52 protein-coding genes, 5 tRNA genes and 1 pseudogene (1 of these 58 only partly in view) are annotated in these 56,058 nt (G+C 72.4%); 36 read left to right on the top strand and 22 right to left on the bottom strand.

The features are described from left to right. The 3 genes from metG to ACLWS4_RS27130 form a co-directional block, all read right to left on the bottom strand. On the bottom strand, positions 1-1,181 hold the 5' portion of the coding sequence (metG, locus tag ACLWS4_RS27140; RefSeq protein ID WP_416875465.1) for a methionine--tRNA ligase. 553 nt of this gene lie to the left of the window's left edge; the window shows 1,181 of its 1,734 coding nt (coding positions 1-1,181); it begins with the start codon at positions 1,179-1,181; the stop codon falls past the left edge of the window. Positions 1,182-1,382: 201 nt separating this feature from the next. Beyond that, entirely contained in the window at positions 1,383-1,583 is a 201-nt protein-coding gene (locus ACLWS4_RS27135; protein ID WP_049656434.1) for a DUF397 domain-containing protein, read from the bottom strand. Continuing rightward, positions 1,580-2,428, bottom strand: a complete 849-nt coding sequence (locus tag ACLWS4_RS27130) for a helix-turn-helix domain-containing protein (protein ID WP_063780290.1) — start codon at positions 2,426-2,428, stop codon at positions 1,580-1,582. The genes ACLWS4_RS27135 and ACLWS4_RS27130 overlap by 4 nt, the downstream gene beginning before the upstream one ends. 347 nt (positions 2,429-2,775) lie before the next feature. Here ACLWS4_RS27130 and ACLWS4_RS27125 point away from each other — a divergent pair, with 347 nt between their 5' ends. Further along, the gene (locus tag ACLWS4_RS27125; RefSeq protein ID WP_159028574.1) at positions 2,776-2,931 is read left to right on the top strand and encodes a hypothetical protein; all 156 of its coding nucleotides are present in this window, start codon (positions 2,776-2,778) and stop codon (positions 2,929-2,931) included. 36 nt (positions 2,932-2,967) lie between these two features. Here the strand turns inward: ACLWS4_RS27125 and ACLWS4_RS27120 are convergent, their stop codons facing one another. Together ACLWS4_RS27120 and ACLWS4_RS27115 are read right to left on the bottom strand one after the other, a co-directional pair. Continuing rightward, positions 2,968-3,570: a GNAT family N-acetyltransferase gene (locus ACLWS4_RS27120; RefSeq protein ID WP_416875464.1), complete on the bottom strand. Its 603-nt coding sequence runs from the start codon at positions 3,568-3,570 to the stop codon at positions 2,968-2,970. A gap of 133 nt (positions 3,571-3,703) precedes the next feature. After that, positions 3,704-4,987 carry an adenylosuccinate synthase gene (locus ACLWS4_RS27115; protein ID WP_049656442.1) on the bottom strand — a complete coding sequence of 428 codons (1,284 nt, stop codon included), beginning with the start codon at positions 4,985-4,987 and terminating at the stop codon, positions 3,704-3,706. Between the two features lie 126 nt (positions 4,988-5,113). Here ACLWS4_RS27115 and ACLWS4_RS27110 point away from each other — a divergent pair, with 126 nt between their 5' ends. The 3 genes from ACLWS4_RS27110 (at position 5,114) to purM (ending at position 9,031) form a co-directional block, all read left to right on the top strand. Continuing rightward, entirely contained in the window at positions 5,114-5,959 is an 846-nt protein-coding gene (locus ACLWS4_RS27110) for a diacylglycerol kinase (protein WP_416875463.1), read from the top strand. A 320-nt stretch (positions 5,960-6,279) separates the two neighbouring features. Then, the gene (purF, locus tag ACLWS4_RS27105) at positions 6,280-7,863 is read left to right on the top strand and encodes an amidophosphoribosyltransferase (RefSeq protein WP_049654084.1); all 1,584 of its coding nucleotides are present in this window, start codon (positions 6,280-6,282) and stop codon (positions 7,861-7,863) included. 82 nt (positions 7,864-7,945) lie between these two features. After that, positions 7,946-9,031: a phosphoribosylformylglycinamidine cyclo-ligase gene (gene purM, locus ACLWS4_RS27100; protein WP_049654082.1), complete on the top strand. Its 1,086-nt coding sequence runs from the start codon at positions 7,946-7,948 to the stop codon at positions 9,029-9,031. Between the two features lie 149 nt (positions 9,032-9,180). On the opposite strand, the gene ACLWS4_RS27095 is transcribed toward purM, so the two are convergent. Next, complete coding sequence (locus ACLWS4_RS27095; RefSeq protein WP_049654080.1) at positions 9,181-9,438, bottom strand: DUF3073 domain-containing protein; 258 nt, start codon at positions 9,436-9,438, stop codon at positions 9,181-9,183. Between the two features lie 382 nt (positions 9,439-9,820). Next, positions 9,821-10,978 carry a Glu/Leu/Phe/Val dehydrogenase dimerization domain-containing protein gene (locus ACLWS4_RS27090; protein ID WP_074002053.1) on the bottom strand — a complete coding sequence of 386 codons (1,158 nt, stop codon included), beginning with the start codon at positions 10,976-10,978 and terminating at the stop codon, positions 9,821-9,823. A gap of 198 nt (positions 10,979-11,176) precedes the next feature. Between ACLWS4_RS27090 and ACLWS4_RS27085 the strand changes: the two genes are divergently transcribed. Both ACLWS4_RS27085 and bldC read left to right on the top strand, forming a co-directional pair. After that, positions 11,177-12,115 carry a hypothetical protein gene (locus ACLWS4_RS27085; RefSeq protein WP_074002054.1) on the top strand — a complete coding sequence of 313 codons (939 nt, stop codon included), beginning with the start codon at positions 11,177-11,179 and terminating at the stop codon, positions 12,113-12,115. A gap of 487 nt (positions 12,116-12,602) precedes the next feature. Next, positions 12,603-12,809, top strand: coding sequence for a developmental transcriptional regulator BldC (gene bldC, locus ACLWS4_RS27080; protein WP_014137253.1), 207 nt, complete (start codon positions 12,603-12,605; stop codon positions 12,807-12,809). A 359-nt stretch (positions 12,810-13,168) separates the two neighbouring features. Here bldC and ACLWS4_RS27075 read toward each other — a convergent pair. Beyond that, positions 13,169-13,242, bottom strand: a tRNA-Asp gene (locus ACLWS4_RS27075). A 156-nt stretch (positions 13,243-13,398) separates the two neighbouring features. Then, positions 13,399-17,379: an ATP-dependent RNA helicase HrpA gene (gene hrpA / locus ACLWS4_RS27070; RefSeq protein ID WP_416875462.1), complete on the bottom strand. Its 3,981-nt coding sequence runs from the start codon at positions 17,377-17,379 to the stop codon at positions 13,399-13,401. A 149-nt stretch (positions 17,380-17,528) separates the two neighbouring features. On the opposite strand from hrpA, the gene ACLWS4_RS27065 reads away from it, so the two are divergent. Both ACLWS4_RS27065 and ACLWS4_RS27060 read left to right on the top strand, forming a co-directional pair. Further along, positions 17,529-18,047 (top strand): SigE family RNA polymerase sigma factor, encoded by a 519-nt coding sequence (locus ACLWS4_RS27065; protein WP_049654070.1) that lies wholly within the window; start codon positions 17,529-17,531, stop codon positions 18,045-18,047. Beyond that, positions 18,044-18,937 carry a hypothetical protein gene (locus ACLWS4_RS27060; protein ID WP_074002056.1) on the top strand — a complete coding sequence of 298 codons (894 nt, stop codon included), beginning with the start codon at positions 18,044-18,046 and terminating at the stop codon, positions 18,935-18,937. Before ACLWS4_RS27065 ends, ACLWS4_RS27060 begins: the two co-directional genes overlap by 4 nt. A gap of 107 nt (positions 18,938-19,044) precedes the next feature. Here ACLWS4_RS27060 and ACLWS4_RS27055 read toward each other — a convergent pair whose 3' ends face one another. Further along, positions 19,045-19,530, bottom strand: coding sequence for a DUF3995 domain-containing protein (locus tag ACLWS4_RS27055; protein ID WP_074002181.1), 486 nt, complete (start codon positions 19,528-19,530; stop codon positions 19,045-19,047). A gap of 132 nt (positions 19,531-19,662) precedes the next feature. Here ACLWS4_RS27055 and ACLWS4_RS27050 point away from each other — a divergent pair, with 132 nt between their 5' ends. Further along, on the top strand, positions 19,663-19,893 hold the full coding sequence (locus ACLWS4_RS27050; RefSeq protein ID WP_117488944.1) for a FitA-like ribbon-helix-helix domain-containing protein: 231 nt from the start codon (positions 19,663-19,665) through the stop codon (positions 19,891-19,893). Further along, on the top strand, positions 19,890-20,294 hold the full coding sequence (locus ACLWS4_RS27045) for a type II toxin-antitoxin system VapC family toxin (protein WP_416875461.1): 405 nt from the start codon (positions 19,890-19,892) through the stop codon (positions 20,292-20,294). Before ACLWS4_RS27050 ends, ACLWS4_RS27045 begins: the two co-directional genes overlap by 4 nt. 66 nt (positions 20,295-20,360) lie before the next feature. On the opposite strand, the gene ACLWS4_RS27040 is transcribed toward ACLWS4_RS27045, so the two are convergent. From ACLWS4_RS27040 to ACLWS4_RS27025, 4 genes are all read right to left on the bottom strand, one after another. Then, a tRNA-Phe gene (locus ACLWS4_RS27040) sits at positions 20,361-20,434 on the bottom strand. Between the two features lie 27 nt (positions 20,435-20,461). After that, positions 20,462-20,535 (bottom strand) — tRNA-Asp (locus ACLWS4_RS27035). Positions 20,536-20,598: 63 nt separating this feature from the next. Next, positions 20,599-20,671 (bottom strand) — tRNA-Glu (locus ACLWS4_RS27030). A 115-nt stretch (positions 20,672-20,786) separates the two neighbouring features. Next, the gene (locus tag ACLWS4_RS27025; RefSeq protein WP_074002059.1) at positions 20,787-21,128 is read right to left on the bottom strand and encodes a metallopeptidase family protein; all 342 of its coding nucleotides are present in this window, start codon (positions 21,126-21,128) and stop codon (positions 20,787-20,789) included. 166 nt (positions 21,129-21,294) lie between these two features. Here ACLWS4_RS27025 and crcB (ACLWS4_RS27020) point away from each other — a divergent pair, with 166 nt between their 5' ends. The 6 genes from crcB (ACLWS4_RS27020) (at position 21,295) to ACLWS4_RS26995 (ending at position 27,025) form a co-directional block, all read left to right on the top strand. Continuing rightward, positions 21,295-21,801 carry a fluoride efflux transporter CrcB gene (crcB, locus tag ACLWS4_RS27020; protein ID WP_416875497.1) on the top strand — a complete coding sequence of 169 codons (507 nt, stop codon included), beginning with the start codon at positions 21,295-21,297 and terminating at the stop codon, positions 21,799-21,801. Further along, positions 21,798-22,196, top strand: coding sequence for a DUF190 domain-containing protein (locus ACLWS4_RS27015; protein ID WP_074002060.1), 399 nt, complete (start codon positions 21,798-21,800; stop codon positions 22,194-22,196). Before crcB (ACLWS4_RS27020) ends, ACLWS4_RS27015 begins: the two co-directional genes overlap by 4 nt. Then, positions 22,193-22,567: a fluoride efflux transporter CrcB gene (crcB, locus tag ACLWS4_RS27010; RefSeq protein WP_074002061.1), complete on the top strand. Its 375-nt coding sequence runs from the start codon at positions 22,193-22,195 to the stop codon at positions 22,565-22,567. Before ACLWS4_RS27015 ends, crcB (ACLWS4_RS27010) begins: the two co-directional genes overlap by 4 nt. A gap of 157 nt (positions 22,568-22,724) precedes the next feature. Then, complete coding sequence (locus ACLWS4_RS27005; RefSeq protein WP_143204525.1) at positions 22,725-23,465, top strand: hypothetical protein; 741 nt, start codon at positions 22,725-22,727, stop codon at positions 23,463-23,465. A gap of 195 nt (positions 23,466-23,660) precedes the next feature. Beyond that, complete coding sequence (locus ACLWS4_RS27000) at positions 23,661-25,958, top strand: DEAD/DEAH box helicase (RefSeq protein WP_416875460.1); 2,298 nt, start codon at positions 23,661-23,663, stop codon at positions 25,956-25,958. 227 nt (positions 25,959-26,185) lie between these two features. Continuing rightward, positions 26,186-27,025 (top strand): TIGR02452 family protein, encoded by an 840-nt coding sequence (locus tag ACLWS4_RS26995; RefSeq protein ID WP_049660839.1) that lies wholly within the window; start codon positions 26,186-26,188, stop codon positions 27,023-27,025. Positions 27,026-27,032: 7 nt separating this feature from the next. Here the strand turns inward: ACLWS4_RS26995 and ACLWS4_RS26990 are convergent, their stop codons facing one another. Both ACLWS4_RS26990 and ACLWS4_RS26985 read right to left on the bottom strand, forming a co-directional pair. Continuing rightward, positions 27,033-27,368, bottom strand: coding sequence for a hypothetical protein (locus tag ACLWS4_RS26990; RefSeq protein ID WP_387828310.1), 336 nt, complete (start codon positions 27,366-27,368; stop codon positions 27,033-27,035). A gap of 106 nt (positions 27,369-27,474) precedes the next feature. Continuing rightward, positions 27,475-28,569 (bottom strand): hypothetical protein, encoded by a 1,095-nt coding sequence (locus tag ACLWS4_RS26985; protein ID WP_416875459.1) that lies wholly within the window; start codon positions 28,567-28,569, stop codon positions 27,475-27,477. 134 nt (positions 28,570-28,703) lie between these two features. Here ACLWS4_RS26985 and ACLWS4_RS26980 point away from each other — a divergent pair. Then, a pseudogene (locus tag ACLWS4_RS26980) lies at positions 28,704-29,162 on the top strand (RICIN domain-containing protein); the annotation flags it as partial. A gap of 7 nt (positions 29,163-29,169) precedes the next feature. Here ACLWS4_RS26980 and ACLWS4_RS26975 read toward each other — a convergent pair. Together ACLWS4_RS26975 and ACLWS4_RS26970 are read right to left on the bottom strand one after the other, a co-directional pair. Continuing rightward, positions 29,170-29,865, bottom strand: coding sequence for a tyrosine-protein phosphatase (locus tag ACLWS4_RS26975; RefSeq protein WP_074002065.1), 696 nt, complete (start codon positions 29,863-29,865; stop codon positions 29,170-29,172). Between the two features lie 112 nt (positions 29,866-29,977). Then, on the bottom strand, positions 29,978-30,739 hold the full coding sequence (locus ACLWS4_RS26970) for an SDR family oxidoreductase (protein WP_117488954.1): 762 nt from the start codon (positions 30,737-30,739) through the stop codon (positions 29,978-29,980). 193 nt (positions 30,740-30,932) lie between these two features. On the opposite strand from ACLWS4_RS26970, the gene ACLWS4_RS26965 reads away from it, so the two are divergent. From ACLWS4_RS26965 to ACLWS4_RS26950, 4 genes are all read left to right on the top strand, one after another. Then, the gene (locus tag ACLWS4_RS26965) at positions 30,933-31,712 is read left to right on the top strand and encodes a DNA polymerase beta superfamily protein (RefSeq protein ID WP_416875458.1); all 780 of its coding nucleotides are present in this window, start codon (positions 30,933-30,935) and stop codon (positions 31,710-31,712) included. Positions 31,713-31,759: 47 nt separating this feature from the next. Then, positions 31,760-31,835: transfer RNA gene (locus ACLWS4_RS26960), tRNA-Lys, on the top strand. A gap of 589 nt (positions 31,836-32,424) precedes the next feature. Next, positions 32,425-34,038 (top strand): restriction endonuclease fold toxin-2 domain-containing protein, encoded by a 1,614-nt coding sequence (locus ACLWS4_RS26955; RefSeq protein ID WP_416875457.1) that lies wholly within the window; start codon positions 32,425-32,427, stop codon positions 34,036-34,038. 44 nt (positions 34,039-34,082) lie between these two features. Then, entirely contained in the window at positions 34,083-34,457 is a 375-nt protein-coding gene (locus ACLWS4_RS26950; protein ID WP_416875456.1) for a hypothetical protein, read from the top strand. A 115-nt stretch (positions 34,458-34,572) separates the two neighbouring features. Here ACLWS4_RS26950 and ACLWS4_RS26945 read toward each other — a convergent pair whose 3' ends face one another. Next, positions 34,573-35,838, bottom strand: coding sequence for a helix-turn-helix transcriptional regulator (locus ACLWS4_RS26945; RefSeq protein ID WP_416875455.1), 1,266 nt, complete (start codon positions 35,836-35,838; stop codon positions 34,573-34,575). Between the two features lie 157 nt (positions 35,839-35,995). Here ACLWS4_RS26945 and ACLWS4_RS26940 point away from each other — a divergent pair, with 157 nt between their 5' ends. The 4 genes from ACLWS4_RS26940 (at position 35,996) to ACLWS4_RS26925 (ending at position 40,787) form a co-directional block, all read left to right on the top strand. Next, positions 35,996-36,124 carry a lasso RiPP family leader peptide-containing protein gene (locus ACLWS4_RS26940; RefSeq protein WP_416875454.1) on the top strand — a complete coding sequence of 43 codons (129 nt, stop codon included), beginning with the start codon at positions 35,996-35,998 and terminating at the stop codon, positions 36,122-36,124. Positions 36,125-36,217: 93 nt separating this feature from the next. After that, positions 36,218-38,083 carry an asparagine synthase-related protein gene (locus ACLWS4_RS26935; protein ID WP_416875453.1) on the top strand — a complete coding sequence of 622 codons (1,866 nt, stop codon included), beginning with the start codon at positions 36,218-36,220 and terminating at the stop codon, positions 38,081-38,083. After that, a complete protein-coding gene (locus ACLWS4_RS26930) occupies positions 38,077-38,799 on the top strand; it encodes a lasso peptide biosynthesis B2 protein (protein WP_416875452.1) in 723 nt (240 codons plus the stop codon). The genes ACLWS4_RS26935 and ACLWS4_RS26930 overlap by 7 nt, the downstream gene beginning before the upstream one ends. 56 nt (positions 38,800-38,855) lie before the next feature. Beyond that, on the top strand, positions 38,856-40,787 hold the full coding sequence (locus tag ACLWS4_RS26925) for an ATP-binding cassette domain-containing protein (protein ID WP_416875451.1): 1,932 nt from the start codon (positions 38,856-38,858) through the stop codon (positions 40,785-40,787). Between the two features lie 111 nt (positions 40,788-40,898). Here ACLWS4_RS26925 and ACLWS4_RS26920 read toward each other — a convergent pair whose 3' ends face one another. Next, entirely contained in the window at positions 40,899-42,893 is a 1,995-nt protein-coding gene (locus ACLWS4_RS26920; RefSeq protein WP_416875450.1) for a tyrosine-type recombinase/integrase, read from the bottom strand. A 452-nt stretch (positions 42,894-43,345) separates the two neighbouring features. Between ACLWS4_RS26920 and ACLWS4_RS26915 the strand changes: the two genes are divergently transcribed. The 4 genes from ACLWS4_RS26915 to ACLWS4_RS26900 all read left to right on the top strand — a co-directional run bounded on the left by ACLWS4_RS26915 (position 43,346) and on the right by ACLWS4_RS26900 (position 46,332). After that, the gene (locus tag ACLWS4_RS26915; protein WP_416875449.1) at positions 43,346-43,570 is read left to right on the top strand and encodes a helix-turn-helix domain-containing protein; all 225 of its coding nucleotides are present in this window, start codon (positions 43,346-43,348) and stop codon (positions 43,568-43,570) included. Positions 43,571-43,645: 75 nt separating this feature from the next. Next, on the top strand, positions 43,646-44,791 hold the full coding sequence (locus tag ACLWS4_RS26910) for a hypothetical protein (RefSeq protein ID WP_416875448.1): 1,146 nt from the start codon (positions 43,646-43,648) through the stop codon (positions 44,789-44,791). A gap of 50 nt (positions 44,792-44,841) precedes the next feature. Next, positions 44,842-45,066, top strand: coding sequence for a hypothetical protein (locus ACLWS4_RS26905; RefSeq protein ID WP_416875447.1), 225 nt, complete (start codon positions 44,842-44,844; stop codon positions 45,064-45,066). A gap of 69 nt (positions 45,067-45,135) precedes the next feature. Next, entirely contained in the window at positions 45,136-46,332 is a 1,197-nt protein-coding gene (locus ACLWS4_RS26900; protein ID WP_416875446.1) for an AAA family ATPase, read from the top strand. Here ACLWS4_RS26900 and ACLWS4_RS26895 read toward each other — a convergent pair. Further along, entirely contained in the window at positions 46,326-46,775 is a 450-nt protein-coding gene (locus ACLWS4_RS26895; protein WP_416875445.1) for a hypothetical protein, read from the bottom strand. The genes ACLWS4_RS26900 and ACLWS4_RS26895 overlap by 7 nt on opposite strands. A gap of 184 nt (positions 46,776-46,959) precedes the next feature. Between ACLWS4_RS26895 and ACLWS4_RS26890 the strand changes: the two genes are divergently transcribed. From ACLWS4_RS26890 to ACLWS4_RS26865, 6 genes are all read left to right on the top strand, one after another. Then, positions 46,960-48,669 carry a hypothetical protein gene (locus ACLWS4_RS26890; protein WP_416875444.1) on the top strand — a complete coding sequence of 570 codons (1,710 nt, stop codon included), beginning with the start codon at positions 46,960-46,962 and terminating at the stop codon, positions 48,667-48,669. 219 nt (positions 48,670-48,888) lie between these two features. Beyond that, complete coding sequence (locus tag ACLWS4_RS26885; RefSeq protein WP_416875443.1) at positions 48,889-50,751, top strand: helix-turn-helix domain-containing protein; 1,863 nt, start codon at positions 48,889-48,891, stop codon at positions 50,749-50,751. Positions 50,752-51,359: 608 nt separating this feature from the next. Further along, positions 51,360-51,728 (top strand): hypothetical protein, encoded by a 369-nt coding sequence (locus ACLWS4_RS26880; protein ID WP_416875442.1) that lies wholly within the window; start codon positions 51,360-51,362, stop codon positions 51,726-51,728. Between the two features lie 26 nt (positions 51,729-51,754). Further along, positions 51,755-51,976, top strand: coding sequence for a hypothetical protein (locus ACLWS4_RS26875; RefSeq protein WP_416875441.1), 222 nt, complete (start codon positions 51,755-51,757; stop codon positions 51,974-51,976). 8 nt (positions 51,977-51,984) lie between these two features. Continuing rightward, positions 51,985-54,039, top strand: coding sequence for a phage portal protein (locus tag ACLWS4_RS26870; RefSeq protein ID WP_416875440.1), 2,055 nt, complete (start codon positions 51,985-51,987; stop codon positions 54,037-54,039). 60 nt (positions 54,040-54,099) lie between these two features. Continuing rightward, positions 54,100-54,342: a hypothetical protein gene (locus tag ACLWS4_RS26865; RefSeq protein ID WP_416875439.1), complete on the top strand. Its 243-nt coding sequence runs from the start codon at positions 54,100-54,102 to the stop codon at positions 54,340-54,342. A 15-nt stretch (positions 54,343-54,357) separates the two neighbouring features. On the opposite strand, the gene ACLWS4_RS26860 is transcribed toward ACLWS4_RS26865, so the two are convergent. Next, a complete protein-coding gene (locus ACLWS4_RS26860) occupies positions 54,358-55,170 on the bottom strand; it encodes a DUF6615 family protein (protein WP_416875438.1) in 813 nt (270 codons plus the stop codon). A 295-nt stretch (positions 55,171-55,465) separates the two neighbouring features. On the opposite strand from ACLWS4_RS26860, the gene ACLWS4_RS26855 reads away from it, so the two are divergent. Beyond that, positions 55,466-56,058 (top strand): hypothetical protein (locus ACLWS4_RS26855; RefSeq protein WP_416875437.1); only part of this gene is annotated, 593 nt, incomplete at its 3' end.

The raw sequence follows: 56,058 nt of genomic DNA, 5'->3' as shown, positions 1-56,058 counted from the left end.
TTGTTGACGACCGAGGCGAACAGGTCCCAGGTGAAGCTGGAGTCGTCCGACTCGGGCGCGTGCGCCATCATGAAGTAGCGCCAGTAGTCGGCGGGCAGCAGGTCCAGCGCGTCGTTGCCGAAGACGCCGCGCCGCTGGCTGGTGGAGAACTTCCCGCCGTAGTACGTCAGCCAGTTGAAGGCCTTGACGTAGTCGACCTTCTTCCAGGGGCGGCGCGAGCCGAGCAGCGTGGCCGGGAACATCACGGTGTGGAACGGGACGTTGTCCTTGCCCATGAACTCGGTGTACCGGACGGTCTCGTCGGCCTCGTACCACCAGGACTTCCAGTCCCGCAGGTGCCCGGCCGGGGCCGCGTCCGCCCATTCCTTGGTGGCGCCGATGTACTCGATCGGGGCGTCGAACCAGACGTAGAACACCTTGCCCTCGGCGGCCAGTTCGGGCCACACGTCGGCCGGCACCGGGACGCCCCACTCCAGGTCGCGGGTGATCGAGCGGTCCTGGAGGCCCTCGGTCAGCCACTTGCGGGCGATCGAGGAGGCCAGCACCGGCCAGTCGTCGGCGTGGGCGTCGATCCAGTCCTCGACCTCCTCGGTGAGCTTGGACTGGAGCAGGAACAGGTGGCGGGTCTCCCGGACCTCCAGGTCGGCGCTGCCGCTGATCGCCGAGCGCGGCTCCAGCAGGTCGGTCGGGTCCAGCACCCGGGTGCAGTTCTCGCACTGGTCGCCGCGGGCCTTGTCGTAGCCGCAGTGCGGGCAGGTGCCGACGATGTAGCGGTCCGGCAGGAAGCGGCCGTCGGCGTTGGAGTACACCTGGCGGATCGCGCGCTCCTCGATGAAGCCGTTGCGCTGGAGCTCGCGGGCGATCTCCTGGGTGATCTCCCGGTTCTGCGGCGAGGAGCTGCGGCCGAAGTGGTCGAAGGAGAGCCCGAAGCCGTCGTACACCGCCCGCTGCGCGTCGTGCGCCCTGGCGCAGAACTCCGCGACCGGCAACCCGGCTTCCTGGGCGGCGAGTTCGGCGGGCGTTCCGTGCTCGTCGGTGGCGCAGATGAACAGCACCTCGTGCCCGCGTCGGCGCAGGTAGCGGGCGTAGACGTCCGCCGGGAGCATGGACCCGACCATGTTGCCCAGGTGCTTGATCCCGTTGATGTACGGAAGGGCGCTGGTGATCAGGTGCCGAGCCATCCTCGGATGCTCCGATTTCTCCCGCACGCGCACCCCACCCGGAGTGCCGTGTCGGGCGCAGGGTCCACTGTGGGCTGCCAGCCTAGGGCAAGGAGCGGGGGCCGGGGCGCAAGGAGCGGGGCCGGTCGGCGGCGCCGCCGCACGCGCCGGGCGGGGCCGGGAATCACGGCCGGGATCACGGCCGGACGTCAGGGTCGGGCATCAGGGCCGGGTGAAGTCCCCGTACCGGTCGAACTCCCCGGACTTCACCCCGCGGACGAAGGCGGCCCACTTGCGCGGGGTGGTCCGCACGACGACCTCGGGCCGGTCCGACTCGCGGATCTCCACCAGTTCGCCCGCGGCTCTGACCTCGACGCAGTCGGTGCTCTCACCGCTGGCCGAGGCCTTGCGCCAGGTACTCATGCGAAGTCTTTCAGCAAGCACCGGATGAACTCCCGGGACTCGTCCGGTCCGAGTGCGATCGCCGCGGTCTCCTCCTTGATCCGGCGGTAGGAGGCCAGTTCGACCTGGGTGTGCACGAATGTCGGCCCGTGGGAGAGATCGATCTGGACGGTGTCGAGCTCCGGGACGGGCCCGCGGGCGAGGTACAGGCTCTCCCCGGAGCCGGTGTAGGTGGGCACGCTGAACGGGATCACCCGGATCTCCACCCCGGGCCGTTCGGAATTCTCCAGCAGGCCCCGCAGCTGGTCGCGCAGCACGTCCGGGCCGCCGAACTGCATGCGCAGCGCGGATTCGTGGAGGAACGCGCTGTACGGCTTCGGGTGGTCGACGAAGATCTGCTGGCGCCGGATCCGGAACGCCTTCCGGATGTCCGCCTCCTGCCGGTACTGGGGGGGAAGCCGCTCGAACACCGCGGCGGCGTAGTCCGGGGTCTGCAGCAGGCCGGGGATGAAGGTGCTGTTCAGGATGGACAGGGAGGAGGCGTGGTGCTCCATCTCCGCGATGTCGATGATCGCGTTCGGCAGCCGGCCGCGGTAGCCGTCCCACCAGTACTTGCGCCGGTCCTGCGTCATCGCCAACAGGGCGTCCAGGTAAGGGCCGTCCTCGCAGCCGCAGGTGTGCGCCCAGATCCGGAGCCGCTCGGCGCTGATGCCCGACTTCCCGTTCTCCATCTGGGAGATCTTGGGCAGGTCGGTGCCGATGGTGGCGGCCAGGCTCTTGGGCGTGACGCCCACGAGCTCGCGCATCCTGCGCAACTCGATCCCGAGGCGCTGCTGGCGCACGGTCGGCGACAAGCGGGGTGGCATGACTCTCTTCTCCGGGTCGCGGCTCGCGTCGATGCTTCCGGTGAAGTGTGCCGCGCGTACCGGGCCCTAGCTACCAAAATGGGGGATACCCCACGATGGAGTGAACGTCTTCCCGCTCGGTAGCAACTCTGGCACCTTGACCCTATGGTCATCCGTGTCACTCACTGACTTGTTGCCGCCTAAACAGTCGTCAAACAGTCGTCTAACGGCCGACATTCGGCCGTAATGACACATCAGATGCATGGTCGCGGCGCCCGAAATCACCGACCGGAGACAGCCATGCCACTCCCCACGCCCCTCGGCCCTCCCCACCGGCCCCATCCACCCCGGCGCATTTCCGCATCCCGGTGAATGCGCTTCTCGTCGCCGGATTGTCGGCGCTCCTGCTCGCCGTCCTGTTCGTCGGCTGGCTGGTCTGGCTGGTGAACATCCAGGCCTGTGAACCCCGCGCGGCCAAGCGCGAGTTCGCGGCCGGCCATTCCGCCCGAGGCGAGCGGAAATAGCCTCCGTGCCCCCTCGAACTCCGCCGGTCCGGCGGCTCAGCCCCGTGAAAGCCGCTCGGCCAGAAGGGACTTGGCCGCCGGCCACTCCTCGGCGAGCATCGAGAAGTAGGCGCTGTCCCGCCAGGTGCCGTCGGGGCGCCGGCGGTGGCGGCGGAGGGTGCCCTCGTACTGGGCGCCGAGGCGCTGGATCGCGGTGCGGGAGCGCTCGTTGCGGGCATCGGTCTTCCAGAAGACGCGGCCCATGCCGAGGTCCTCGAACGCGTGGGAGAGGAGCAGCAGTTTGGCCTCGGTGTTGACCGCCGTGCGCCAGACCGAGCGGGCGTACCAGGTGCCGCCGATCTCGACGGACTCGTCCTGCGCGCTGAGGTCGTGGTAGCCGGTGACGCCGACGGCCCGGCCGCTCGCGAGGTCGACGGCGGCGAAGTTCACCGACTCGCCGGCCGCCGCCTCGGCGACGCGGATGTCGAGGACCGCGCCGAACTCCTGCTCCGAGACGGGCGGCAGGTGCATGGTCCAGCGCCAGACCTCGGGGTCGGAGCCGACGGCCGTCCAGAGGTCGGCGAGGTGGCGGCGCTCCAGCGGCTCCAGGCGGATGTGGCGGCCGGTGAGGACGACGGGTGAGGGCAGCTTCGCGGTCATGATCCGAACGTAGCGCCGCTCTGCACTAGAAGCAAGAGATGTTTGTACTAGTGCAAATCTTCCGCGCGAGGCAAACGAGGGCCCCGCGGGACGGATCCCGCGGGGCCCTCGAAGTGTCAGCCGAGGATCAGGCTCAGATGAACGAGTTGATCTGGATCGTCTCGTCGCGGCCCGGGCCGACGCCGATGGCCGAGATCGGCGCGCCCGACATCTCCTCCAGCGCCTTCACGTACGCCTGGGCGTTCTTCGGCAGCTCGGCGAAGGTCTTCGCCTTGCTGATGTCCTCGGTCCAGCCCGGCAGCGTCTCGTAGATCGGCTTGGCGTGGTGGAAGTCCGACTGGTTGTAGGGGAGCTCCTCGACGCGCTTGCCGTCGATCTCGTACGCGACGCAGACCGGGATCTGCTCCCAGCCGGTCAGCACGTCCAGCTTGGTGAGGAAGAAGTCGGTGAGGCCGTTGACCCGGGTCGCGTAGCGCGCGATGACGGCGTCGAACCAGCCGCAGCGGCGGTCGCGGCCGGTGGTGACACCGCGCTCGCCACCGATCCGGCGCAGCGCCTCGCCGTCCTCGTCGAGCAGCTCGGTCGGGAACGGGCCGGAGCCGACGCGGGTGGTGTAGGCCTTGAGGATGCCGATGACCCGGTCGATCTTGGTCGGGCCGATGCCGGCGCCGGTGCAGGCGCCGCCCGCGGTCGGGTTCGACGAGGTCACGAAGGGGTACGTGCCGTGGTCGACGTCGAGCAGGGTGCCCTGGCCGCCCTCCAGCAGGACGACCTTGTCGGCCTTCAGCGCCTCGTCCAGGACGAGGGTGGTGTCGGCGAGGAAGGGCTTGATCTTCTCCGCGTAGCCCAGGTACTCCTCGACCACCAGGTCGGCCGGGATGGTGCGGCGGTTGTACAGCTTGACCAGGATCTGGTTCTTGTCGTGCAGCGCCGCCTCGATCTTCTGGCGCAGGATCGACTCGTCGAACAGGTCCTGGACCCGGATGCCGACGCGGTTGATCTTGTCCGCGTAGGTCGGGCCGATGCCGCGGCCGGTGGTGCCGATCCGGCGCTTGCCGAGGAAGCGCTCGGTGACCTTGTCCAGGGTGCGGTGGTACGGCGTGATCAGGTGGGCGTTGCCCGAGATCAGCAGCTTGGAGGTGTCGATGCCGCGGTCGTTCAGGCCGGCCAGCTCGGAGAGCAGCACGGCCGGGTCGATCACGACGCCGTTGCCGATCACCGGCGTCACGTTCGGGCTGAGGATGCCGGAAGGGAGCAGGTGCAGGGCGTACTTCTGGTCACCGATGACCACCGTGTGACCGGCGTTGTTGCCGCCCTGGTAGCGGACCACGTAGTCCACGGAGCCACCGAGGAGGTCGGTGGCCTTCCCCTTGCCCTCGTCTCCCCACTGAGCGCCAACGAGCACGAGTGCCGGCACAGGCGTACACCCCTTCCGGTTGGGGCATCCTGCGTAGGCCGCAGTCTGCCCCGAGATAGACGAAGCCCCTGGCGCAATGGCGCAAGGGGCTCTTGCACCGAGAGATTACCTGAGGAAGGACCGGTCGTGTCGTCCCTGTCCACGCCTGCTACCGGCGGCCCGGAGCCGCTCCTGCTGCTCCTCGACCCGGTGGCCCGGCAGACCGACGGCGAGTCGGTGCGGATCGCGAAGGACGTGCTCTGCGGGGGAGCGGACGTCAAGGTGGTCTTTCCGGAGAGCCCTTCCGAGCTCGACCGGGTGCTTTCGCACCGGGGTCGGAGGCGACCGGTGGTGATCGGTTCCGACCTCGCTCTGCAGCGGGTGCTCCAGGCCCTGCACCGCCAGCGTGAGCTGGGCGACGAACCGGTGGGGATGGTTCCGGTCGGCCGCTCGGAGGAGCTGGCCGCGGCCCGCGCGCTCGGCGTGCCGGGGGAGCCGGTCCGGGCCGCGCGGGCGGTGCTCTCGGGCGCGCCGCGCCGGCTGGACCTGCTGGTCGACGACGGCGGCGGGGTGGCGCTGGGCGGGGTGCGGATCACCGGCGGGGCCGCGCGCCGTCCGGTGGGCCGTCCGGGGGGCTGGCGTTCGCTATGGGCGAAACTGGCTGCGGCCGAGCAGGCGAACGCACTCACCCCGGACGGCACCGACCACGGCTCCCGGGTCCGGGTCGAGGCCGACGGCCGACTGCTCGCGGACGTCCACCGGCCGGTCCGGCTGGTCCAGGTCTCGCTCCCGGCCGGCGCCTCGCACGGAACGGGCGAGATGGAGGTGGTGGTCGCCGCCTCCGGCGCCCTGGTGCGGGCCCGGGCGGCGAGCGTCTCGGTGGTCGGGCGCGGCTTCGGCTACGAGGCGGACGGCCACCCGGTCGGCCCGGTCCGGGCCCGGACCTGGACGGTGCACCCGGGGGCCTGGGGCCTGCTGCTGCCGGCGGCCTGACGGGAGAACGACCGGCGGCCTGACGAGGGAGCCACCGGCGGGCGGCCGGGGAACCACGGGCGGACGACCGCCGGGCGACCGGCGGGGGAACCCCGGGTGAGCAGGCTCACGTTCGTCCGCACCCCGACCCCCGCCGCCGCGCACACCGAACTCCCCAACAGGCGCGAACCGCAAGGCCAACCGCCACGCGCCGGAATTCCCCCCACCCGAAATGCCGGACCGGTAAGGGGTTTTGTCTACGCGCGTTAACTCGCGATCGCGGGACAAAGCCGCAGTCCCGGGGTCCGGAAGCCCGGGTCAACTGCCCTAGACTCGAAGGCGTGCCACGTGGTGACGGAAGACTCAACCACGATCTTCTTCCCGGTGAGAAAGGCCCCCAGGACGCTTGTGGCGTCTTCGGTGTCTGGGCTCCCGGCGAGGAGGTCGCCAAGCTCACGTTCTTCGGCCTTTACGCCCTGCAGCACCGCGGTCAGGAATCCGCGGGCATCGCAGTGAGCAACGGCTCCCAGATTCTCGTCTTCAAGGACATGGGGCTCGTCTCCCAGGTCTTCGACGAGGCATCGCTGGGGTCCTTGCACGGGCATATCGCCGTCGGACACGCCCGCTACTCGACCACCGGTTCCTCGGTCTGGGAGAACGCCCAGCCGACCTTCCGCGCGACCGTTCACGGTTCGCTGGCCCTCGGGCACAACGGAAACCTGGTGAACACCGCCGAACTGGCGGCCATGGTCGCCGAACTGCCCGGCGAGGAGCACGTCTCGCGCTCCGGCCGGAACGCCGCGACCAACGACACCGACCTGGTGACGGCGCTGCTCGCCGGCCACCCGGACCTCTCCATCGAGGAGACGGCCAAGGTCGTGCTGCCCAAGGTCAAGGGCGCGTTCTCGCTCGTCTTCATGGACGAGCACACCCTCTACGCCGCCCGTGACCCGCAGGGCATCCGCCCGCTGGTGCTCGGCCGGCTGGAGCGCGGCTGGGTGGTCGCCTCCGAGACGGCGGCGCTGGACATCTGCGGCGCCTCCTTCATCCGCGAGGTCGAGCCGGGCGAGCTCATCGCCATCGACGAGAACGGCATGCGCAGCTCGCGGTTCGCCGAGGCCAAGCCCAAGGGCTGCGTCTTCGAGTACGTCTACCTGGCCCGCCCCGACACCTCCATCGCCGGCCGCAACGTGCACCTCTCCCGCGTGGAGATGGGCCGCCGGCTGGCCAAGGAGGCGCCCGTCGAGGCCGACCTGGTGATAGCGACGCCCGAGTCCGGCACCCCCGCCGCGATCGGCTACGCCGAGGCCAGCGGCATCCCGTACGGCTCCGGCCTGGTGAAGAACGCCTACGTGGGCCGCACCTTCATCCAGCCCAGCCAGACCATCCGCCAGCTCGGCATCCGGCTCAAGCTCAACCCGCTGCGCGAGGTCATCGCCGGCAAGCGCCTGGTGGTCGTGGACGACTCGATCGTGCGCGGCAACACCCAGCGCGCGCTGGTGAAGATGCTGCGCGAGGCCGGCGCCGCCGAGGTGCACATCCGGATCTCCTCGCCGCCGGTGAAGTGGCCCTGCTTCTTCGGCATCGACTTCGCCACCCGCGCGGAGCTGATCGCCAACGGCATGACCATCGAGGAGATCGGCCGCACGCTCGGCGCGGACTCGCTCTCCTACATCTCGATCGACGGCATGATCGAGGCCACCAAGCAGCCCAAGGACCGGCTCTGCCGGGCCTGCTTCGACGGCGAGTACCCGATGGAGCTGCCGGACCCGGCGCTGCTCGGCAAGCTCCTGCTGGAGGCCGAGATCAAGGGCGGCCAGCAGCCGCCCGCCGTCCGCGGCAAGCCGACCAGCGGCAGCGACCTGGACGGCGTCCAGTCGCTGCTCGGCGGGGCGGGCGCGGCCGACGCGCTGCGCCGCCCGTAAGAACGCACGGTGGGGTCCCGCGAACCGGGGCCCCACCGCTGTTTCCGAACCACCCCCACCTGACCCGAAAGGGCCGCACGCAGTGACCAGCAACCAGAACGGCGCCACCTACGCCGCCGCCGGTGTCGACATCGAGGCGGGCGACCGCGCCGTCGAGCTCATGAAGCAGTGGGTGAAGAAGGCCAACCGCCCCGAGGTGGTCGGCGGTCTCGGCGGCTTCGCCGGCCTCTTCGACGCGTCCGCCTTCAAGAACTACGAGCGGCCGCTGCTGGCCTCGGCCACCGACGGCGTGGGGACCAAGGTGGCCATCGCGGCCGCCATGGACAAGCACGACACCATCGGCCACGACCTGGTCGGCATGGTCGTCGACGACCTGGTGGTCTGCGGCGCCGAGCCGCTGTTCATGACCGACTACATCTGCGTCGGCAAGGTCGTCCCGGAGCGGGTCGCCGCGATCGTCAAGGGCATCGCCGAGGGCTGCGCGCTGGCCGGTTGCGCCCTGGTCGGCGGCGAGACCGCCGAGCACCCGGGCCTGCTGGGCCCGGACGAGTACGACGTCGCGGGCGCCGGCACCGGTGTGGTGGAGGCCGACGCGCTGCTCGGCGCGGACCGGGTCCGGGCCGGCGACGTGGTGATCGCGATGGCCGCCTCCGGCCTGCACTCCAACGGCTACTCGCTGGTCCGCCACGTGCTGCTGAACGAGGCCGGCTGGAAGCTGGACCGCAAGGTCGAGGAGTTCGGCCGGACGCTCGGCGAGGAGCTGCTGGAGCCGACCCGGATCTACTCGCTGGACTGCCTGGCGCTCACCCGCGCCACCGAGGTGCACGCCTTCTCGCACGTCACCGGCGGCGGCCTGGCGGCCAACCTGGCCCGGGTCGTCCCGGACGGCCTGCACGCCCGCCTGGACCGCGGCACCTGGACCCCGCTGCCGGTCTTCCGGACCGTCGCCGAGGTCGGCAAGGTGGCCACCCTGGAGATCGAGAAGACGCTGAACATGGGCGTCGGCATGGTCGCGGTCGTCCCGCCGCACTCGGTGGACGCCGTGCTGTCGATCCTGGAGGACCGCGGCGTGGAGGCCTGGCTGCTCGGCGACATCGTCGAGCGCGGCGAGGAGCACGAGGGCGGCGCGGCCCTCTACAACGCCTACGAGGGCTTCCGGGCGAACTGACCCGGCGCTGACGGCGGAAGGGCCCCTCCGGAGCTCCGGAGGGGCCCTTCCGTCGTCAGGACCGGCCCGCGCGGCGACCGCCGTACGCGGGAACGCCGAAGACCGGCCCGGCGCCCAGGGCGCCCGGACCGGTCCGGCGGGACTGCTTGTTACGAGCGGCGGGAGGCCTGCGACGGCCCGGTGCCCGGCTCGGTGTCGCCGTCGTCGTCGAGGTCGGCGTAGCGGGCGGCGTACTCCGCGTACGGGTCGTCGTCCTCCTCCTCCTCGATCGGCTCCGGCTCGATCGAAGCGGTGGACGGCGATACGCCCAGCTCGTTGGACAGACGGTTAGCGTCGAACCCGCCGCTGTTGTACTTCAGCTCGCGGGCGACCTTCGTCTGCTTGGCCTTGGCCCGGCCGCGCCCCATGGGTCGACCCCCTCAACGATGGGGCTCACGGCCCCGAGTCTGACACGTGTTCATGATCAGGACCGGCCTGCCCGAATGGGAGGACCGTCCCTTGGAGCATTAACGGTACCTGTTTCCGCCGCTGGACGGTACGTCGTCAGTGTGACGTGGCGCGCACCGACCGCACCCGCGACCAGGTCTTCCCAGGTCAAGGGAGGTTTTGCGGCGTTTTGCGCGCTGTCCAGAGGTGTCTTGGGTCCGTCGTTCCAGGACTGATTATCCCCCCTAGGGGGGCTTCGGATCACCCGTTCGGCCGGAGAAGTGAGAATCCGGTTCCACATCGTGATGCGCGGGGGGCCACTGGGACGGCCCCCCGCACGCCACGGGGTCGGCTGGTGACCCGTCAGCCGCGGCGGGCGCCGGGCAGCAGCACCGTGCGCAGGGCGCTGATCTCGCGCATCCGCTTCTCGGCCAGGCGGTCGGCCGCGACCGCCGGCGGGACGCCGTCGGCCGTCGCCCGGGTGAAGATCTCCAGGGTGGTGTCGAAGATCTTCGTGGCCTTGTTCTTGGCCCGCTCGAAGTTGAAGCCGTCGATCTCGTCGGCGACCTGGATGACGCCGCCGGAGTTCACCAGGTAGTCCGGCGCGTAGAGGATGCCGCGGTCGGCGAGGTCCTTCTCGACGCCCGGGTGGGACAGCTGGTTGTTGGCAGCGCCGCAGACGATCGAGGTGCCGAAGCCGCCCAGCGCCGCGACGACGTCGTCGGTCAGCGCGCCGCCGAGGGCGCAGGGGGCGTAGACGTCCAGCTTCGCCTGGAGCAGGGCGGCGGTGTCGGCGACCACCTCGACCTCGGGGTGGGCCGCGCGCACGCGGTTGACGGCGGCCTCGAAGGGGTCGGTGACGACGACCGTGGCGCCGTCCGCGACCAGGTGGCCGACCAGGTAGTGGCCGACCTTGCCGACGCCCGCGACGCCGACCCGCTTGCCGCGCAGGGTCGGCTGGCCCCAGCGGGCCTGGGCGGTGGCGCGCATGCCCTGGAAGACGCCGAAGGCGGTCAGGATGGACGAGTCGCCGGCGCCGCCGTGCTCGGGCGAGCGGCCGGTCACGAACTCGGTCTCGCGGGCGATGACGTCCATGTCCTGGACGTAGGTGCCCACGTCGCAGGCGGTGATGTAGCGGCCGCGCAGGGACTCGACGAAGCGGCCGTAGGCCCGGAGCATCGCCTCGTTCTTGTCCTTGTTCGGGTCGCCGATGATGACGGCCTTGCCGCCGCCGAGGTCCAGCCCGGCCAGCGCGTTCTTGTAGGACATCCCGCGGGACAGGTTCAGCGCGTCCTCCAGCGCCGCCTCCTCGGAGGCGTACGGGAAGAAGCGGGTGCCGCCGAGGGCCGGGCCCAGGGCGGTCGAGTGGATGGCGATGATCGCCTTCAGACCCGAGCTGCGGTCGTGGCAGAGGACGACCTGCTCGTGACCGTCGCCGGGGGCGCCGTCCTGCTCGGTACGGAAGATCCTGCTGAGCACGCCGGGTGCGGGGTGCGTGGCGGGGGTCTGTACGTCGGTCACTGTGGTGACTCCAGTATTGAAGGCCCGCTGCTGTGGTGCGGGCGCCTAGGGCGAAGCGTAGTCGGGGGCGCGCCGCCGGTCCGGCGTCTTGCCCGAGCCGGGGCCGGACGTCCGAGGGGTGAGACGGACGGCGGTGCGGAGTGCGGGCGCGAACGGTGCGGGGGCGCGCTCTCCCGGGGCCGCGCGGCGCGTGCGACCATGCAGGACGTGACCGTCGTACGTACCTCCGTACAGCCGCCCTACGCGGCCCACCTGCGGGTCTACGAGCCGCTGGCCGCCCACCCGGAGCCCGACCGGGCACGCTGGCAGGCCTGGGCGGCGGAGCACGGGCCGGATGCCGCGGAGCCGGCCCAGCCGGTGGCGGCGGCGGTGCTGGAGGAGCAGCGGGAGGCGCTCGCCGGGCTGGCCGCCCGCACGCCCCGGGCACTGCCCGAGCGGGAGAGCGGGCGGGCGTACCTGCGGCTGGTGGACGGCGTCCTGTACGTCTGCCCGTGGGCGACCAGGCTGCGCAGCTGGCAGGCGCTGGAGGAGCTGCGGGCCGGGGCGCCGGTGGCGCTGCTGGACACCGCGCTGCCGCCGGTGGCCCGGGCGGCCGCCGAGGCGGACCGGGAGCGCTGGCGGGCCGAGCACCCGGACGCCCGGCCGTGGATCCTGACCAGCCGGTGGGAGGTGCCGGTGCACTGGTTCCTGCCGTTCGGGGACGAGGACCGCTGCTTCGTGCCGGGCGGGGACGGGCCGGGCGGGGAGGGGTCGGTGGACGGCCCGGGCGGGGGAGGGGAGCGGGGCGGCCGGCCGGCGGCGCTGTTCTACCTGGTGCCGATGGCGCAGGCGCGCCGACGGGTGGCGCGGGCCTTCCGGGCGCTGCGCGAGGCGGCGCCGGACGGGGACCTGGTGCGGGGCGCGGAGCGGGTCGGGCGCTGGCTGGAGGAGTTCCACCCGCGCTCGCTGGTGGAGCTGGACTACGGGGGCCTGGTGCATCTGCTGGGCCCGGAGCGGCTCCTGGCGGACCGTTCGGCGGGGGAGCTGGAGGAGGGGCTGCGGGCGCTGCGGGCCGGGGACACCGCGGAGGCGCTGCGGGTCCACGGGGAGCTGACGGTGCGGTGGCGCCGGGTGCTGGCGCTGCGGCACGCGAACTGACGTCCGACCGCGCGTGTATGACTGTAAGAGTCCTAAGGGCTGCACATCGGATGACCAAGGTCCCGGTTCGGGTCAATAGCTGCCGAACGTGACACTACTCACCGTTGACGCGAACTTACCCCTATGTGCAAAAATGGGACAACCAGCCCAACTTCACGTGAGCGTGCCCACTTTTGGGTGGTTCTGGAGTCGATGCGTGCTTTGCGGGGAAACGGAGGGTCTGGTCCCCCCGTAACCGGATGTCATCACTATGTGACTGTCCGCTATGGGGTGGTCCATCGCCATCCGTCGGCCTTGAACCCGTGAGGGGTCAATTTTGGCGGTTTGGTCGATAGGGCTGGACGGATGGTGTAGTTGTAGACACCAGGACAAGCCGTTCGTCCTATAACCGACTCGGCCCGTCTATGCCATTTCGGGCATCGCGGGCCAAGGTGCAGAATTTGAAGGATAGAACCGCCCTGGTTCGGTTCTCCTGAGGAGGCCGCTCATGACCGCTCGTACCCCTGATGCTGAGCCGCTGCTGACGCCGGCAGAGGTTGCCACCATGTTCCGCGTGGACCCGAAGACGGTCACCCGCTGGGCCAAGGCAGGCAAGCTGACGTCGATTCGCACGCTCGGTGGTCACCGCCGTTACCGTGAGGCGGAGGTGCGCGCTCTGCTGGCTGGGATTCCTGCCCAGCGTACTGAGGCCTGATAGGCCGAAGGCTCTTTTAAAGGGGCCGCTTACCGGACTCCGCCGGGTCCGGTAAGCGGCCCCTTTGTCGTGCCCGCCCGAGGGTGTTCGGGCGTCGGCCGAGTGGTCGGAATGTTGAACTCCGGATAACGATTTGATGCGCGTGGGGTGGGGGGGATTTACAGTGAATAGCTGTACAATTTTACATATTAAATTAACGGGGTTCCGGAGAGGGCTCCACGAGGCCGGCTCCGGAGGGGACCGGGTGACGACCGTCACACGGTCTGTCACTTGTGGTCTAGACCTACTCGGGGTAAAGGGCCGAACGACCAAAAGCGAGAGGCCCGGAACCTGACGGTTCCGGGCCTCTCGCGTTGCGGCGATCCCGACGGGACTTGAACCCGCGACCTCCACCTTGACAGGGTGGCGAGCTAACCAACTGCTCCACGGGACCAGGGTTTCCTGATCTCGTTCACTCGCTTGCCGCGCTGCGAACAAGACAGACTGTAGCCCATGGTGGGCCCCCAGGTCGAACTGGCTCCTGAACGCCCACCCGCACCCGTCCGCAGCTCACAGCACCGGCGGGGGCGGTCACCCGCCCCCGCCCGGGTCAGAGCGTGGCCCGTGCCGCGTCCATCGCCTTCATGATCCGCTTCTCCGAGACCGGGCTCGGCGTGCCCAGCGACTGGGCGAAGAAGCTGACCCGCAGCTCCTCGATCATCCAGCGGATCGCCCGCACCTCCGCGGACGGCTGGTGCCCGGCCGGCACCGCCGCCAGCAGCTCCCCGTACGCCTGCTGGACCTGCTGCACCTTCAGCAGCTGCTGGGCGTCCCGCTGCGGGTGGTTGGGCAGCGCCTCCAGGCGGCGGTCCACCGCCAGCAGGTAGCGCTTGAGGTCCGGCAGCCGCTGCCAGCCGGTGGCCGTCACGAAGCCCGGGTGCACCAGCGAGGCCAGGTGCAGCCGGACGTCGTTCACCGCGTTCAGCAGCACCGGGCTGCTCACCGACTTCAGCCGGGTCGAGGCCTTGTGGAAGGCGATCAGCGCGGTGGCCGTCTTCAGGGTGGTGTCCGCGGACAGGTCGTACAGGTCCGCGCGCACCTTGTCGTGCAGCTTCCCGAAGGCCGCCTCGTCCCAGGCCGGGCCGCCGTTCAGGACCATCAGCCGGTCCGTCGCGGCCGACACCACGTCCTCGAACAGGGCGGTGATCGAACCGTGCGGGCTGTGCGAGAGCGCCAGCTTCGCCTGGTTGCCCAGCCGGCCCTGGATCGACTTGGCCGGGGAGTTGGTGGTCAGCGTCAGCAGCCGCCGCGTCCCCTCCCACATCGACCGGGCCTGCGCCTCCGGGGTGTCGAACAGCTTGACGCCGACCGACTGCCCCTCGTCCACCAGCGCCGGGTAGGCGCGCATCGAGTGGCCGCGCGAGCGCTGCTCGAAGGTGCGCTGGAGCACCGGCAGCGAGGCCGGCCAGGCGGTCAGCCCGCTCTGCTCGATGCCCTGGCCGGAGGCGGCCGAGGAGAGCGTCTCCTTGAGCTTGGGCTTGAGCTTCAGCCGCAGCTCCTCCAGGTCCTTGGACTCGGCGAGCTTGCGGCGCCCGTCCACCACCCGGAAGGTCACCTTGAGGTGGTCGGGGACCCGTTCGTCGTCCCAGGCCTCCGGGGGCACGGTGACCGCCGTCAGGCGCTTCAGGGCGTGCTCCAGGGCCGGGAGGAGCGGTTCCTGGCGGTCCTTCACCGCGCGCAGCGCCGCCTTGGCGAAGTCCGGCGCCGGGACGAAGTTGCGGCGGACCGCCTTCGGCAGCGACTTGATGTACGCGGTGACCAGCTCCTCCCGCAGACCGGGGATCTGCCAGTCGAAGCCCTCCGCGGTGACCTGGTTGAGCACCGGCAGCGGGATGTGCACCGTCACGCCGTCCGCGTCGCTGCCCGGCTCGAACTGGTAGGTCAGCTTGAAGCGGAGCTTGCCCTGCTGCCAGTGGTCCGGGTAGTCGGCCTCGGTGACGCCGCCCGCGGCGTCGTTGATCAGCATCGACTTCTCGAAGTTCAGCAGGTCCGGCTGCTCGTGCCGGGCCTTCTTCCACCAGGAGTCGAAGTGCCGGGTGGAGACGACCTCCTCGGGCAGCCGGGCGTCGTAGAACTCGAACAGGGTCTGGTCGTCGACCATGATGTCCCGGCGGCGGGCCCGGTTCTCCAGCTCCTCGACCTCGCCGAGCAGCTTGCGGTTCTCCGCGAAGAACCGGTGGTGGGTCTCCCAGTCGCCCTCGACCAGCGCGTTGCGGATGAACAGCTCGCGGCAGAGCTCCGGGTCGATCCGCCCGTAGTTGACCTTGCGCTGGGCGACGACCGGCATCCCGTAGAGGGTCACCTTCTCGTACGCCATGACGGCGCCGGCCTTCTTCTCCCAGTGCGGCTCGCTGTAGCTCCGCTTGATCAGGTGGCCGGCCAGCGGCTCGACCCACTCCGGCTCGATCTTCGCGTTGATCCGCGCCCAGAGCCGGGAGGTCTCCACCAGCTCGGCCGACATCACCCAGCGCGGCGGCTTCTTGAACAGGCCGGAGCCCGGGAAGACCGCGAAGCGGGCGCCGCGCGCGCCGCCGTACTCGCGCTTCTCCACGTCGAACAGGCCGATGTGGGAGAGCAGGCCGGCCAGCAGCGACTGGTGGATCCGGTCGGCGTCCGGCTCGGCGTCCTCGTGCGGCTCCTCGATCGTGACGCCCAACTGCTTGGCGACGGTGCGCAGCTGGACGTAGATGTCCTGCCACTCCCGTATCCGCAGGTAGTTGAGGAACTCCGACTTGCACATCCGGCGGAACGCCGAGGAGGAGAGCTCCCGCTGCTGCTCCCGGACGTAGCGCCACATCGCCAGGTAGGAGAGGAAGTCGGAGGTCTCCGAGTTGAACCGCTTGTGCCGCTCGTCGGCGGCCTGGCGCTTCTCGGCCGGGCGCTCGCGCGGGTCCTGGATGGAGAGCGCGGCGGCGATCACCATGACGTCGCGGACGCAGCCGTTGCGGTCCGCCTCCAGCACCATGCGGGCCATCCGCGGGTCCACCGGGAGCTGGGCGAGCTTGCGGCCGAGCGCGGTCAGGCGCTTGCGCGGGTCCTTCTCGTCCGGGTCCAGCGCGCCCAGCTCGTGCAGCAGGTGGACGCCGTCCTTGATGTTGCGCGAGTCCGGCGGGTCCAGGAACGGGAAGGCGGCGATGTCGCCGAGGCCGGCCGCGGTCATCTGGAGGATCACCGAGGCCAGGTTGGTGCGCAGGATCTCGGCGTCGGTGAACTCGGGTCGGGAGAGGAAGTCCTCCTCCGAGTAGAGCCGGATGCAGATGCCGTCCGAGGTGCGGCCGCAGCGGCCCTTGCGCTGGTTGGCGCTGGCCTGGCTGATCGCCTCGATCGGCAGCCGCTGCACCTTGGTGCGGTGGCTGTAGCGGGAGATCCGGGCGGTGCCCGGGTCGATCACGTACTTGATGCCGGGGACGGTCAGCGAGGTCTCGGCGACGTTGGTGGCCAGCACGATCCGGCGGCTGCGCGAGCGCTGGAAGACCTTGTGCTGCTCGGCCGAGCTGAGCCGGGCGTACAGCGGCAGGACCTCGGTGTTCTTCAGCTTCAGCTTGTCGAGGGCGTCCGCGGTGTCGCGGATCTCGCGCTCGCCGGAGAGGAAGACCAGGATGTCGCCCGGGCCCTCGGCCTGGAGCTCCTCGGCGGCCTCGCAGATCGCCTGGACCTGGTCCCGGTCCCGGTCGCGGTCGACCTCGTCCGCCTCGTCGTCCCCGTCCTCGGCGAGCGGCCGGTAGCGGACCTCCACCGGGTAGGTGCGCCCGGAGACCTCGACGATCGGGGCGTCGCCGAAGTGGCGGGCGAAGCGCTCCGGGTCGATGGTCGCGGAGGTGATCACGACCTTGAGGTCCGGGCGGCGGGGGAGCAGCTGCTTGACGTAGCCGAGGATGAAGTCGATGTTGAGGCTGCGCTCGTGCGCCTCGTCGATGATCAGGGTGTCGTACTGGTGCAGGTCGCGGTCGGTCTGGATCTCCGCGAGCAGGATGCCGTCCGTCATCAGCTTGACCAGGGTGTCCTGGCCGACCTGGTCGGTGAACCGGACCTTCCAGCCGACCGCCTCGCCGAGCGGGCTGTCCAGCTCCTCCGCGACCCGCTCCGCCACCGTGCGGGCGGCGATCCGGCGCGGCTGGGTGTGGCCGACCAGGCCGCGCACGCCGCGGCCCAGCTCCAGGCAGATCTTCGGGATCTGGGTGGTCTTGCCGGAGCCGGTCTCACCCGCGACGATCACCACCTGGTGGTCCCGGATCGCCGCCAGGATCTCGTCCTTCTTCTGGCTGACCGGGAGCTCGGCGGGATAGCCGATCTCCGGCACGGCCTTCCGGCGGCGCTCGACGACCAGTTCGGCGCGGTCGATGTCGGCGGCGATCTCGGCGGCGACCTTCTGCCGGGCCTCGGGCTTGCGGACCCGACGGGCCCCCTCCAGCCGGCGCCCGATCCGCACCTGGTCGCGCAGGGTCAGCTCGGGCAGACGGGCGGCCAGCTCGCCGATTCCGGGGCCGCCCTCGGCGGGTACGGTGGCGGACTGGACTGCGGGAGAACTCACTGCGGGCATCCCTCTAGGTTCGCAAGGAGGCACGGCGGAGCGCACCTCGGTTTTCGAGCCCCTCCAGTGTCACAGCCGTGAGCGGCGAATCGCGAACGCCGGGCAACGGTCCACGGCCGTCCCGGGCTCTGGGGGGTGAGGAGGTGCTCATGGGAGCCCACAAGACCGCCCGGGACGAGGAGTTCCGGACGTTCGTCGGCAGCGCCTGGTCACGGCTGCTCAGGACGGCGTACCTGCTCGCGGGGGACCGGCACGGCGCCGAGGACCTGGTCCAGCAGGCGCTGGAACGGGCGTACGCGGCCTGGAACAGGGTGCGCGCCGCGGACGATCCGTACGCCTACGTGCGCCGGATCGTGATCAACGAGCACGCCCGGCGGTTCCGGCGGCGGCTGGTCGAGTACCCGGTCACCGAGTTCCCGGACCGGCCCGCGCCGGCCGGCACCGACCCGGACGACCGGGCCGTGCTGCTCGCCGCGCTCGGCACCCTGCCGCCGCGGCAGCGCCAGGCCGTGGTGCTGCGCTACTGGGAGGACCTCAGCGAGACCCAGACCGCGGAGGCCATGGGCTGCTCGGTCGGGACGGTGAAGAGCCAGGCGGCCCGAGGGCTGGCCAAACTCCGCGGGGCCTCCTCACTCATCGGACTGACGAGCATCGGAGGGGCAAGATGAGCAACCAGTACCTGCCCGGGGACGAGGCGGGCGGCGACGAGCCGGCCACCGTACGGGCCCTGGGCGAACTGGCCGGCAGCGTCGAGACCGGGACGGTCCCGTACGACCGGCTGGTCGCCGGCGGCCGGCGGCGGCTGCGGCGCCGACGGCTGCTGACCGCCGGGGTGGCGGCGGCGCTGGTCGCCGGGATCGCCGGGGGGACGGCGGTGCTCGGCGAGCGCGGCCGGCAGGCCGTCTCGACCGTGGTCGCGGCCTCGGCCACCGACGTGGCCGTCCCCGGCTCCGCGGGCGGCACGGCCACCCCGAAGGCGCCCGGCGCCCGGGACCCGTTCAACCCCACCCGGGTCAAGGTCGGCGAGGGCACCGCGAACGGCCACGCCTGGGAGGCCTGGGTGGCGCTGTGGCCGACCTCCCCCACGAAGGAGGGCGCCCTCAAGCAGGCGCAGCTGATCCGGGCGGAGCGGTACGCCGTCAACCCGGACGTGAAGCCGGTCAGGCAGAGCGACGTCGACAGCAACTGGGACGCGGGCATCGACGAGGTGAACTACTACTACACGGTGGACGGCAAGCGGCAGGCCGACGACTCCGTGCACGCGGTCTCCTCCCCGGGCGGGTACCCGGCCGCGGTCGGCGGCGCGTCGCTCGGCCTCAAGCACGCGACGGGCATCCCGCCGGTGGTGATCGAAGGGGTCCGGGCCGAGGTCGCGAAGGTCGCGGTCGACTGGAAGACCGGCGGCACCACCGAGGCGGTGCCGGTCGCCGTCGGGGACTCCCCGTTCCGCTACTACGGCGTGGTGGCGAAGCCGGGCACCGACGCCGCGAAGATCACCCAGTACGCGGCGGACGGCTCGGTGGTGAGCAGCACCGACAGCTGGCTCCGGACCTCCTGACCACCTGACCGGGCCGGATGGCGGGCTCGACGGAACCGAGCCCGCCGTCCGCGACCCTACTCAGGCGCCAGGAACACGGTCAACGCCGCCCGGCCCCACCGCCCGGCTCACCGTGCCGCCGCCCGGCGGACGGTGAGCCGGGCGGCCGAGACGACCGCGAACAGCAGGCCGCCCGCCAGGAAGAACGGCTCGTAGCCGAAGGTCGCGAACCGGGCCATCGCGTCCAGCTCGGCCCCCGACCGGCCGCCGGTGGCCAGCGCGATCCAGTCCGGCACCGACGGCGCGGCGTGCAGCACCAGCAGCGCGGTGGTGCCCCACAGGGCGAAGCCCAGCAGCCGGGCCGGCACCCGGGCACCCCACCGCCGCACCGGCGCCAGCGCCACCGCCGCGGCCACCGCGCACAGCGGGATCGCGATCACGTCGATCACCAGCAGCGGCGTGCTGCTCCACACCGACAGCCCGTCCGGCAGCCCCAGCCGCCCGTCCGCCAGCCAGTACACGTGCACCAGCGCGAAGGCCACCGCCCACCCCGCCGCCGCGTACCCGGCGCCCCGCGCCACCCGGTTCCACCCCGTGTCCCGTGTCGTCTCCATGCCGTCCACGGTCCCGCGCCGCCCCACCCCGCCGGATCGTCCCGCGGGCGGTACCCCCTCCCCCTCCAGGGGGAACCGGTCGCCCACCCGGAAGTGCCAGCAATATGCAGCTGGTGCAGCTAAAATGCAGGCATGACAGCCATCACCATCCGCGAAGTCCCGGACCCGATCCTGGACACCCTCAAGCTGAAGGCCGCGCAGGCCGGAAAGAGCCTCCAGGCCTACCTGCTCGACCTCGTCACCCGCGAGGCGGCCACCCCGTCGCTCGCCGAGATGATGACCAGGCTCGACCGGGAGGCCCGGACCGAGATCAGCACCGCCGACATCCTCTCGGCGATCGACGAGGGCCGGGAGCGCCGGTGACCTCCACCGTCGTCGTGGACTGCTCGGCCCTGGTCCGGGCACTCGCCGACCACGGCCCGGCCGGCCGCGCCGTCCGCGCCCGGCTCCGCGACCTGGATGTGCTCGCCGCCCCGGGCCTGCTCGACTACGAGCTCGTCTCGGCCCTGTTCGGCATGGTCCGGGGCGGGAAGCTCACGGCGGAGGAGGCGGAGAAGGCGATCGCCGACTACCAGGCGCTCGCCGTCACCAAGCACGAGACGCTGGTCCTCTGGCAGCGGGTCCGGGAGCTCCACCACGACATCAGCGCCTACGACGCCCAGTACGTGGCACTCGCCGAGACCCTCGCCGTCCCCCTGGTCACCAGCGACGCCCGCATCCGACGCAGCGGCGCGGCCAGGTGCGCGATCGAGGTCTTCGCCTAGTCGGCCGGTGGGGCGGGAGAACGGCGAAGCCCCCGTAGCGAATTCGCTACGGGGGCTTCCGGGTTGTGGCCAGGGCCGGGGTCGAACCGGCGACCTTCCGCTTTTCAGGCGGACGCTCGTACCAACTGAGCTACCTGGCCGTACTGCACCGTCTCTTGCGAGACGAGCGATCCCGACGGGACTTGAACCCGCGACCTCCACCTTGACAGGGTGGCGAGCTAACCAACTGCTCCACGGGACCTAGAAGTGGCGAACCACTCAGGGTCTTGCGGTCTTGCGCACTGCACTTTACTACGGTACTGCGTGCCCCCAACGGGATTCGAACCCGTGCTACCGCCTTGAAAGGGCGGCGTCCTGGGCCACTAGACGATGAGGGCTTGTGGCCTGTCCCGCTGTTCCCAGCGTTCGGGGACGTCGAGAAGCATATGGGATGCGGGGCGGATCGCCAAAACGGGTTTCGGCCGGGTGGGGGGCGGGGCCCGTGGGCGGGGGTCAGGACCAGCCCAGCTCGTCCAGTTCGTGGTCGTCGAAGCCGAAGTGGTGGGCGACCTCGTGGATGACGGTGGTGCGGACCTCCTCGACCACCTGCTCGTGGGTCTCGCAGTGGCGCAGGGTGGGGCCGCGGTAGATCAGGATGCGGTCGGGCAGGACGCCCGCGTACCACTCGCCGCGCTCGGTGAGCGGGGTCCCCTCGTAGAGGCCGAGCAGCTCGGGGTCGCTCGGGTCGGGTTCGTCCTCGACGAAGATCGCGACGTTGTCCATCATGGCCGCGAGCTGCGGGGGGATCTGGTCGAGGGCGTCGCCGACCAGCGATTCGAACTCTTCCCGGGTCATCTCCACCGGATCATTGTCCGGTGCCGGATGACGGTGTGCCAGGTGGCGGGGGCCGGTGTTTGATGGGGCTGTGACGACTTCGGAGGGCGCCGTGGACGACGCCGTGGACGACGCCGCGGACGGCGCCGCGCCCGGGGGCACCGCGGCGGACGGCCCGGCCCGGGTGCTGCCGTCGGGCGCGGCGCCGGCCCCCGGCGGACGGCTCGGCCGGGCCCGGCCGCCGGTGCTGCGCGGGCAGGGGCGGGCGGTGGCGGTGGTCGCGCTGGGCGGGGCGATCGGGGCGGTCGCCCGGTACGCGGCCGGGCTCGGCTGGCGGACCGGGCCGTCGGCCTTCCCGTGGACGACGCTGCTGGTCAACGTGGTCGGCTGCGCGGTGATCGGGGTGTTCCTGGTGGTGATCACCGAGGGGCGCCAGGCGCATCCGCTGGTGCGGCCGTTCTTCGGCACCGGGGTGCTGGGCGGGTTCACCACCTTCTCGACGTACGCGGTGGACGTCCGCCGCCTGCTGGAGGGCGGTCGGCCGGGGCCCGCCGTGGCGTACCTCGGGCTGACGCTGGCGGGCGCGCTGTTCGCGGTGTGGGCGGCGGCCGGGCTGACCCGGCGTCTGGTCCACCGGGCCGTCCGCCGCGGGGCCGAACGGGGCGCGACGGCGCCCGGCGGGGGCGTGCGGTGAGCCGGCTGAGCGGGCCGGCGCTCCGGCTGACCGTGCTGGTCGGGGAGAACGACCGGTGGCAGCACCGCCCGCTGTACAGCGAGATCGTGCACCGGGCCCGGGCGGCCGGGCTGGCCGGGGCGAGCGTGTTCCGGGGGATCGAGGGGTTCGGGGCCTCGTCGCTGGTGCACACCACGCGGCTGCTGTCGCTGAGCGAGGACCTGCCGGTGGCGGTGGTGATCGTGGACGAGGAGGAGCGGGTGCGGGCGTTCCTGCCGCAGCTGGACGGGATGGTGGCGGAGGGGCTGGTGCTGCTGGACCGCTGCGAGGTCGTGACCTACGCGGGCCGGGGGCCGGCGGCGGAGCCGGGCCGGGACGCGGGCCGGGATCCGGGCCGGGGGGAGACGGCGGAGTGAACTGGCTGCTGGTGGTGGCGGGCGCGGTGGTCGGCGCGCCGCTGCGGTACCTGACCGACCGGGCGGTGCAGTCCCGGCACGACTCGGTGTTCCCGTGGGGGACGTTCACGGTGAACGTGGTCGGCTGCCTGGTCCTCGGGCTGGTGACCGGCGCGGTGGCGGCGGGCGCGGCCTCCTCGCAGGTCCAGCTGCTGCTGGGGACGGGCCTCTGCGGGGCGCTGACCACCTACTCGACCTTCTCGTACGAGACCCTGCGGCTGGCCGAGACCGGGGCCGGACGGTACGCGCTGGCCAACGCGGCCGGCAGCGTGGCGGCCGGCCTGGCCGCGGTCTACGCGGGCGCGGAGCTGGCCTCGGCCCTCTGGGGCTGAGCGGGGCGCCGGAAGCCCCCGGGAGGGCGCGGTGCGCCCTCCCGGCCCGGGCGAGCTTGGGCGCTGCCCGTGTCCCGCCGGGCCGGGCGCGCGTTGGGCACCAAAAGCGGCCGCGCGCGAGTGGGCGGCCCGGGTGGGGCGGTAGAGAGGGACCTCAGTGGCTTCGGTACGGGCGGCACGGACGGTGCGGGCGGTACGGGCGGTGCGGGTGCGGCTGGCCGCGGCGCGTACGGCTCCGGGGCGGGCGGCGGCGCTCCCGCGCTCGCGCGCGGTACGGGCGGCGGCGCTGCTGACGGTGACCGGGCTCGGGCTGACCGGGTGCATGTCCGTCGGCCCGGCGGCGGAGGAGAAGCACGGCGTGGCGCCGGTCGGGCAGGCCGGTCCGGCGGCCCGGCCGGGGGCGACGGGCGGGCCCTCGGCCTCGCCGGGGGCCGGGCACCCGGGCGGGGCCTCGGGCCATCCGGAGCGGCCGGGGGGCCTCCAGGGCGAGGGCGGGGCGAACGGGGCCACCGTGACGGCGCCCGGGGAGGCGGCCCAGGGGGCGAACGGCGCGGTGGCCGGGGTGGTCCCGGTGCCGGGGTCGGGTGCTCCCGACGGCGGTCCGGGCGGCGGTTCGGCGGGCGGTGCGAACACAAGTCCCGTGCCGCACCCGGGCGGTGGCCCGGGCGGGTCGGGCGGTACGGCGGGCTCCGGCGGTACCGGCGGAGCGGGCGGCACCGGGGAGGGCCGCTCCGGCGGCGGCTCGGCCGGGACGCCCTCGTCCACCCCGAGCAGCCACCCGTCCGGCACTCCGGCGCCCGAGCACAGCTCGCCCGCGGCGACCGTCCCGCCGGCCCCGGACCCGTCCTCCGGCAGCTCCGGTTCCTCGGCCCCGAGCCCGCGGGTGGTCGCGCATTAGGTGATTGAGCAGGGGGTTTGCCTCTGATCCTCAGGTTCGTCTATGGTGGTAGATCGTTCGTTTGATCCATTTGACTGGCGCCCTATTCCCATCTGGCGCCCTTGGCGCGTTCCGGCGATCCGTGGCTGACCGCATAGAGGCGGTTGTGAAACAGAACCCCGGACTTTGGCGCGTGCCACTTCCGGAAGGTTTTGCATGTCTCTCGTTGACGACGCCCGCTTCGCCATGCCCGCGAACGAGGCCGCCGCCGATGTCACCGACACCAACGACATCAACGACATCACCGACACCGCCGCGGACGAGGTGATCGCCGAGGCCGTGGAGACCGTGGAGGCCACCGAGGAGGCGGCCGCCGAGCCCACCATCACCTTCGGCGACCTGGGCCTGCACGACGACGTCGTGCGTGCCCTCGCCAAGCGCGGTGTGACCACCCCGTTCCCGATCCAGGCCGCGACCATCCCGGACGCCCTGGCCGGCAAGGACGTGCTGGGCCGTGGCCGTACCGGCTCCGGCAAGACCCTCAGCTTCGGCCTGCCGCTGCTGACCCGCCTGGCCGACGGCGAGCGCACCAAGCCCAAGCACCCGCGCGGCCTGATCCTCGTCCCGACCCGTGAGCTGGCCATGCAGGTCGCCGACGCCCTGGAGCCGTTCGGCTCGGTGCTCGGCCTCAAGCTCAAGGTCGTCTGCGGCGGCACCTCGATGTCGAACCAGATCTACGCGCTGGAGCGCGGCGTCGACATCCTCGTCGCCACCCCCGGCCGTCTGCGCGACCTGCTGAACCGCGGCAGCGCCAAGCTCGCCGACGTCCGGACCGTCGTGCTCGACGAGGCCGACCAGATGGCCGACATGGGCTTCCTGCCCGAGGTCACCGAGATCCTCGACCAGGTGCCGGCCGGCGGCCAGCGCCTGCTGTTCTCCGCCACCCTGGAGAACGAGATCGACACCCTGGTCAAGCGCTACCTGAAGAACCCGGTCACCCACGAGGTCGACCCGTCGGCCGGCGCGGTCACCACCATGACCCACCACATCCTCGTGGTGAAGCCCAAGGACAAGGCGCCGATCACCAACGCGATCGCCGCCCGCAAGGGCCGCACGATCATCTTCGTCCGCACCCAGATGGGCGCCGACCGTGTCGCCGAGCAGCTGATCGAGGCCGGCGTGAAGGCCGACGCGCTGCACGGCGGTATGACCCAGGGCGCCCGTACCCGCGTCCTCGGCGACTTCAAGGACGGCTACGTCAACGTCGTCGTCGCCACCGACGTCGCCGCCCGCGGCATCCACGTCGACGGCATCGACCTGGTCCTGAACGTGGACCCGGCCGGCGACCACAAGGACTACCTGCACCGCTCGGGCCGCACCGCGCGCGCCGGCCGCTCCGGCGCCGTCGTCACCCTGGTGCTGCCGCACCAGCGCCGCGGCGTCTTCCGCCTGATGGAGGACGCGGGCGTCGACGCCTCGCGCCACATCCTCGACCACGCCTTCGACGCCGAGGTCGCCAAGATCACCGGCGCCCGTTCGCTGACCGAGGTCCAGGCCGAGAGCGCCGCCGGCATCGCCGGTGCCGCCGAGCGCGAGCTCGCCGACATGACCCGCCAGCTGGAGCGCGCGCAGCGCCGCGCCACCGAGCTGCGCGAGGAGGCCGACCGCCTGGCCGCCCGTGCGGCGCGCGAGCGGGCCGAGCTGGGCATCGAGGACGAGGAGCCGGCCGCCGAGGCCGAGTCCGGTGAGTCGGCCGAGGCCGCTCCGGCCGCCGAGGCCCCCGCGGCGCAGGCCGAGGACCGTGCCCCGTCGTACCGCGAGGCGCGCGGCGAGCGTCCGGCCTACGGCCGTGACCGTGACCGTGACGACCGCGGTGGCCGTTCGGGCGGCTTCGGCGGTGGCCGTGACCGCGATGACCGCGGTGGCCGTTCGGGTGGCTTCGGTGGCGGTCGTGACCGCGATGACCGTGGTGGCCGTTCGGGTGGCTTCGGTGGCGGTGACCGCGAGCGCGGTGGCTTCAACCGTGACCGTGGCGGCTTCGGCGGTGGCCGTGACCGTGACGACCGTGGTGGCCGTTCGGGTGGCTTCGGTGGCGGTGACCGCGAGCGCGGTGGCTTCAACCGTGACCGTGGCGGCTTCGGTGGCGGTCGTGACCGTGACGACCGTGGTGGCCGTTCGGGTGGCTTCGGTGGCGGCGACCGCGAGCGCGGTGGCTTCAACCGCGACCGCGACGACCGCGGCGGCCGTTCGGGTGGCTTCGGCGGCGGCGACCGTCCGGCCCGCTCCTTCGGCGACCGTCCGTCCTTCGGCCGGGACCGTGACGAGCGCGGCGGCAGCAGCCGTCCGTTCTCGCGCCGCGACGACCACCGCTCCGGTGGCCGTCCGCAGTCCGACCGCGGTGGCTTCAACCGTGACCGTGGTGGCTTCGGCGGTGGCCGTGACCGTGACGACCGTGGTGGCCGTTCGGGTGGCTTCGGTGGCGGCGACGACCGCAAGCCGCGCTGGAAGAACTGACGCCGCACCGGCGGTGACCGACCGCCGGCCGGGCTGAACGTGCGGCCGGGCCGACCACACGGCCGGGCCGACCGCGTGAAACGCACGAAGGGCCCGCTCCTCCCCGGAGCGGGCCCTTCGCGTTTCCCCCCCCCCACGCGGACACCCCGCCATCCCCCCGGGGTGTTGTTCTGGAAGTGAGAATAACCTGTGGCGCACGGGCGCGGTAGTCCCGTAGCGTCGCGGCCATGAGCAGCAGACTGCACGACGTGGCACGGGTGAACGAGGAGATCGCCGAGCGCGGGAGCTACCGGACGGCCGGGGGCGAACTCGTGCGGGTGGGGGAGGAGTTGGCGGCGGCGAAGGCCGGCACGGTGTCGTACGCGCCGGAGCGGCTGGACGCGCTGCTGGCGGAGGGCGGCCGCGGGCCGGGGCCGGCGGCCGGGCGGATCGAGGTCACGGCCGAGGGGAGCGTCCAGGCCGCCCGCCGGCTGGTCGACGCCGGGGCGGGGCCGGTCGGGGTGCTGAACTTCGCCTCCGCGCGCAACCCCGGCGGCGGCTACCTGCGCGGCGCCCGCGCCCAGGAGGAGGACCTGTGCCGCAGCGCGCTGCTGTACAGCTGCCTGCTGGAGGCGCCGGACTACTACGAGGCGCACCGGGCCTCCACCGACCTCCGGTACAGCCACCGGGTGATCGTCTCGCCGGCGGTGCCGGTGATCCGGGACGGGCGCGGCGAGCTGCTGGCGCGGCCGTACCCGGTCTCCTTCCTGACCTCGCCCGCGCCCAACGCCGGTCAGCTGGAACGGCGTTCACCCGGTACGGACGTCCGCGGCGTGCTCGCCGAGCGGGCCGTGCGGGTGCTCGCCGCGGCCGCCCGGCACGAGCTGCGCACGCTGGTGCTCGGCGCCTGGGGCTGCGGGGTGTTCGGCAACGACCCGGCGCAGGTCGCCGAGGCCTTCGAGGGGGCGCTGGCCCGGTACGGGGCGGCCTTCGACCGGGTGGTGTTCGCGGTCTGGGACCGCGCGCCGGTCTCGGCGAACCGGGCCGCCTTCGAGGCCCGGTTCGGTGCGGAGCGCGCGGTCCGGTGAGGGCCGGCTAGCGCTTGCGGGCGGAGAGCGCCGTCGCGGCCGTGGAGGCCGCGGCGACCACGCCGGTCACCGCGAACACGGACGGCCAGGCGCCGATCTTCTTCGCCAGCGGGTGCGAGCCGCCGAAGGCCGCCACGTACAGGCCGGTCAGCGCCGCCGCGGTGCCCGTGCCCGAGCTCCGGCGCCACTGCGCGGCCGCCCCGGCGCCGGCCACCGCCAGCACCGCGCCGCCCAGTTCGCGCCGGCCGCTCCAGCGGGCGACGCCGTAACCGCCGACCAGACCGCTCGCCGCGGTCAGCGCGGCGGGCGCGGCGGCCGCGAGCACGTTCGGGACCTTCGCCATCGTCGACTCCACTCGTAGGGGGGGCTGTGTCGGCTTCCGACCCTAACCCGGTGAACGGGCGGGGCCGTCGGGGCCTCCCGGAACGCCTGGACCCGGAGCGCCCGGTCTACCGGAACGCCTCGGCGGGCGTCTGCCCCGGCACCGTGGCGGCCAGCCGGCGGGCGGCCTCCGCCGGGTCGAGCACCCGCTCCAGCCGCAGGTCGCCCGGAACCTCCTGGATGAACCGCCCGGCCGACCAGCTGCGCTCGTACGGCAGCGGCTCCAGCACCAGGGTGCGCACGCCGTCCACCACCGGGATATCGCCCGGCGTCCCCTCGTTCCAGATCCAGGAGCCGTCCGGCGCGACCAGGTTGAAGGCACCGGTGGCGATCACCCGGCGGCCGTCCAGGAACGCCGTCCGGGCCAGCGCCACCACCTCCCGCTCCTGCGGGGTGCCGGGCAGGTGGCCGCCGCCGATCAGCACGTCGGCGAGCAGGGTGTGCAGCTGGAAGGTGTCGCTCAGGCCGCTCATCCGCAGCAGGTAGCCGGTGCCGGTGGGGCGGTCGAGCACCAGCAGCGGCTCGTCGTCCAGCATCAGCGCCAGGTGGACCAGGCCCTTGAAGTCGTGCTGCTCGCCCTGGTAGCGGTCGAACAGCTCCAGGAGCACCTCGGTCACGCCCGAGGCGCGGGCCTCGGCCCGGACCTCCGCGTGCGCGTACACCGCCCAGGCCGCCTGCTGCCACAGGTGCAGCGTCCACCAGGCGACCACGGCCAGGTGCGCGTGCCACTCGTCCAGGTGCGCCGGGTCGGCGATCCGCTCGTGCGCCTCGGCCGGATCGTCCTCCTCCGCGCTGGGCAGCGGGCCGCCGCCGGTGGAGACCCAGCGCCGGACCAGCAGCTGCGCGCCGGTCAGCGCCCCGCGCAGACCGGCCAGCACCGGGCCGGAGCAGGCCACCGGGTCGGCGCCGTGCTCCACGCAGGCGCCCACCACCATGGCCAGGTGCGCGCGGGGGAAGGACGGGGCGTCCGGCAGCAGCGCGGCCAGCCGGGGGCCGGCCGCCACGCGCTCCGCCGGGGCGGCCGCGCCGAACAGCCCGCCGACCAGGCCGAGGGCGGGCCCGAACCGCTCGTCGTCCCCGGCCGCGACCACGGCCTCCAGGGCGGCCACGGCTTCGGAGAAGGTGGGCTGTTGACGGTGCGACGGTATCTGCTCGGTGGACATTCGCCGCAGCATAGGGGGCGGGGCCGGTCCGGCGGAAACTCCTCCGCGCCCCCTGCGGAGAGCCCTCGGCCGGCGGCCCGCACGGCGGCCCGTACGGCGGTGCGGGACGGCCTGTCGGTGCCCGGTGGCAGACTGCGGTCGTGACAGACTCCGCGATCACCGACGGCAGCTACCTCGTCCGCAACGTCGGCAGCGGCCTGCTGCTGCGGGTCGCCGACGGCTCCCGGCGCAGCGGCGCCCGGATCGTCCTCGGCGCGGACGACGGCAGCGACGCCCGGCTCTGGCGGCTCACCGCCGTCCACCCGGGCGGCGCGCTGTTCCACATCGAGAACGTCGGCAGCGGGAAGCGCCTGGACGTCGCCGGCGCCTCGACGGAGGACGGCGTCCGGATCCAGCAGTGGTCGGCCAACGCCTTCGGCGCCCAGGAGTGGCTGCTGGAGGCCCACGTCGACGCCCCGGGCACCTACACGGTGACCAGCTTCATCAGCGGCAAGCCCCTGACGGCGGGCGACACCCCGGAGGCCGACGTCCACCAGCGGGAGGACGCCGACACCCCGGCGCAGTGGTGGCGCTTCGAGCGCCGGGAGGGCTGACGGCCGGTCAGTCCGAGAGCTTGGCGCGGACGGCGTCGAGTTCGGCGTCCGTCGTGCCGTGGTGGCGCAGGTAGTCGGGGACGGTGCCGTGGTGGTCGTGGATCCAGGCCAGCGAGGAGGCGAGGTGCCCGGCGTCGACCGGGCGGGAGATCCGCTCGGTGCCGGTCTCGTCGACGTACGGGGTGGGGCCCTTGTCGAGGCCGAGGCCGACGTTGGAGCGCAGGAAGTCGGTGGTGATCTCGGCCTCGGAGGCGCCCAGCAGGGACTGGAGGACGGCGATGGTCAGGCCGGTGCGGTCCTTGCCGACGGCGCAGTGGACGACGGCGGCCAGTGAGTCCGGCGCGGCGAGGCGGCGGACCACGGCGGCCAGCGAGGGGCCGGCCGTCTCGGCCATGAAGGGGTAGAGGGCCGCCTGGTCCTCGGGCCAGGGCCGGTCGACGTCCTTGCGGTCGGCGGGCAGGGTCGGCAGGTTGAGGGACTCGTGGTCGAGGCCGTGCCGCTGGTCCGGCCAGGTCCGCAGCTCGAACGCGCTGCGCAGGTCGAACACCGTCCGCAGGCCGAGCGCCTTGAGCCGCCGGGCGCCCTCCTCGGTGAGGGTGTGGAAGGACCCGGAGCGGTACAGCACGCCCCGGCGGAGGGCGCCGATCCCGCCCGCGTCACGGAAGTTGCGCACACCGGGGATGTCGATGAAGGCGTCGGTCATGGCCACCACCGTACGGGCGGGGGCGGACGGGCGGAAGGAAACCGGAGGGGGCCGCTCGGTGGCGGGACGACGCTGGCCGAAACCGGCCCCCTCCGGTGCGGAACCGGGCTGTTCAGCGCCCGCCCGAGACCTCCAGGAACGCCCCCGTGGTGTACGAGGCCGCCGGGGAGAGCAGGAAGAGGACCGCCTCGGCGACCTCCTCCGGCTGCCCGCCGCGGCGCATCGGCAGGTTGGGCGCGACCCGGTCGACCCGGCCGGGCTCGCCGCCGAGCGCGTGGATGCCGGTGTGGATCAGCCCCGGCCGCACGGTGTTGACCCGGATGCCCTCGGCGGCGACCTCCAGGGCCAGGCCGCGGGTCATCGAGTCCACCGCGCCCTTGGCGGCCGCGTAGTCGACGTACTCGTTCGGCGAGCCGATCCGGGAGGCCGCCGAGCCGACGTTGACGATGGCGCCGCCGCGCCCGCCGTGCCGGGTGGACATCCGGCGGACGGCCTGGGCCGCGCAGAGGAACGGGCCGGTGATGTTGGCGGCCCAGATCCGGTTCAGCCGGTCCTCGTCGATCTCCTCCAGCCGGCACTGCTTCTCCAGCGTGCCGGCGTTGTTCACCAGCCCGGTGAGCGGGCCGAGTTCGGCGTCCACGGTGGTGAACAGCCGCTCCACCTCGGCGGTGCGGCTGACATCGGCGCGGACCGCGAGGGCGGTGCCGCCGTCGGCCCGGATCTTCTCCACGACGGCGGCCGCGTTGGCCTCGTCCGTACGGTAGTTGACGCAGACCCGGTAGCCGCGGCGGGCGGCCAGCAGGGCGGTGGCGGCACCGATGCCGCGACTCGCGCCGGTGACGATCAGGACCTCATCGGTCGGGGTGGTCGACATGGCCCGTACGCTACCCGGCGGCCCGGCCGGGGACACCCGCCGCGGCCGCCCGCGGGGCCGCGATCCTCGGGGCCCGGTATCGGCGGCCGGGCCGGCGCCGGAGCGGAATTCGCTCGCCCGGCGCGGCCCGCTCCGGCGAGGATGCCCGGACGAGGATGCGGTGCCCGCCCGTCCGTACGAGAGGAGTCCGCCGATGTCCGCCGTTCCCGCTGCTCCCGTCCCTCCGTCCGTCCCCGGCACGGTGCTGCTCTCCGGCATCGTCGGCTCCACCGCGTACGGCTTCGCCCACGCCGGCTCCGACCTCGACCGGCTGGGCCTGTTCGCCACCCCCACCGAGGAGTTGCACGGCCTGCACCGCCCGGCCGAGTCCCAGGTGACCACCGCGCCGGACCTCACCCTGCACGAGGCCGCCAAGTGGTGCCGGCTGGCGCTGGGCTGCAACCCGACCGCCTCCGAGCTGGTCTGGCTGCCGGACGGGCTCTACGAGGTCCGCACCCCGCTCGGCGACGAACTGGTCGGCCTGCGCACGGCCTTCCTCAGCGCACCGGCCGTACGGAAGGCCTACCTCGGCTACGCCGACCAGCAGTTCCGCAAGCTGCTGACTCGCGACACGACCGACCCGGCCACCCGCCGCCGGGCCGCCAAGCACGCCCGGCACCTGGTCCGGCTGGTCGGGCAGGCCGTCCGCCTGCACGAGACCGGCCGCAACCCGATCCGGCTGCCCGACCCCGAACGCATCCGCGAACTGGGCGAACGCATCGCCGACCACCCCACCCTCGCGGAGGGCCTGCTGGCCGACGCCGCCGACCGCCTCGCCGGCCCCGGCGTGCTGCCCGCCGCGCCCGACCCGCGCCCCGTCGAGGCCTGGCTCCGCCGGGTCCGCGCCGCCCACTACACACCGCCTCAAGACCCGCTCCACAACCCCGGCACGCCCGCGCAATCCACTGGCGGAGCCCTGGGCCCCACCGGGTAGGATCGCCGTGGTCCTCCCACCCGGAACCCCGGGTGTTCCAGGGCCGCGGGGCGCTAGCTCAATTGGCAGAGCTGCGGACTTTTAATCCGTAGGTTCAGGGTTCGAGCCCCTGGCGCCCCACCAGCGAGAGAGCCAGGTCAGATATCAACTGACCTGGCCCTTTTCGTATTTGGAGCTTTCTCGCCGCCTGCGCCGGCGCTCTGCCTGGCCTCCAATTTATCCCTTTTATCCCCGAGCGGGGACGAAGCGGGGATAGTGCCCCCGAAGTGCCCCCTTCGGGCCCCGTTCCACCCACGTACGTGGCCGTCCACCTGGCTCTGCCGGCAGGCGCAGGATCACGTTCCGTGAGCACTGAGCGCCGACGTCCATCGGGGAGGTGCATGTGGAGGGCGCCGCCGCCAGCCGTGGCCAGAACCGTAAATCTCGGCATTTGCCCACCCTCGTGCTCGTCCGTGGCCCCGGGTGTTTCCGGTGCTGCCCAGGTGCCGTGGTCAACGACCGCCGATGAAGGCGACCCCGGTCTCCGCCGTCATCGGCCCGGGCCGCTGCAAGGACGAGACCGCCAGCCAAGCCCTGGTGGCTGCTGCTGCCACGGGGGATCGCCCCGTGGACCTCCCGGTTGAGTTCGTCCAATGGGGGGAACATCGTCGAGCACCGTCTTGCTGGTGCGGTGCCTTGGTAGCGTGAACGAGGACGGACAATCGGGGGCCCGATGACCACCTTTCACGTCAAGCCGGCGGAGATGATCGTCGCGGCCGCTGGGTTCAGCGACCTGCAGATCACGGCCAGGCAGATCTATCGCAGCCTCGTGTTCTCCATGGACGAGGTCGCGGGCATGGCCGGTGACGACGACGCCGGCAAGGCGTTCGCCGCCAAGTACGACCCGGCTGCGCAGAAGCTCGTCGACGCGATGGCGCAAGCCGTCGGCCAGCTGGGAGGCACCGCCAACGGTCTGTACACCATGGCGACCGGCTACCTCACGGCTGATGCCGACGTGGCCGCCGAGATGATGGCCCCGCAGAAGCTCCCGGCGTCCGCCAGCCCGGAGTGCGACGAGGAAATCGCGAAGGCCAAGCTCCACTCCGCCGTCGGCCACAACGACAGCGGCGCCATCCACAGCATCGTCAGGGAGTTCTGGCCGCAGGGCGACCCCGGCAAGCTCCGGCAGGCTGCGGCGGGCTGGAAGGCCTTCGCCAGCCTGATCAGCCGACTGGGCGTCGAGGGCGACGAGAGGGTGCGGCGGGTCACCGGGTCCAGCACCTCCAGCGCCGTCACGTCCTTCGCGCAGAACTGGGTGAGGATGCACGACGGCTGCGCCACGCAGGGCCCGCTGCTGAACAGCATCACGACCGCGGCCTTCAAGCTCGGGCAGGCCTGCGAGGCGTACGCGAAGGAGGTCGAGGACCTTCGGGACACCCTGGAGGACCTGGCCATCGGGGCGGGCATCGTCGCGGGTGTCGGCATCGCCCTGACGGTCTTCACGTTCGGCGGCTCCGACGTCGCGGCCGCCGGGGGAGAGGCCGCGATCGCGGCCGAGGCCGGCACCGCGGCGGTCGCGATGGCCGCGGCGGTGGAGGGCAGCGCGGAGCTCGCCGTGCTGGCCGAGGCGGCGGCGGTGGTCGACACCGCGGCAGCCGGCCTGATCCCGGTCGGAGCAGGAGCCCTTGCCACGGCCACTGCGGCGGGTGTCGTGCTGGCCGGGGCGGGCGATGCTGCGGCAGCGCCGACGCCGAAGCCGCCGCCGTTCACCGTCACCCCCGGCATGCCGCCGCTACCGCACGACCCGACCAGTCCCTTCCCGCTGCTGCCCCCTCAGCAGCAGGCGGCGATCCGGGCGTGGATGACGCAGATGGAGCAGGACGACAGGACTTTCCAGGCCAACGGCCCCCACGCGCCGGCGCCGCCGGCGAAGGCGGACCCGAAGATCAACGCGAGGCGGGCCTACCAGGTCAGGGTGGCCGGGTCGACGGAGTACCGGCTGTACACCGACGTCACAGACCCGGCGACCGGGCGGGAACTGGGCATGGACGCCGACGGTGTCCGCCCGGAGGACGGCGCCGCGATCGACGCCAAGTACATCGGCCAGCAGAACAGCTGCAAGTCCCCGTTCCGCCTGGACAACGCCGACGGGGTCTTCGAGTTCGTATACGAGAGCACGATGGAGGGGGAGTCCAAGAAGTTGGAGAAGTACGCGTCTGCGTTGCGCGATCCTCGCAACAAGGTCACCCACCTCGAACTCATCACGAACGACCCCAAGGCCTCCGCCTACTTCCAGTCCCTCATGACGGCCCAGGGCGTCACCGGCCGCGTCCGTATCGAACCCTGACCGGCCGCGCCCGGCCGCACCACCGAGAGAAACGAGAGCACCCCGTGGGATCCAGCTTCTACGTCAGCGCCGACCGCGAGCACGCCGGGCCGTGGGCCTTCACCGGCGAGCAGGTGAAGGAGATCATCCTGAGGCTCTGGCCGGACGCCACGGTGAGCAGCGCGTACGAAGGCTTCCTGGAGATCGTGGCGGACACCGGGACCGACCGGCCAGCGGAACTGTCGTTCAACCTCCGCCACGGCACGTTCGGCTTCGAGGACCGCGGGTCGCCCGCCGGGCCCCTGACCGTCATCTACGAAGTGGTGCGCGAACTCGCCCCGGAGGTGCCCGTCGTGTGGTGGATCGACTACGACGTGGACCCCCAGCCCCTCGACCTGACCGGAGGCCGCGAAGCGTTCATCGGCAGCTTCCCGGTATAGGTGAACCACGGCCCGAGTTGCCAGCGCGGAGGTCGGCGGCGTCTGGCAAGGGCCGATGCCCAGTCGGCTCCTTGGTCGACGGGGCAGCGGCTCGCAGGTAGTTCGGTCGACTGCTTCACGCTGCCGTTCGGGCGGCCTTGACACTCAGCAATAGCTTGTCGACGCCGACGACTGACCGGTGGTTGTGAAGCCGGTCGCTGATCTGAGCAACCTGGTCGATGCACCTGTTCGCACCGATCTGCCGGGCTGTCTCAAGTGCGCTGGACAGTACGGATGCGGCTTCCTCGACCTGGCCTTGATGAAGCAGAGCCTCGGCACGGTAGGTCTGGAACACGGCATATGTCTTCGAACGGGGCTTGGTGAGTAGGGACAGCCCGCGGTCGATGCGCTTCATGCCGGGTGCCTGTTCGCCGAGGTCGATGAGGCACCGGCCGCCGTCGATCTCGATGTCCGCTTCGCTCATCCACGCTGCCCAGCTCGGAGGGGCCTCAGCGCTGGTGCGGGCGAGTTCGGCTTCGGACTTGGTCAGGTGGTGCCGGCAGGACGCGGCTTCGCCGAGGGCCGCGTGGGCGCGGGCCTTGCGCAGGTGCAGGAGTGAGCGCACCGTCGCGTGCATGGGCCGGGCGAGTGCGCCTTCGAGCAGGCGCACGGACTCCTCGGCGTTGTTGGTCCAGAGTCCCTGGTAGGCGAAGTCGGCGACGATGCTGCTGATCATGTCGCGGTCGCCGGCGGCCTTGGCGTGCTTGAGCGCCTGGTTCCACAGCGCGCCGGCCTGGTCCTGGTTTCCGATGTCGAAGCGAGTCCAACCGCAGGTCTGCGCGAGTTGGCCGGCAAGCCGGTTCAGCGCCACACCGGTACGGGTGTCGTAGCGGGCGTTCTCCAGCAGGCCGGTGATGGTGGTGAGGCTGGAGTCGAGGAGGGGGACCACGTGCTGGCGTTCGACGGTCGGCATGGTGGTCAGCGGTAGTGCAGCGGTCCGCAGGTAGTGGACGGTCTCGGCGCCCACCAGCGGGCGTTCGGTGGCGGAGACCGGGGCCGCGGCGATCGCCGGCAGGGCGGCGGCCATCCCGGTGACGACAATGAAGTCCCGTCGGTTGAGCGACATGTTCCCCTCTTCCTCGTCGGGGTGGGGCAACCAGTTCGGCCAGGGGTGCGTCACCAACATAGCCTCGGGAACGTCGAACGCGTCCGCCAGCAGGATCTGGGACTCCCACGTCGGGCGCTTCTTGTCTAATTCCCAGTCAGATATGAGCTGGCGCGTGCATCCTGAGCGCCGATCGCGCCGATTCGCTGCATCTCTCATTCGACTGGCCAGGTCCGCGCCGCTCCAGCCGTACATCTCCCGGGCCACCCGCAGGCGCCGCCCTCCTGGATCAGCCATTCGACCATGAGAGCACCACACCGCCCGACATCACAACCAGTAGACCGTATGACAGCAGAGTGACACCAAACGTCTTTTCGGATGGGCGAGTTGGCGGCAGTCTCTTCCTCAGCCGGCCACCGAGCCGGACGTGGAGAATCCCCCTGCGGAGGCAGAGATGGACATCGTGATCAAGGACACCGCCGAGTACGTGACGCCGGCGCTGGACGAGCTGGGCACCGTCGTCGAGGTCACCCTCGGCTCCGCCGGCGCCAACAGCGCCGACGACACCCAGTACTGGCAGTAAGACCTACGGCGGGTGCCCGCAACTGCCGCGCGCTATGCGGCGGTTGCGGGCACCCGCTTGCTGCATACCCATCGAGCCGAGGGAGGGCACAGCATGGCCGTGATGCGGTACGTGACGGGGGCTTTCGACACCGGGCAGCAGGACCCCGCACAGGTTGGCTGGAAACCGCGCGGCGGAGCTGAGGTCCCCGTCACCCGCGCGCTGGGGACGGTGTGGGCCGTCGGCTTCGAGGACTGGGAGACCTCCGTCGAGGCCGCCCCGGACGGTCGGGCCGAGCTGGTGACGGTCGGCTGCTGCCTGGCGGCCGACGCCGAGCGCAGCGAGGCCCTGGCGCAGACCGGCGCGGGCCGCTGGCACCGCGCGGCCCGCCTGCCCGGCAGCTACCTGGCCGTGGTCCGCGACGGCGAGCGGGTCTACCTCGCCGGGGACCGGGCCGCCACGGTGGTGGTGCACTGGCTGCTGGACGGCGGCACCGTGCTGTGGTCCACCTCGGCGGTCGCGCTGGCCGCCTACCGGCAGTGCGAACCGGACCTCGCCCGGGCGCTGGCCGCGTTCGCCGTGCGCGGCGTCGACCTGCTCGGCGAGCACAGCTGCTTCACCGGCGTGAACCGGGTGCCGCCCGGCCAGGCGCTCGTCCTGGAGCCCGGCCGGGCGCCGCGCACCGAGCCGCTGCCCTCGGCGGGGCCGTTGGACTTCATGGCCGGCGCCGGGCTGCTGGAGGAGCGGCTGACCGTCGCGGTCGAGCGCCGCGCGCTTCTCCCGGGCCGCCTGTCTGCCGACCTGTCGGGCGGGATCGACTCCAGCACGCTGACGGCGCTGGCCGCGCAGTTCACCGACCTGCTGGCCGTCACCTACACCGACCGCCACATGCAGGACGAGGACGACGGCGTGTACGCCCGCCGGATCGCTGCGGACTACCCGGCCATCACCCACCGGATCGTCCACGGCGACACGGAGCAGGTCCGCCAGTTCGACGGCCTCACCGGCCTGCTGCCGGTCACCGACAGCCCGTCCCTCAGCGTGGGCGTGCTGGCCGTCAAGGGCGCCCAGCTCGCCCCGGTCCGCGCCTGGGAGAGCGGGGCGCACCTGACCGGTCGCGGTGGGGACGACGTCCTGGACGCCGTCCCCACGGCCGTGCTCGACCTCTACCGCACCGGCCGCCGCGTCGAGGCCGGCCGCCGTCTGGCCGCGTTCGCCCGGGAACGCCGCTGTTCCACGGCCGCCGTGCTGCGCCAGGCCCACACGACGCTGCGCACCCCGTACGGCCGTGCCCTCGACGCGCTGGCCGACACGATCTGCGGCCGCGCGCCGTTGGACCGCAGCCAGCTCGTCGCGCCCTGGGAGTCGCTGTCCTGGTGTGGAACGCTGCCGGCCGCCGCGTGGCTGACCCGCGACGGCCGCGCCCAGGTCGCCGCCCTGCTCGCCCCGCCGCCCGGTTCCGAGACCGGCCCGGCGCAGCTGCATGAGCGGCTGTTCCTGGAGCGGATGGGCGAGGAGCACGCCACCTACGACCAGATCGCCCGCCAGCTGTTCCAGGTGCCCATCCACGCCCCCTACCTGGACAACCAGGTGGTGGACGTCTGCCACGGCGTACCCGGCTGGCAGCGGCGCGTCCCGTCCGACTTCAAGCCGCTCGCGCGGGCCGCGTTCACCGGTCGCGTCCCCGGCTACCTGCTGGGGCGCCGCACCAAGACCGCGATGACCCGCACCGTCACGACCGGGATGCGCGCCAACGCCCCGATCATCCGGGCGCTGTTCAACACCTCTCTGCTGGCCGGGGCCGGACTCATCGACCCGCGCTCGGCCCGCACGGCGCTGGAGGCCGCGCTGCGCGGGGAGCCGGCCGCGCTGGCCTGCCTGCACTACCTCATCGCCACCGAGCTGTGGCTCGCCACCATCCCGACCGGCCGGGACACCTGGTGGGAACCGAACGAGGAACACGAGGAGATCACGTGGTGACGCCGACCGGCGCGGTCCACTCCTGCACCAGTGCCTGGGGCACCGCTCTGATGGACACCCGCCGAGGCGCCGGCACGTGGCGCTTCCTCGACCCGGTCGGCGCCGACCTGTGGCGGGCGGTCACCAGCGGGGTGCCCGCCGAGCAGGCCATCGACCAGCTCGCCGCGCACTGGCAGCAGCGTGGCCAGGACCCCGACACCGTCCGGGCCGACCTCGCCGCCGTGCTGGCCGCCCTCCGGAAGGCCGACCTCCTCACCCCGGCCGACCGGCCCGCCGAGGCGGACGACGCCGAGCCGACGGTGCACTTCGCCGCCCCCGTCCCCACCGGCCTGGGCCTGCGCCTGGCCGCGCCGGTGGCACTGGCGGCCGCGCTGGTGCTGCTGCGCCTGCCGATCCGGTACGGCGTCGCCGCCGCCCGCCGCACCGCCACGCTGCCGGCTCGCCCGGCCACCGTCGCGCAGGCGCAGGCCGCGCACCACGCGGTGCGGCGGGCGGCGCGCTGGTGGCCGGGCCGGGTGGCCTGCCTGGAGGAGTCGCTGGCCGCGTTCCTGACCGGCGTGCTCACCGGCCGCCGGGTGCGCTGGGTCCTCGGCGCCACGTTCCTGCCCCGCGGCGCCCACGCCTGGACCGAGGCGCACGGCGAGATCATCGGCCAGGAACCGGCCGACCGGGTGTGGCACTACCTGCCGGTCCTCCAAGTCGGCCCGACCGCTTGAGAATTCGCCACCCCGCAGACCCGTTACACCCGTTCGGGTGAATCGTTGGCCCCGGCATGACGACCACCCGACAGCCCGAGGCCGGCCCCGGCCAGCGACGCTCTCTGTTCCGTACGCGCCGTCCCGACCTCGCCGACCAGGCGCTCCCGCAGTACAGCGTCGCCGCCGAGCGGCACGACAGCGCCGGCACCGACGGCCTCGCCACCGTCCTGCGGCGCCTGCCGCACCTGTGCGCCATCGTGATCCGGCTCGCGTGGCAGGCCGACCGGCGCGCGGTCAAGCTTCTGGCCGCCTTGCTGCTCCTCGGCGGGATCCTCACCGCGACCACGCTCTACGCCACCCGGGGCGCCCTGATCCCGCTGTTCACCACCGGCGCGCTGGACGAGCGGCTGCGAGGCGCCGCCCCGGCCCTCGTGCTGATCGCCGCCGTCGGCATCGCCCGCTCGCTCGCGGCCGCGGGCACCACCGCCGTCACCGCCCGGATCGGGCCCCGCGTGGACGGCCTGGCCGAGATGCGCTACCTGGACGCCGCCACCCGCGTCCCGCTCGCGGCCTACGACGACCCCGACTGGTGCAACCACGCCGAAGCCGCGAACAGGGCCAGCAAGGACACCCGGCTGATGGTCGACTCGATCGCCGCCACCGCCGCCGGCCTGCTCGGGCTGCTCGCCGCCGTCGGCATCCTCGCCGCCCTCCACCCGCTGCTCGTCCCGCTGCTGCTCCTGGCGGTCCTGCCCCGTGGCGCGGCCGCGGTGCGCGCCGCCCGCGCCGAGCACCTGGCCGAGCGGCACACCCTGGCCGACCGGCGCCTTCGGCACACGCTGATGTACCACACCGCCGGGCGGCCGACCGCGCTCGACGTGCGCGCCAACACCATGCGCCCGTGGCTGCTGCGCGAGTTCGGGACGCTCGTGGACCGGCTCGACCAGCACGCCCGCCGCATGGGCGCCACCACCGCCCGCTACCAGCTCACCGGCGACGCACTCGCCGGCGGCGCGATGCTCCTGGTGTACGGGACGCTGCTGTGGCTGGTGGTCGCCGGCCAGGTCCCGCTCGCCGCCGCCGGGACCGCGGTCGTCGCCGTCCAGACCAGCCGAATCCTGCTGGCCAGCCTGGTCGCCGGCCTCAACACCACCTACAGGGTGGGCCTGTATCTCGGGGACTGGGAGGACTTCATCCACGACGCCGAGGAGAGGGCCCGCCCCCTCCTGGAACCGGTCGACGTGCCGCTCGACCCGCAGGTGATCCGCGCCGAAAATGTCACCTTCTCCTACAACGGCGCCGCGACTCCGGCGCTGCGCGACGTGAGCGTGACGGTCCGCCAGGGCGAGGTGCTGGCGATCGTGGGCGCCAACGGGTCGGGCAAGTCCACCCTGGCGAAGGTGCTGGTGGGGCTCTACCACCCGGCCGAGGGCGCCGTCACCTGGGACGGCGTGGACCTGGCCGCCGCGCCACCGGAGCAGATCTGGGCCCGGCTGGCGATCCTGCCCCAGGACATCGCCCGGTGGCAGACCGACGCCCGCCAGAACATCACCCTCGGCACCGACCACGACGACGACGCGATCCTCGCCGCCGCCGCGCAGGCCGGCGCGGACGAAGTACTCGCCGGCCTCCCGGACGGCCTGGACACCAACCTCGCCCCCTCCTACTGGTCCGGGAGGGACCTGTCCCCCGGCCAGTGGCAGCGCCTCGCCGCCGCCCGCGCGTTCCTGCGTGCCGACGCCCCCGTGCTGGTCTGCGACGAACCGACCTCCGCCCTCGACCCGCTCGCCGAGGAGGCGATGTACGAGCGGATCCGGCGCCTGGCCAAGGGACGTACCGTCATCCTGATCACCCACCGGCTCGGCTCCACCCGCACCGCCGACCGGATCATCGTCCTGAACAAGGGCACCATCACGGAGGAAGGCACCCACGAGACGCTGCTCGCGGCCGACGGCGGCTACGCGGCGATGTGGCGCACCCAGGCGCAGACATACGGCGACCGGTGAACGCACCATCCCCGGTGGCTCGTTCGGTACGTCGGGCAGCCGGGGATGGTGGGACGGGCAGTGTCACCCGGCGGTCGGCGTTCCGGGCCGTCGGCTGGGTGCCACGACGACTTACCCCAGAGGGTGGTCGTCGTCGGCCTCGGGAGCGCTGGCGGGCCGTAGCTGTCCGGCCTGCTCCAGGGCCTGCTCGAAGGCGGTCTTGACCGCCTTCTCGTCCGTGCCGCAGGCCACGACTTCGATGGTGCCTCGCAGGCCGTGACGTAGCTGTACGGAGCTGACGGCGGCCTGGTCGGTGTACAGGTCGCGTTCGAACTCGAAGCAGGGCTGCCCGATGAGCGGCAGTTGGTAGATCACCGAGCCGGTGTGCCGGTCGACGCCGGCTACGGCGGAGTGCAGGTGTTGGTGCCGAGGCTGGCGTTCCCAGAGCACTCCCCGGCCGGACCAGCGGGTGCGCTTCTTCGGCATCGTCGCAGGGCGTTCCCTCAGTCCGGGGTAGCCGTGGACCAGGAGCTCGTTCCACAGGTCCACGATGGCCTGCGCGTCCTCGGCGTTGGTCATGGCGACCTCGATCCCGCCGAGCACAAGCAGGTACACCAGCGGGGCGCTGGTGCTGCTTCGGGATTTCACCGGGACAAGGGCGGCGGCCTTCTCGGCGCTCTCGCGGTCCAGGGACGGCAGGACGGAGGTGTAGGTGTCGGCGGTCAGCACGTACGTGGCGTGGCCGAGTACCTCCTGCACGACCTTGAGGTCCGCGCCGGCGCCGAGCAGCAGGGTCGCCGCGAGGTGCCGCAGGTCGTGCAGGCGTACGGGCGGCAGGCCCAGCTTGGTGCACAGCAGCTCGAACCGGTCGGTCAGGTAGTCCGGGTTGATCTCGGTGCCGTCCTCTCGGACGAACACGTTGACGGTCACGGGCCACGGCCGTCCGGCCTCGGCCGCGTCGCGGCGGGCCTCGGCCATGCGGTCGCGGTGGTCCCGCAGTTCCTGGAGGGTGTGGCTGTCGAGGGCGAGCGTGCGCTCGCTGTCGGCCTTCGGCTTCTTCCCGAGGGGCTTGCCCTTGACCGTGACCACCTGCCAGTCGACGGTGATGACCGCCGCCTCGAGGTTGGCCTTCGGCCACTCGAAGCCGGCGCCCTCGCCTCGGCGCAGCCCTCGGAAGATCGCCAGGTGCCAGAACGCGCGCAGCCAGTCGTGCTCGATGCCGTCGAGGAACATCCCGGCCTGCTCCGGGGTCCACACCATCACCTTCGACGGCTTCTCGCCTGTGCGTCGCCACTCCTCGACGCGCTCCGGCGTCCACAGCAGCGCCTTCGGCCGCTTGCCGGAGGGCAGGTCGACCAGGCTCGCCCAGTTCCGGCTGACCTGGCCCTTCTTGACCGCCGCCGTGAGGGCGGAGCGCAGGGTGGCGCGGATGCGCTGCATGGTCGCCGGGGCGACGATGCGCATCTGGGCGTGGGGCTCGCGCTTGGGTATCTCCGGCGCGGGCACCGGCGGAGGCGGGGCGTTCCTCTTCGGGCGGCCCGGCTTGCGCCCGTACAAGGCCTTCCACTCCGCGTACTCGGCGCGGGCCTTGGCGATCAGCGCCAGCTCGTAGGCGATGATGACGTTGCGGGCCTGGATCGCGTCGACCATGTCGGTGATCGGCTCGGCGGTCAGGTCCTCCAGCTTGATGTGGCCGAGCGCGGGGATCAGGTAGATCCGGATGTGGCTCTCATAGGAGCTGACGGTCGTCGGCTCCAGGGTCCTGCGGTCATTCAGCCACTTCGTCAGGTACTGCGCCACGGTGGTGCGATGGTCGATCACCTCGCCGCGGTCAACCTTCGCAATGACCTTGTTCAGGGCGGCCACGGCGGCGTCCTTGTCCGGGTAGCCGCCCTTGCGGTCCCGGTTCGGCTTGCCGTCGGGGCCGGGCTTGAGCTTGAGGTAGTACCACCACGTGCCGTGGGCCTTCTTGCCTTTCAGCTTCGGGCAGCGGGCGCCGAGTTCGCGCATCTTCGGCTTTCCGCCGGCGTCCAGGACGGGCTGCCTGTTCTCGTCCAGGACGGGCTCGCGGCAGGTGCAGCGGCGGTACACCGACCCGGGAGTGTCGTTCTTCTCGCGCTCGCTCATCTCTCTCAATCGGCCCTCAGGCCCCGTTGGTTGGGGCGACGGTCGCGGCATGCCCACAGTCACCAAAACCGTGCTGGTCAGGGCACAGACCGGTGTGGCGGTGGGGAGTTGGCCGTGACCGTACGGCCCACGGCGGCGTTGGGTCGCGCCGAGGCTGGACAGGGTCAGCCGCGTGGCCGCCGACATGGACGGGCGTGGACCGGGGTAGACGAGGAGGAAGCCGGGATGCCGCCGTCGTGCGGTCGTTGCCCTGGTATCGGGTGGTCGAAGACGGTCGGCCCGAGCGGTATGGAATCCCCCGGAAAGGCCGCCATTCGCGGCTCGCATGAGCGCTGACCTGCACGGATGTGGCCTTCGGTGTACCGGCGCAGCCGGTGCGGCACATACGAGAACTGCCCGCACCGGCCGTGGACGGCGGGACGGTAGGGCCCGGCGCAGACCACAGTGCGGGCATGACGACGAGCCCCGTTCCCGCCCTTCCTGACCCGCAGGTCCAGCCGACGATGACCGTGCCCGAGGCCGGCCGCATCTTCGGCCTTGAGCGCGCTGCCAGCTACAACGCCGCCCGGCGCGGCGACATCCCGACGATCACGGTCGGCCGTCGCGTGCTCGTGCCGACCGCGAAGCTGCGCGTTCTCCTGGGCCTTGATGCCCCGGCCACCGACACCGCCGCCTGAGCGCCGGCGCCTCGCCCTGATCGCCGTGCCGGCCTGCGGACCCGGCACCCCACACCTTGGTAGGAGACCACCGGCATGCCCTGGTTCGCCGTCGGCGACAGTACGGACGACCACCCCAAGATCCTCGCGGCAGGCAACGCGGCCACCGGGCTGTGGGTGCGCTGCGGCGCCTACGCCAGCGCCCACCTGACCGACGGGGTGATCCCCGGAGCGGTCGCGGTGAAGAACGGCACCAACACCCAGATCGCCAAACTGCTCGCCTCCGGGCTGTGGCACGAGGCCGGGCACGCGTGCGCGCGCTGCCCTCAGCCCCGGCGCGGCGACTACGTGATGCACGGCTACCTGGACGCCAACCCGAGCCGCCGCCAGGTCCAGGAACGGCGCCGGCGCGCGGCGGAGAAGAAGCGCCAGCAGCGCAACCCGCCGTCGAACGGCGACGATTCCGCTGACGACCAGGGGCCAAATTGTGCCCCGCCCGGAGAGGAGTACGCAGGCCAGCCGCCCGCGTCCCCGGGGGACGCCCCGCGTCCTCGTACGCGCCCGGCCCCTCCCCGCCCCTCCCGCAGGGAGGGGGCTGGTGTGGGTGGGGAAGGTGCAGGTGGGTGGGGGCCGGCGGCACGCCGCCTCCCCCTGCCCGATGGCTTCCGGCCGGACGCCGAGGCTCTGGCGTGGGCGGCGGCCGACGGGCACCTGGACCGCCTCGGCGGCCCGGCCGGGCTGGCGGCCGTGACGGCGGCGTTCACGGACTGGCACCGGGGCCGCGCCACCCTCGGCGCGGACTGGCAGGCCCTGTGGCGCAAGTGGGTGCGCGAGCAGCGGGAGCAGCCCGGACTTCCGGCGCCGGACCGCCCGGCCCGGCCCGGCCGTCGGACGGCACGCCGGAAGCCGGCCCCCGCGGCGCACGTGAGCGTCGCGGACCGGTTCGCCTCGATCGAGACCGCGATCGCGCGCGACCAGGACGCCGAGCCCGCCGCCGACCGGCCGCTGACGCTGCTGCCCGACGTGCCGGGTGGTGGCGCCCGGACTGCCCGTGCGGCACCGATGCCGGGGCAGCGGCCGCTCATGGCCGCGCTGCCCGGAGGCCGCGCGGCTGATCCCGACCCGCTGCAAGTGCTGGAGGCGATCGCCGGCCACGGCCAGGCCCACGCTGTCGCCCTGTTCGGCTGGCGGGCGGTGGCGGCCCTCCTCGTCGGCGACACCGCGTCAGCCGAAGAGGCGTGAGCATGCTGCCGACGCGAGGCCTCGCCCGGTGCCGCCGGTGCGGTACGTCCGTGCACTGGACCATCACCGCCGCCGGCGCGCGGCTGGCCGTCGACCAGGGCCCGAGCGCGCTGGGCAACACCGCGATCTACCGCGACGGCACCGGCACCATCCGCTCGCGAAGACCGACAGCGGACCTGCCGCTGCTGCCATACGAGCGGCTGCACCTGCCGCACGCGGCCACCTGCATCGCGCGGTCGCCCGAGAGCAACCCTTCGCGCCGTCACGAGTCTTGACGGTAGGGGAACGAACCGGCCTGCAAGTCCGGCAGGCCGGTCGAGAACAGAACGACGGAGGAAGGGCGCGTGGCACAGGAGTACGAGACGGTGCTGGCAGCGCTGCGCCGTTGGGGAAACGTCCGGCCGACCGATGGGGGCTGGCTGGCGCGCTGCCCCGCGCACGACGACCGGCAGGGCTCCCTGCTGGTACTCGCGGCCGGGGACGGGCGGGTGGAGCTGGACTGCCTGGCCGACGGGTGCGAGACGCAGGACATTGCGGCGGCGCTGCGGCTGGGCCCGGAGTACGTGGTGGTCGCGCCGCCGGCGTTCGATGACGGCCCCGGCTGGATCTGGCCCGGGTACGTGCCGTCGGCGGGCCTGATCCTGATCGACGGCGAGGACGGCGTCAGCACCCTGGCGGTGGCCTTGGACATCGCGGTGCGGGCGGCGACGGGGGCGGCCCTGCCCGACGGACAGCAGCCCCAGTCGGCGCGCACCGTGCTGGTGCTCGCATCGCCGCAGACAGCGGACCGGGCGGTGGAACTCCTGGCGGCCTGCGGGCCGGGCAGCGAGCGGGTCGACGTGGCCCCCGTGCTGGGCGGCCGTGGTGGGCGGCGAGGCCTGCGCCTGCCCGGCGACGCCGACCAGATGGAGCACCTCCTGCGCGAGCGCCGGCCCGACCTCGTGGTGGTGGACCTCATGACGGTCTGCCCGTACCGGGTGCCCGTCGAGAAGGCCATGCGGGCGCTCGCGGAACTCGCGCAGCGCGTCGGCACGGCCGTCCTGGCGGTCCGCGACGCCTCGAAGCGCGCGGGCTGGTCGTCCACGCGCAGGGCGATGGAGGCGGCGCAGTCCTCGTACGTGGCCGCGGTGCACATGGCTGTCCATGGGGTGGAGGGGGCGATGGCGCTGGTGCCGGTGGCCAGCAGCGGGTGGGCGGTCATGGGCGGCTTGCAGTTCCACCAGGCGGGCCGGGCCCGGCCCGTCGCGTGGAGCAGCCGCTCCGCGCGCGGCCGCGATGAGGCGATGACCGGTGCGGACCTGTCGCGGCGGCGCCCGGCGAGCACCAGCGCCTACAGGCTCCTGGCCCGCATGCTGGCGGCCGGCCCGGCACCGGCCCGGGACGTGCTGGCGGCTGCGGCAGCTGTCGGGCTCGCCCCGCGCACGGTGCAGCGGGCACGGCGCCAGCTCGGGGTGGTGGCGTCGAAGACCGCGCAGGGCTGGGTGTTGTCCCTGCCGGGCCGGGGCTCCTCGGGCAGAGGAGCCCCGGCGTCAGGTCAGTGACTCGGCTGAGGGCCGTACGGGGTGCTCGGGGCCGGGGAGGGGGCCGAGGTCGGGAGCAGGGTGGTGACGGCGGTCGGGGTCGGGGAAGGGGCCGAGACCGTCGGGGCGGTCACGACCTGCGTGGCGGTGACGGTCACGGTGACGGTCGGGGCGGGCTCGGTGATCGTGACCGCCGGGGCGGTGACGGTGACCGTGGCGGGCGTCTCGGGCAGGGTGATGGGGGCCGGGCTCGGGGAGTCGGCGGGGGCGGGGCAGACGGGCGCCGGGGAGAGGGCGGTCTGCGGGGCCACGGCGGGGGCGGTCGGGGCGGGGGCGGGGCTGAGGGTCACGGCCGCCTGGTTGGCCGGGGCGGTGGTCGGGTGGGTGCTGATGACCATGCCGGTGGTGAAGGCGGTGGTGAGGGCGAAGGCGACTGCCGCGTGCCGGGCGGTGATGCGGGCCATGGTTGGTCTCCTTGAGGTTGGGGCCGGGGGTTCGCGGTCCCCGGCTGGCGGTACCAGCCTCGCAGAAAAGTTGACACAGGTCTATAAAAAAGAGCAAGGTAAATTTACTGGGTAACGCTCGGCGCGACACCCGACCGCAGGTCCGGCACCGTGGCCTGCCGACCGACATGACCAGGAGGGCCACGTGACCAAGCCGCTGCCCGCGGTGCCCGCGCCCCGCCCCGGCAGGCTCGGCCGCCGCCTCTACGCGGACCTCTCCGCCTCGGCACCCGCCGTCCGCCGGCGCTTCTACGCCACCCTCGACACCGGCGACTGGGCGCAGGTCCTCGCAGCGGCCGACGCCGAGGCCGGAACCCCCTACGCCCTGTGGGCCGACGACCCGGTCGGCTTCGTCGAGGACGTGCTCGGCGAATCCCAGTGGAGCCGCCAGCGGGACATCCTGGAGGCCCTGGTCGACAACCGCCGCGTCGCCGTCCCGAGCTGCTTCGGCTCCGGCAAGACCCACATCGCCGCCCGCGCCGCCGTCTGGTCCTCCGTCGTCCACCCGCCCGGCACCGCCCTCACGGTCACCACCGCCACCCGGGCCCGCCAGGTCCAGCGCCAGATGTGGCCCCACATCCGCCAGATCGTCGCCCGCGCGGGCCTGCCCGGCGAAGTCGGCGTCGCCCAGTGGAAGATGCCCGACCGCCACGGCTCGGACACCGTGGTCGCCTACGGCTTCAGCGCCCCGCCGCACGACGAGTCCGCCGTCCAGGGCATCCACGCCCCCCGCCTGATGGTCATCGTGGACGAGGCCGGCGGCATCGGCCGGATCATCGGCGCCGCGATGCGCGGCCTGCTCACCGGCGAGCACACCCGTGCCCTGCTGATCGGCAACCCGCCCACCGACGACGAAGGCAGCTGGTTCGAGCAGACCTGCGCCGACCCCGCCGTGCGCGTGCTGCCGATCAGCGTCCACGACACCCCGCTGTTGTCCGGTGAACGCACCCGGCGCTGCCGTGCCTGCCCGCCCCAGGCCCCCGCCCACCTGCTCGCCACCCACCTCGTGGACCCCCAGTGGGTGGAAGAGGCCATCCGCGACCACGGCGAGGACGCGCCCTTCGTCCAGGCGAAGGTGCACGCGAGGTTCCCCCGCGGGGGCCAGGCCCGCGCCATCCCCTCCTCCTGGGTCGAGCGCGCCAGCGACAACCCCGAACCGGACGGCCCGGACTACGTCGCCCTCAACGCCCTCGGCCTGGACGGCGAGACCAGCGCCCACCGGGTGCGGCGAGGCGCCTGGGTCAGGCTCGGCGTCGACGTCGCCGCCGACGGAGGCGACGAGTTCGCCATCGCCCGGTCCGTCGGCGACCTGGTCGAGCTGCGCCACGCCACCGCCGGCCAGGACAACGCGGACGCCGTGGTCGTCGCCGGAGTCGTGCTGCGGGAGATCAAGGCCGCCCAGGACCTCGCCGCCGCGCTCGGCAGCACCGCCCCCGTACGCGTCAAGATCGACGGAGTCGGCATCGGCTGGGGTGTCGCCGGCCTGCTGGAAGCCTGGCGGCGCGAAGGCCTCCACTGCGCGGAGATCGTCACCGTGCTCGCCAGCGAGAGCACGGGCCGGGACGACGAAGCCGCCACGCTGCGTCCCTCCAACAAGCGGGACGAGATGTGGCTGGCGATGCGATCGCTGCTGTCCCCCCACGGGCAGGGCTCGCTGCGGCTGCGCATCGACCGCCGCACCCAGGCCCAGATGTCCGCCCCGAAGCTGGAAACCAACTCGGGCGGACGGACCGTCATCGAGTCCAAGAGGTCGATGCGGCGACGTGGGGTCAGCTCGCCCGACCGTGCCGAGGCGGTGTTGCTCGCCCCCTACGAGCCGCAAGTCGGTCGCCGCCGTGTCCGGGTGATTGCCTGACGAACAAGCAGCAAATGCCTGGTCTACGGGAGGCGAATTGGATGCCAATCCGACGGTAATGCACAGTCCAACTATTCCCGTTGACATGGGACATGGGCCGGGCTTTGATGGCAAGTCTTCCGGAACGCGGTCAGCCAGAACTGGTGGGGGTAGTCGCCAGTTTTGGCATGTCCGCGTTCTGTCGGTTGAGCGCGCGATAATCCATTAAGAGGGGGGACCATGCCATCGCTAAAGCGTCTCACCGGGATGCTCGAATTCGGATTGACGGAATTCCCGGACACGCCGCCACACGCATTGGCCCGCAACATCACCTCCGTGCGGCCCGTCCGCCCCGGGGACCGTCCTCGGGCATGCGGCGACCTCTCGACGACCCTCGCCATCGCAGACCTGGATCACTGGGCCCCGACCGACCCTGGTTTCGAAGAACTCGTGAGCCGCACCGCCGAAGCCGGCGTTGCCGCTCTGGTCGTCGTCTCCACCGCCGGCCGCGTACCCGCGGGACTCGCCGACGCCCTTCGGCACTTGCGCGTGCCGCTGCTCACCCTGCCCGCCACAACCTCGTGGGCCGATCTCGCGGATGCGGTGACCCGTGAGTGCGTGATCGACCTGCGCCACGGCGCCGAGTGGCGCGACTGGCTGCTCGGGCAGGCCCGTCCCGCGCCGGACGTCCGCCGCTCGGGCCGCATCGTGCGGTGGCTGGCCACCGAGACCGGCGGCCGGGTCGTGCTGATCGGACGGGACGGAGCTGTTGTCGCCATGGCTCCGCAGCGCTCGGCGGGCAAGCTCGCCCCGGTCGCCGACAAGATCCAGGAGATCGCGGCCGGCCGCATTGAGTCGGCAGCCCTCGAGAGCGACGGCGCCGAGGTGCGCCTCGTTGCCGTCGGCAGCACCCGCCCGCGCGCCGTCCTGGCCGTCGTCAGGGAGCCGCCCTTCGACCGTCACCTCCTCACCCAGGTCACAAACCGCACCGCTGACCTGCTCTCCCTCCACCTCGCGGTCGAAGACGCCGGCGCAGCGATCCAGAACCAGCAGGCGGCAGAGAGGGCACTGCGCGTCGCCATCCTGGAGTTGCTGATGACGGGCGAGGTTCTCAAGGCCCGCCGTACGGCAGCCCCGGTCTACCCGGGCCTGCTTGACGCGGCGGCCGCCCGGGTCTACATCCTGGAGGCCCCGCCAAGCGAGCGAGACCGCCTGTACGACGAGTGCCGGCGAGCCGTCGACAGGCTCTCCCTGGTCGTGCAGTGCCCCATCTACGAGGAGCACCTGGTCGTCGTCGCCCCGCAGCCGTGCACTGTCACGGACACCGACGACGAGATGGACACGGCGCTGCGCCGCCTGGTCGCGCTACGCCCCGACCGGTACCTCGGGGCCAGCGGGCTCCGGCTGATCGCCGAGACCGACCAGTCCCACCGGCATGCCCTGAGGGCCCTTGCCCGGGCCCGGATCGACCGCACCCGGACCGCGTACTACAGCTCGCAGGGGAGGCTGCCGGAACTGCTCAACCGGCTGTACCCGGGCTGGGCCACGGCCGTACTGCACCCGTTGCTCCGACAGGATCAAGCGGATCGAGACATGCTGCTCCAGGCGCTCACGCTCACGCTCCAGTCGTCGGTGAGAGCGGCTGCCGAGCTCACCGGTGTCCACCGCAACACCGTCGCGAACCGCGTGCGGGCCGCAGCGACCATCCTGGGGGTCGATCTCGAAGCCCTCCGCGACCGGGCGGTGGTGGCGGCCGCGTTGGAGGCGCTGTTCCTGGACGAGCACGTCGATGAGGGGATGCACGCTGGACCGGCGGACCTGCAGGACTATCTGGCCCACCCCGAAGCGCAGGCCTGGGGGCAGGACTTCCTCCAGGTCCTGACGGAGGAGCTGGTCGACACCCTGAAGGCGTGGGTGCTGGCCGACGGTGACACGGCCCGCATGGCCGGCGCCCTCGGGATCCACGCGCAGACCGTCCGCAAGCGGCTGCGCATCGCTTCCCGGTTCCTTCAGCGGGACCTGCTCGGCCAGTCCGCCGACGCGTACGACGTCGTGCTGGCGATCGCCGGTGAGTTCAACATCCCCCTGCCGCTGTCGCGTTGACGGCCCCACTCTTGCGTCGACTACGCTAAGTGATATGCGCTACTGTCGGTGTTCGCTGTGCAGCGGTGATACGCCTCCTGTGCAGTGGGCAGATTCCGCATCGGCCGCACACCATCTACGGTCGAGTAGGGGGGAGATCCCCAATCCGTAACTCTCGGAATGGAGGGGAAACTTGCGCACACCAGCCGTGCTGACTCGCCATCAGCACGCAAACCGGATCACGGAACGACGCGCTGCCGTACGCCGTCCAGGTGCTTGGGGGAGCACCGTCGGCGAAACGGGGGGGAGCGCAAACCCGATCTCGCGCGAGACCGCCCACGGGGCGACCGTCCTGCCCCGAGCCGAAGGCACGACGCCGGCGCACACGGTCCTCGGCCGACAGGTGCACCAGGCCCAAGCCGCCCAGCTGGAAAACGGCATACCCGTCTACCAGTACTGAGAACAACGCCCCTTCGGGTACCGCCCGAAGGCCGTACGGGCGCACAGAGCGCCGCGCCTGACCAACAAGACGGGGACCACCGGCACCACGGGCCCCGCGCAGAGACGAACAACCGCTGCTGCCGCCGGCGCCCACCCACACGGGCGCCTGCCGGCGAGGGGAGTGCAGCTTGAACACTGACAGCACGACGACCGACGACAGCAACACCGACCTCCACGAGTGGGTCATCGCCGCGTACGTCCCCGTGGACACGCAAGGCGCAGCCTACGCACGCCGCCGCGGCGTCTACCGCGTCCCGGCCACAACCAAGATCCGTTCCGCAGACGTGATGTGCATCCGCTGCCGCAGGCCCTACGACGAGGTCTGCGAAGAGCCGTGCGCCGGCTCCGACCCGATGCTGCACGGAGGGCCCATCGGTACCCGCAAGCGCCGTCCCGCTCCCGAGTACCGTCACCAGGTCGCCGCGGCCGAGAACTTCCGAAAGCCGGACCCAGGGGACGCCGGTAACCGGAAGCGGGAGCAGCCGCCGGGACGCTAGGCACCGAAGTGCCTAGCCTGCCTGCCGTGACCGTACCCAGCAGGCACCAGCCCCACCTGACCGACGACGTCGCGCACCTGACCGCACGCCGGGTGCGCGACATCGTCGCCGTCGTCTTACTCGCACTCGGCACCATCGGCCTCAACGTGGCCGCCTACACCACCGACCCGCGCCTCGGCCTCGCCTGCACCAGCCTGCTCGCGCTCTCGGCCGCCGCCGTCCTCGGCCACCACAACGAGCAGCAGTAGGAGAACGGATGCCCCGCCGCTGGTTCCCCACCCTGCGCCGCCCCGCGCCGGCCACGAAGTCCACTGCGGACTACACCCTCGGCTGGACGCCCGCAGGCGTGGACCGGGCCCGCCCGTGGTCCGTCGAACGGGCGGTGCGCGACGGCATGGAACGGGCGGTGTGGATCTACAAGGCCGTCGACACGATCTCCAACCACGCCGCCGACCGGCCGCTACGGGTCCGCCCGCGCAGCGGTACCTCCGACGAGCCGCTGCCTCCCCACGACGCGCACCCGCTCTACCGCGCGATGAACATCCGGTCCAACCCGGCCGAGGGCGCGTGGACGTTCAAGAAGCGGGTCAGCATGCAGCTTCTGCTGTCCAAGCGCGGGGTGTTCCTCGAGCCGACGTTCTCGCGCGGAGGCGATCTGCTGCGGATCGACCTGCTGCCGCCGGGCCGGACCCGGCCGGTGCCGTCCACCGGCAGCGACCTGATCTCGCACTTCGAGACCGTCACGATCACCGGCGAGCTGCGCCACCTCGACGTGGAACGTGTGCGGTGGATCCGAACCCCCCACCCGCTCGACCCCTACTCCGGCATCACCCCGCTGGAAGCCGCCGGCCTGAGCGCCGACCTCGACTTCTTCACCCGCCACTACAACCTGTCGTTCGTCAACAACGACGCCAGGCCCGGCGGCGTGATCGGCATCGACGGCGACATGGACGACGACGAACTGCGCCTGCTGCGCGCCAGGTTCGGCACCGGGCCGTCCGCGGCCGGCTCCTGGACAGTGCTGAACGGCGGCAACGTCACCGTCACCGACACCTCCGTCACACCCCGGGACATGGCCTACGAGACCGTCGCCGCCCTGTCCAAGATCGAGCTGCTCGCCGCGTTCGGCGTTCCGGAGTCCCAGCTCGGCAACGCGTCGGGCAGGACGTTCGACAACGCCCGGGCCGAGAAGACCACGTTCTGGGAGATCACCATGCCGCCGCACCTGCGGCTGATCGCCGACGCCTTCCAGGACGACGCCGGAGAAGACGCCGAGGTCTACTTCGACACCTCCGACATCGACGTGCTGCGCGAACCCCGCACCAAACGCCTGTCCGAAGCCCGCGAGGAAGTCGCCGCCGGCGTCCGCTCGATCCGCTCCTACGCCGAACTCGCCGGATACGCCGACGAGATCGATGACACCCCCGAGACCCGGGCCCTGTGGCTGGCCTCCGGCCGCACCGCCCTGCCCGCCCGCACGGCAGATGCCCCGGCCCTCGACACCACGACACCGCCCCCGGCGCCGGCCACGGGCAAGACCCTGAAACCCGCCTCCGACCTCGCCCTGGACGAGACCGCGGCCGACTCCCTCCGAGGCCGCCTGGACGACGCCCTCCAGACGCTCACCACCCGCTGGACGGAACGCACCGTCGCCCGGCTTCACTCCCCCCGCCACCGCAAGGGCACCCGGCACTGGGACGATCGAGGCACCACCACCGCCCACACCGGCGTCAAGGACCTGCCCGTCGACCAGGTGATCGACATCGCCACATGGCAGCAAGAGGCCGCCCAGGCCCTCCAGCCGCTCATCGAACAGGCCGCCACCACCGCCGCGACCGAGTTCCACGCTGCCCTCGGGTCGACCGGCACCCCCGCCGCCGTCTGGCCCACGATCGCCCCGCTGCTCACCGCCTGGCTCGCCAAGCAGGCCCAGGCCCTCGCCGACGACGTGGCCGAAGCCGACCAGGAGGGCAAGAGCCTGACGGGCATCGCCGAGGCCACCCGCGACTGGGGCCGCTCCCTCGCCACCTGGGCCACCGCCGTCGCCAGCCGCCTCGCCACCGCCACCATCGAGAGCGCCCGCGACCAGGCCGCCGCTGCCAGCTCCCGCACCGGGCTCGTCCGCCGCTGGATCGCCCACGACGACGGCCGCACCAGGCCCGACCACGACGCGGCCGACGGCCAGACCCAGCCCTACGGACAGCCCTTCACCATCGGCGAGGACCTGCTGCGCCACCCCGGCGACACCACCGCCCCGCCCGGGCAGGCTGTCAACTGCCGTTGCCGCCTTGCCTGGAGAATCGAACTCTGACCACCCGCCCGCCCCACAGGCCCCGACGACCGCGCCTGTCCCCCCGTGTGAGGATGAAGCATGACCACCGGAACACCGAGCGACCGCCAGCAGCTCAACGAGGACTGGCTGCGTAGCCGGCGCTGGGACATCCGCTACGCGAACGGCGAGCCCGTCACCACGCTCGATGGCCTCGCCGAGGTACTGCGCGTCGATCGGACGGAGGCGGCCCGCCGGGTCCTGACCCAGCCGTTCGGCAAGGCCGCCCCGCAGCAGCTGCGGGACGAAGCCGAGCAGGAGTCCGGCGACGACGCTTCGTCCTGATCCTCGGCCAGCCCTTCAGCCCAGATTGAAGAGGACAGCGCCTTCCGCGCGTCCGTCAGGTCCGATTGTGGGCTCCGGCCGCCGGATCATGTCGAGCACCCGGCCAGGGAGACGTTGGAGAGGCCTGTCCGTGAGGGTGTGAGCTCCGGCGTAGCGAGGCTCGCCGAAGATGCCGTTCACCCTCGCCGGGCTCGCCGACTCGTTGTCGAGCCTCATGGGGACAGGGGCGTTCGTCCCGGGAGGTTCGCCTGCGCGAGCGGTGGTCGCCAGGTCATCGAGCCCACGGGCATGAAGCTCGCGGGCCTCCTTGTACGTCGCCTCAAGCGACGAGAGGGCCGTTGGCGTGCGTCCGTCGCACAGCACCCGGTTCCACGGCATGCTTCTGTCGCGGACGAAGGCGGGCGAATCCGGGGCAGCGTGGACCGTGAAGGCCGACACGATCGTGCAGCCGAGGTGGCTTGTCTCGCCGGGGCCATGGGCACAGGCGACCGGCAACCCCTCCTCGACCCTCGGCACCCAGTTCCGATGGTTGTACAGCACATAGGCCGGGATGCAGTTGTTGTCGAGCGCATCCCGCACCAGCAGGTCACTTTGCCGCTGCCCCGGACGGGGGTGGTATTCGAGGCGGTACCCAGCACCACCGGGCATCGCCCGCTTCGCCTGGATACGCATGCCGAATCCGAGGTCGCTGGTGTGGAACCACCACTCCCAGTCGGCCCCGTTGACGGCCTCTTCACGGCCTGTGAAGGGCACGGTCGTTACCCGGTCGCTGTGGAGACGCTCAAGATCCGCCAGGTTCCAGACGGTGATCGCATCCTCGCGAGGCACGAACCGCTCCGGCCGGCGGAAGTGTTCGGTGTTGAGACGCTCCCATGTCCTCGTAGCACAACCACGCAGTGTCCGACAGAGCGAGCCGCGGTCCGTGTAGCCCGCAACCTGACGCGCGCCGCACTCTTGGCAGAACTTCGCTCTCTCCGAAACTGCGTCAAAGCAGTTCCCGCATGTCGGCACGCCCACCCCCTGGTCCTCCCGGCCGACCACAACGCTACCGGGCCGCAGCGACGCTAGGGCGCGCCGCTGACAGGGTGCGCTGCATCAAGCCGCCCCGCCACCGGAGGACCGTGTGGGCCACCCGACCCGAACCGTCCGGCTCGTCCGCCTGCGCCTGCGCTCGAAGAACCAGCCGTTCGAGGAACACCTGCACCCGCGGGACGGCCGAGGCCGGTTCGCTCACGGCCCCGGCGCGGGGCTCAACCCGTTGCTGGAGCGCATCCGGGCGGCCGCGAGCCGGCCGTCCCGGGCGCCGCGCTCCGAACCCCGCTTCGACGAGGAGCAGCACGGCCTGGTGTTCCGCGACGGGCAGAGCGAGCGTGTCGCCAAGGCGTACAAGGCGAACGTCGTGGAGGGGATCACCCGCGACCTGCGGGACATGCCGGACGAGACGTTGCTGCTGGAGCCCGACCGGGTCTGGCTCGACAAGGTGCGCTCGGGGGAGGCGCACGCGTACGAGGACCACGCGACCGGGATCGCCAACTCCGTTTGGCCGGGCGACTCCCCGGCGGACGCGTCCTGGACCCGCGTCGACGCGGACCGGGCCCGCGAGCTCCTGCGGCGCGACGCCGTTAACCAGGTGGTCGCGACCTGGGCGATGACCTCCAACGACGAAGACCCCGGGGCCCTCGCCCTCCAGGAGACCGCACGGGACGCCTTCGGCCT

Source organism: Kitasatospora sp. SC0581, from assembly GCF_048159585.1.
Taxonomy (GTDB): Bacteria; Actinomycetota; Actinomycetes; order Streptomycetales; family Streptomycetaceae; genus Kitasatospora.
The sequence above is the reverse complement of the archived record's forward strand: the minus strand, read 5'-3'. Positions and strand labels throughout refer to the sequence as shown.

Bases quoted from the DNA above. Each gene is read 5' to 3' on its own strand.
- ACLWS4_RS27135 (WP_049656434.1), bottom strand. From the start codon at position 1,583: ATGAGTACCTGGCGCAAGGCCTCGGCCAGCGGTGAGAGCACCGACTGC.
- ACLWS4_RS27130 (WP_063780290.1), bottom strand. From the start codon at position 2,428: ATGCCACCCCGCTTGTCGCCGACCGTGCGCCAGCAGCGCCTCGGGATC.
- ACLWS4_RS27120 (WP_416875464.1), bottom strand. From the start codon at position 3,570: ATGACCGCGAAGCTGCCCTCACCCGTCGTCCTCACCGGCCGCCACATC.
- ACLWS4_RS27095 (WP_049654080.1), bottom strand. From the start codon at position 9,438: ATGGGGCGCGGCCGGGCCAAGGCCAAGCAGACGAAGGTCGCCCGCGAG.
- ACLWS4_RS27085 (WP_074002054.1), top strand. From the start codon at position 11,177: ATGCAGGACGTGACCGTCGTACGTACCTCCGTACAGCCGCCCTACGCG.
- bldC (WP_014137253.1), top strand. From the start codon at position 12,603: ATGACCGCTCGTACCCCTGATGCTGAGCCGCTGCTGACGCCGGCAGAG.
- ACLWS4_RS27065 (WP_049654070.1), top strand. From the start codon at position 17,529: ATGGGAGCCCACAAGACCGCCCGGGACGAGGAGTTCCGGACGTTCGTC.
- ACLWS4_RS27060 (WP_074002056.1), top strand. From the start codon at position 18,044: ATGAGCAACCAGTACCTGCCCGGGGACGAGGCGGGCGGCGACGAGCCG.
- ACLWS4_RS27055 (WP_074002181.1), bottom strand. From the start codon at position 19,530: ATGGAGACGACACGGGACACGGGGTGGAACCGGGTGGCGCGGGGCGCC.
- ACLWS4_RS27050 (WP_117488944.1), top strand. From the start codon at position 19,663: ATGACAGCCATCACCATCCGCGAAGTCCCGGACCCGATCCTGGACACC.
- ACLWS4_RS27025 (WP_074002059.1), bottom strand. From the start codon at position 21,128: ATGACCCGGGAAGAGTTCGAATCGCTGGTCGGCGACGCCCTCGACCAG.
- ACLWS4_RS27000 (WP_416875460.1), top strand. From the start codon at position 23,661: ATGTCTCTCGTTGACGACGCCCGCTTCGCCATGCCCGCGAACGAGGCC.
- ACLWS4_RS26995 (WP_049660839.1), top strand. From the start codon at position 26,186: ATGAGCAGCAGACTGCACGACGTGGCACGGGTGAACGAGGAGATCGCC.
- ACLWS4_RS26990 (WP_387828310.1), bottom strand. From the start codon at position 27,368: ATGGCGAAGGTCCCGAACGTGCTCGCGGCCGCCGCGCCCGCCGCGCTG.
- ACLWS4_RS26985 (WP_416875459.1), bottom strand. From the start codon at position 28,569: ATGTCCACCGAGCAGATACCGTCGCACCGTCAACAGCCCACCTTCTCC.
- ACLWS4_RS26975 (WP_074002065.1), bottom strand. From the start codon at position 29,865: ATGACCGACGCCTTCATCGACATCCCCGGTGTGCGCAACTTCCGTGAC.
- ACLWS4_RS26970 (WP_117488954.1), bottom strand. From the start codon at position 30,739: ATGTCGACCACCCCGACCGATGAGGTCCTGATCGTCACCGGCGCGAGT.
- ACLWS4_RS26965 (WP_416875458.1), top strand. From the start codon at position 30,933: ATGTCCGCCGTTCCCGCTGCTCCCGTCCCTCCGTCCGTCCCCGGCACG.
- ACLWS4_RS26955 (WP_416875457.1), top strand. From the start codon at position 32,425: ATGACCACCTTTCACGTCAAGCCGGCGGAGATGATCGTCGCGGCCGCT.
- ACLWS4_RS26945 (WP_416875455.1), bottom strand. From the start codon at position 35,838: ATGGCTGATCCAGGAGGGCGGCGCCTGCGGGTGGCCCGGGAGATGTAC.
- ACLWS4_RS26940 (WP_416875454.1), top strand. From the start codon at position 35,996: ATGGACATCGTGATCAAGGACACCGCCGAGTACGTGACGCCGGCGCTG.
- ACLWS4_RS26935 (WP_416875453.1), top strand. From the start codon at position 36,218: ATGGCCGTGATGCGGTACGTGACGGGGGCTTTCGACACCGGGCAGCAG.
- ACLWS4_RS26925 (WP_416875451.1), top strand. From the start codon at position 38,856: ATGACGACCACCCGACAGCCCGAGGCCGGCCCCGGCCAGCGACGCTCT.
- ACLWS4_RS26920 (WP_416875450.1), bottom strand. From the start codon at position 42,893: ATGAGCGAGCGCGAGAAGAACGACACTCCCGGGTCGGTGTACCGCCGC.
- ACLWS4_RS26915 (WP_416875449.1), top strand. From the start codon at position 43,346: ATGACGACGAGCCCCGTTCCCGCCCTTCCTGACCCGCAGGTCCAGCCG.
- ACLWS4_RS26910 (WP_416875448.1), top strand. From the start codon at position 43,646: ATGCCCTGGTTCGCCGTCGGCGACAGTACGGACGACCACCCCAAGATC.
- ACLWS4_RS26895 (WP_416875445.1), bottom strand. From the start codon at position 46,775: ATGGCCCGCATCACCGCCCGGCACGCGGCAGTCGCCTTCGCCCTCACC.
- ACLWS4_RS26885 (WP_416875443.1), top strand. From the start codon at position 48,889: ATGCCATCGCTAAAGCGTCTCACCGGGATGCTCGAATTCGGATTGACG.
- ACLWS4_RS26870 (WP_416875440.1), top strand. From the start codon at position 51,985: ATGCCCCGCCGCTGGTTCCCCACCCTGCGCCGCCCCGCGCCGGCCACG.
- ACLWS4_RS26865 (WP_416875439.1), top strand. From the start codon at position 54,100: ATGACCACCGGAACACCGAGCGACCGCCAGCAGCTCAACGAGGACTGG.